This is a genomic window from Neobacillus driksii, assembly GCF_013409995.1.
Classification (GTDB): Bacteria; Bacillota; Bacilli; order Bacillales; family Cytobacillaceae; genus Neobacillus; species Neobacillus driksii.
On the sequence record NZ_JACCBX010000008.1, the window covers coordinates 1 to 57,671 of the forward strand.

The following is a 57,671-nucleotide window of genomic DNA, read 5'->3' on the forward strand; positions in this document are numbered from 1 at the left end:
GTAGTGAACCTTCGACTAGTAGTAGCACCAAGAACGTTAGAAAAAATAGCTCTAACCAGAATGGGAAGAGAACTTTCGTTTCCAATAAATCTTTTTCAAACTGTTGTGGTAGCCAATTTTGATGAAAACGAACCATCGTTGCATAAAATCCAACCAACGTAATCGCTAAAAACCAACTAAACAACCGAAGTAAACGATGAGTAAAACGACCAGCCTTTGAATAAAATTCGTCTGGATGTTGCAAATAATCGATAAAAAGACATGGAACGATTAACGTATAAGGTGTTCCGTTTATTAAAATCACAACTCTTCCCTGTAATAACGCAGAAACTGTCGTATCTGGACGTTCAGTAGTTAGCACAAGAGGAAAGAGAGTTTTCCTTTCTTCAAGCGAATCTTCAATCACTCTGGATTCTAATAAATATTTAACGTCAATGTTTCTTATTTTCTTTCTGGTTTCTTCCAATGCTTTCTGATCAACAAGTCCATCCATTGACAATATAGCGACTTCTGTTTTTACTATCGAACCGACCTGTAACAATTCTATTGTTAACTTTTGTGCACTGTACCATATGTCGGATTAAATTAACATTCACCTTTAGTAGTTCATTAAACCCAATAGACGGTCCTTTTGCAGAACGTTCGGCAATCGGTTCAGAAACGGCTTTTTTCTGCCAATCAGACGAATCAGCTAAAATTCCTTTATGAAAACCATCGATTAGGATTAATGTTTGACCTTTTGATAAACCTGTCAAGGTGTCATCAAATTTTGTTGTAATGGTAACATCAAGCACGTAAAGGTTATTTGAAACTACGGATTCTATGCTTTCTATATTTTTTTGTATCAATGGTTTAAATATGTTCTCTTGAACATTTTCTATATTCGTAATTCCGTCAAGAAAAATAATAGCAGATTCTCGACATTCGCCCCCAATATTAAAAGTTCGTATTTTTAAATCGGAAGAGTGAAATTGTTCTTTCACCATTCGAAGATTATCACTCAGAACAATAGATATACAAGATGGTTCAATTTTATTCATCTTAATCTCCTGGTTTCTTTTTTTGTTATTATGCACATGCTTTTAGCCCTTTATCACTTTTCATTGTTATTTCTCCCTTTATAGGATGAGATTCTTATAATCATAAAACCTCTAAATTCAAAAGTATTCGCTGCAATATCTTATTAATCCTTCTTAAGCTAACCTGCCCTTTTAGTTGAATAAGAAATGGGATACTTTTGTTTAGCCTTTAATCGTTTTAATTTTCTTTTATGGGTTCTTATAGCTGTTTTCGTATCTTTTATACTTGTTGTAACCACTCCATTGCTTTCTACTACCACCAAATTATCAATTCCGCCTTGATAGTTTTTATAGGAAATATACATAAATATCATCCTTCCATTATGAATAATATTTGTCTTTACTTAATTTATTTTTTTCGGGTATTACATCTGGTTACTTACGATAATTCTAGCCTTTATTTTTTTAGTTGAGATTAAAAAGTCGTAAAGTTTTCTTTAATTATTGCCGAATAGACCACTCTATAATGTGCTTAATAGTTGCAAATTACGACATTAAAAAATTATATTCTCCTCCTGTTCTTCCACTAAGCTGCCCGTTACTTTAAGCATATAAAAATCAAAATTGGGTATCAAAAAGATATATGCAGGATAGGGGTTGACTGATCTGTGGAATGGAGGAGTTGCTCATGGAAAAGATGAATCGAGGAATTTTGACGGCGCTGTCGGCGATCGGCATAGCGCAAGGACTTAAAATTATAACTCACAAGAAGTTGACGGGAGATTGGGACTTGAAGCAGGCTTTCACAACGGGAGGTATGCCTAGTTCGCACTCCGCGGGTGTAGCAGCTCTAGCTTCCTATGTGGCGGCGAATAAAGGATGGCGACATACTGAGACATCTCTTGCAACAGTGTTTGGCGTGATTGTGATGTATGATGCTCAGGGAATTCGTCGCCATACAGGCGAAATTGCGCAGCTCGTGAACGATCTTGAAGATAATCTAGTGAAATTTTCGGGTGAATTTCCTAGCTTTGAGTATGTGGAGCGAGAGAAAGAACTGAAGGAAATTCTCGGTCATCAGCCGGTGGAAGTAGGAGCTGGTGCGTTGCTTGGCATTGTGCTTGGTCTTATTTCGGCGAAAATCGAGGATGGTAAGCAAATGAAACACGAAGAGCTGGAATTAGAAGTATAAATCATTCCAATACGCTTTTTTAATATTAAATGAGTCCTATTGCGACACTGTGTTGTAATTGAGTTTATGGGAAATTTGGAAATAACTCTGAACAACATGAATACACATGTAGAAATTGAAAAAGCCTTCCTAACGTTAGGAGGGCTTTTATGCTGTCCAATGCTCTGAAGAAGGTATTCGCAAGAATCCCTTCTTTGTAAGGTCGCGATACTTCACGACTCCTTTTAGCTTTGGCAGAATATCGGAGTTGACGGAATTTCAGGTCACCCTGGTTCGTTAATTTACTATAATGATAGCTATCTGACGTTAATGGTGAGAATGGAAAAAACCGCCCGAAGTCGGTAGTGATTAACTGACTTGTTTATACGATTTGAAAATTGTTTTCTTCATAATGAATCGTCTGTCAATACAGATAGCTACCAACAAAGCTAGTAAACCGGTTAGAAGTACATTGCCGTAAGTTTCAAGAGGAAATGGTTTGCCCTCAAGGTGGATATCATTGGAACGATATTCGAGTCGTTTCACTGCATGCTTGGCAGTTAAAAGGTCTTCTTGTTTAGCTAAGTCTTCCAATGGTGCTTCAAATACATATCTATTTGGTGAATCGCTATGAATGAGGTTCGTCTCTTTAGAATTACCTTTTTCACTCCAAAGTTTTACCTCGGCTGCCGCTAGGGATTTTGCGTTGCCACCTGGTATGATCATTTTATCCAATCTTGGAGCATTAGATATTTGATGCCTAGCCACTATATTAAGGTGATGTTTTGTAGCAATGGGTGCATCCGAACTCGAAACGGTCAAGACTTGTGTCGTTCCTGTGGCTGCGTAAGTATCAAATATAGAAGATAATGCGATTTCATCCATGTCGTTATAAAGTAGTACACCTGCCTTTGTCTTATTCCACTGGAAGGAAAGATTCAATAAAAAAGTTGCAAAATATATGTCCTTTTGAAAAGGTTCTACTTTTGGGTTTTGAACGAAGTGGTAAGAAGGATAACTGATTTCTTTCGATATTTTTTTAGCCATGGGTTCTCCTAGTTTTTGAGCTATCAGATGCAGCACAGCATCGATACCTGCAGTTTGACCCGCTGAAGTTAAGGTGTTACCTTCGTGGACATACCGCACATCCTCTTTCCAATGAGTGTCAGGATATTGCTTGCTTAGTAAAGATATCCCTTGCCAGTGTGTGGTGGCTGATTTTCCTTTTAATAAGCCTGCATCGGCAAGATTCTCTGATCCACTGCAAATGCTCAAGATAGTAGTTTTACTGCTGGAATGTTGTTGAATCCATTCCCGAGTGGGTAGATATTTCTTTTCATCAAATATCGGCATGTAAGGAACGACGATAATGTCGGGACTTTTGCCTAATAATTTATCTAATTCTTTATAAGAGTAATGGGGGACTACATCCAGACCGCCCGATAACGTCTTTACGTTTTTGTCTGGAGCAACAGCAAATACATTAAAAGCGTTTGTTCTAGATAACAAATCATAGGGAATCATAAAATCAAATACCTCAGTGTCTACATTCGCTAATAGAACTGCTACTGTAGGTTTATTAGGATCATACTTTGGTGGTTTAACACCATGTAGAGAAGGAACTGGCTCATGGCGGACATTCTTGAAAAAATCATTCTGTGAACGAACAAATCCGAGGAATCCCACCCCTCCCACAAACACGGCAAAAATCAATACATAAACAACGAAACGTACTACTAACCTTTTCATTTTATATTCCTCCTCCGGATATGAATGTTGTTATTCTTTAACGCGACAAAATCTCCAGACTCCAATGAATAAACTTTTGATACATCCTGAACAAAAATCATTTTCTACCTCCAAAATGTGGTTATTTGTTATTGAATACCCCTGTATTACATTTTACTTAGTTTGACCATGATAAAAACCGCACTCTTTTTGGGTATTACCGTAAAATTTCGTGGTACCCCCACAGGGTATTTGTTGTTATCTTGATTTCATATTATCTTTTTTCTAAAACCTTCATAATTGTGCTAGAGCTTGATTTTTATATCAGACTTCAGATTTAGCCGGTTTCAGACCACAAAAAAGACAGAGACTGAAATAGTCTCTGCCTAAGATATTGCCTTAAAAACCGATATCAAGTTAAAGAACTAGACCCTAACTTGAACAATAAATAATTACTTCGCTTTTTGCGTCAAATGTGAATAAAAAGGGAGAGAATTTTCCACTCTCTCTTCAACTAAACTGCTTCCTTAGCTTAATAAGAACTGCCGTTTCAATTTTGTCAATCCGGTCAATAATTCCTGTAAAAAGATAATTAATGGGAGAGATGAAATTGTTATTATCTAGAGCATGGGAAATGTATGAAGCTGATAAAAGAATTGAAGGCTTTTCTCCACAGACATTAAAAGCATATAAACTGCAATCCACCTTACTTTCACGATTTTATAAGGATGTGCAACTTGATTCGATTACGACCGACGATTTAAAGACTTACTTGGCAAAATCAAGCGAAAACCTCAAACCTGCCAGTTTGGCTCATCGAATTCGGTTTATCAAATCATTGTTTCGATGGTCACATGAAGAAGGACATATCTCGAAAAACCCTGCAGCCAAAATAAAAGAGCCCAAATCAGGAAAACGAATCCCTAAGTTTTTGAACGAAATGGAAATTGAACATTTGCGTGAAGCCTGCTACAGCCCTATGGAAAAAGCTTTGTTTGAATTCATGTTCTCTACCGGATGCCGAATAGGAGAAATTGTTTCCTTAGATAGAAACAGAATTAATTGGTCGAACCGTTCCGCCGTTATAAGAGGTAAAGGCGATAAGGAACGTGAAGTCTATTTTAATATCCGCAGTGAAATTTGGTTAAAACGATATCTGGATAATCGTTTAGACCGGGATCCTGCCATTTTTGTCACGGAACGTGATCCGCATCGAATGAGCATTGCCCAGATGCGTTACATTATTAAACGCATTTCCAATCGCGCCAGCATTAGCAAGGACATTCATCCACACCAACTTAGGCACAGCTATGCCACCCACCTATTGAATAATGGAGCCCCACTGGATGTTATTCAAAGCTTATTAGGTCATGAAAAAAGTGAAACGACCCGGATTTATGCGCAATTAAGTGGAAGCATCAGACAGGAATTATATAGGAAATATTTTTAACATTAAAATAAGCAACGGGATTGCGTTGCTTTATTTCACTCTTGCAACCGTTAGTTTAAGTGCAACTCTTCACAATATATAAGGATTGAAGATACATAATTCATAATTCATAATCCCTAATGACATTAAAATAAGCCCTTACAGCTTATTTGCAGAAGGACTTTAAGGTATTTTATGATTGATTCTTTTTCTTTACTAATTCATCCCTATCTGGTGCCATTGGAGGTTGTTCTAACCATTCATTTTTAATCATGATATTAGCTCCATCCTCAGAATATAATTGAACTTCTAAGGATAACCTGTTATACATTGCAGCAATATCCCCTCTTGGACTTAGTGCAATACCTGTACCATAATAACCAATACTCAAACCAATCAAACCAGTTGTAAAGAACATCATGAGTTTATCAGAAAATGTTTTAGTTGTACTATTTGTTATTTCTGAATCCCAACTCATTGGTGCTGGGAGTTTACTTTCCTCTAATTTCTCTCTAAATAATGTAACATGTTTATTCCCAATTTCTAGACCTTTTATAAAGAACTTTTTTACCTCCTTGTTCTGTGCAACCTGACTAAATCCAGTAAGGGTGGCTGCTCCAAAAGCATTTCTTTGAAGATTAGCAAATAAGTTATCTACTTCTGCTGCTACTAATGGTCTTTTTTCGCCGAACACATCTAAAATAAACCATTGCTTTTTTACATACTCAACCTGCTCTAAATTGGGCAAATTAGGAGACCTAATAAACAATCCTTTTGATAATAATAAATCCTTTGACTTTTCGTATAATTGCATTGTTTCTGTAAGGCAGTCCTTGTAATAGGCTGTAATGTCCTGTCTTACAGATGTTGATACACCCGCTGCATATAATGTAAGACCATTCTTAGACATTTGGTTTATAAAATTTAAAACAAAACTGTCTGAATAAAGTCTTGGAGCTGTTAAATCAACATCCTCTTTAATACTAAAACCATGTGGAACTACATTTTTTTCTTCTGTTAATACTGATGCTATTTTTTGAATATGTGACATAGATAACTCTAAAGCAAATTCAATAATAGGCTTAATTTCATCATCCTCAGCCTTCTCTAAAAAATATGTAAGCACACATATACTTGAGCTATCATTTAAGTATTGAGACCAAAGTTGAGCAATTTCTCCTGCTGTTAGCCTAATCTGTTTTTCCTTGTGCTCCATCAAAGTGCCCCTCCAAAAAGATATTCTATAAGATACACTCCCCATAAATTTCCTGTAATATGTATTAGTTCCTTTGATACTCTCTTAAGCAAAAAAGTGCCTAACCAATTGCCGATGCTCATATAACTAATTTTATTTCCTTTTTAACTCATAATAATCCATGTTCTTTTTCCTTATCCTACTTATACTAAACTGCTTCGTTAGTTGACTAGCAAAAAGACCGCCGCAGCGATCACATCTTCTTGAACAAAAGCACCCGTTAATTCAATAACAACCTTAAGAACAGCAGGTTACTAATATTTAACGAATGTGGTAACGCTTCGTTTTGATGCAATAGTTCGTCTGGAAAGCTCTTCTTTCCATTTCTTTGAGTCTAATTGATATTCACCGTATTCATCTTTGTAAGTTTTTTTTAAAAGATTAATTGTTCTGGACTCTTCTGGATAATTATGTGATAAGGGATAACCCAGTCGTCCTTCCTCAAATATATATAGTTCTACAACGTCCCCTATTTCCATAAATGAGTCCAAAAATGTAATAAATTCAATATCTTCACCTCCAAGTTCATAAACATAAGGGAGGGTAAACGGTAAACTTTCCTTATACGCTTCACCATTTAGAAATGGATAATTATTTTCACTTGTGTGATATTCAGGAATAGGTTTTAATGTAGCGATAAAATAATGAGCTGTCATTGAAAAATCCCTTTCATCAATACAATATTCTTATTAAAGCAACCCAATCATAAATATAACCTTGAATAATATCAATGTTAATTTTCTCTAACGTCTTATTGAACTAACCTGCCCTGTTAGTTGATCAACGAAAAAAAAGAGCTGCGTGCCGCAACTCATCTTCAACTCAAGCACCCGTTACTTGAATAAGGATTGTAATTTTTAATCAATCAAATTGCCGTTATACGGGTTTGCATACAAATCAATATCAAATTCGGCTTTAATAATATTAGCGAATTCAATTTGTTCATTATCGAGGTGCAAACTTGGTGTATCCCCATTTTCAATAATTATTACGATTGAGAAAACGCATTCCAGTTTGTACTTTAATTTTAACTGATTAATTATAGTTGCCTTATTTTTTAATGGTCTTATAATCTGGTCCAGTTGTTCCTTCACATCATAGGATTCTTGATAGTCTGTACCTAGTTCCCAGGCAGTTTCTTTTCGTAATTGTTCTTTAGTGGGACCGACATTTGACTTACGTTTTCTTACTATGACATCACCCTTTTTATAGGAATTGGTTGGTATAATTCCTAGTAATTCAGTGACATAATCAATTGGAAAGTCATCTCCAAACAAGCTGAAATAAACCTTTACTTGGGTTTTATCCAAGTGAAAAATCCCCCCATAAGCCACATTTTCCATCTTTTTATATTCAATTATTATACCATTCCTTCTTCAGTTAACCTGCACCGTTAGTGGAACAATAAAAAAGGCTGCCGCAGCAACCTGACTGTTCAACGGAGGCACACCGTTAAAGAACGTTAATTCATTGACCATGCAATTTCTAACATTTTTTCTTTCGTTAATCTTGAACTATTCATTTCTAAATAAGTACCATCTTGTACCCAATTAAGTAAGCCACCAGTAATGGTGTCTCCATATTTATCTACTTCACCACTATCTATCCATTCCTGAAAATAACCTTTGTTTCCATTAATATCAAATTGCTGAGAATGAGGAAAGTCTTCATCAGATAATGGAAATCCTCTTCTCAAATCAATGGCGACCATCAACTTGGAATCCTTGCTGTCCATATAATGTAACATTATCCAAGGGGTAGTTTTTGTATCTAATGTCCAATCGTCAGGAATCTTTCTTGGAGTCAAAATAGTAAAATCAACTTTTTTCTTTATTTCTGAAATGGTTTCGCTGTTGTGATTATACTTAATTTCTTTAGCCATAATTAACAGTGGATTATAATATAACAGGATAAGGACAATAAATATACGAATCATCAAGAACAATTTACTCCCTCAATTCTATATGAAATTTTAGGTATTAGTATCTCCGAACAGTCTTTTCTTATTAAACTAACCTGCCAGTTAGCTCAACAAGAAAAATAACCGCAGCAGCGACCATTGCCTGATATTGATCCTTCACTAAAGCACTCCTATAGTTTAAGTACAATACATCACAATCTCATTCAACCTGTTAAATCAGGAATAAGACATACCCGTTTTTCCTTTTCATCGATAGTAATAGTAAAAACTGTATCTGTGTCGATATTGCTTAATCTTCTAATTTCAGCCGGTATATGGATTGTTCCTTTTTGATTATAAGTACACTTATTTTCTTTTTCAAATCCTGTTTTACTTGTTAAGACAATTTTTTTACCATCTATAAATATATTAATAATGTCACCTACTTTAATATTTAATATTTTAGTAAGAGTTTTAGGAATGTACAATTGTCCAGTTTTTCTTAATTTTACTTTATTCAATTCAATCCCTCCCTAAAAATGTTTAGATTAAAATACAAAAGGTAGATGTAGGCATTTATTTTTCCATAATAAAATTGAAACGGGGGTCTCCAACATAAAATGAATGAGCCTACATTAATATATTGTAGGCTCGTTCATATTTATTTAACTGCTGTAGTAATATTCCATACGAAGGGATCATTCATTTTATTCCAATTTTGTGTCATCTCTTCTTCTGTCAATAAACAGCGATCTAAAGAAGTTTTCACAACTTCTTTATCCATGTGGATTCCGATCACAACGATTTCATTTTTCCGATCTCCAAACTTTTCATCCCAATCTTCTTTTAATGTCGGGTCTTCTTTAAAATATTGGGCTTGTTGCTCTGGGGACAAGGATGCGATCCAATAAGATACCGGATCTAATTGCACCGATGGACCTGCTTGCGAAAATAATAAAGCTAAGTCATTCCTGGTTGCACACCATACGATTCCTTTTGCCCTCACAATTTCTTCTGGCATTTCTTCCACCCAGCGATTGAATCTTTCAGAATGAAATGGGACCGAACTTCTATAAACGAAGCAGCTGATTCCATACTCTTCAGTTTCCGGAGTATGCTCAGGCGCTTCCAATTCTTTAATCCAGCCGGCAGATTCGCTTGCGGCGTCGAAATTAAACAAACCTGTATTTAAAATCTCTGATGGGTGAATATTCCCCTTAATTGAACGATGAAATTTCGCTGTAGGCTGTAACTTTCTTAAAAAAACCTCCAGCTGAAATAATTGTTCCTCTTCAAGCAAATCGCATTTATTAAGGATCAAGACATCACAAAACTCAATTTGGTCTATTAATAATTCCGCAACCGTTCTTTCATCCTCTTCACCTACAGCCTGGTTTCTTTCCAGAAGGAGATCTCCTGAGGCAAAGTCATGCCAAAACCTGATTGCATCAACAACTGTAACCATTGTATCGAGTTTACAATGTTTTGTTAGATCAATCCCCAACTCTTCATCTATGTAAGAAAAAGTTTGTGCAACGGGTACTGGTTCACTTATACCAGTTGATTCAATCACAATATAATCTATATTTCCAATTTCGACAAGTCGTTCCACTTCTTTTAAAAGGTCTTCTCTTAATGTACAGCAAATACACCCATTTGATAGTTCCACAAGCTTTTCTTCCGTTCTGTTTAACCCCCCTCCCTGTTTTACCAGTTCTGCATCCACATTAATTTCACTCATGTCATTGACAATAACTGCAACTCTTAATCCATCTCGGTTCTGAAGAATATGGTTTAATAAAGTGGTCTTCCCTGCTCCTAAATAGCCGCTTAAAACAGTTACCGGAATTCTTGTGTCTTTCATGATAATTCTCCCTTCCGTTATTTGCAAATAATAACCATTACGATTTATAATTTATACATATTTTAATTAACTTGAAATTACTCAGGTATTAAAGGACATTTATAACTATGCTATTTTCTTACTTTGTTTCTCTGTGTATCGTATAGCGTTTCAACCGAGGAGAATACTTCTTTAGTTCGAGTCTTTCCGGATCATTCCGCTTGTTCTTTGTTGTAATATAATTTCTGTCTCCAGTTTCTGTACATTGCAAAGTAATTTTTACACGCATCTTACTTTCCTCCCTAATTTTTCATTTTCAAATCAAAATGATTACGATTTGCACTTTATCCTAATTTCGTTTTAATGTCAAGCGGTAGAACGATAACTTCTTGCCATAAAAAAAATAAATCGAAATGATTCCTAAAGTCATTTACAAACGCATAGATATATTTTAGAATGTAAAACGTAACGATTTCGTTTTGTTACATTGTATAAAAATCTTAATATATCAAAGGAGTAATTCTATGAAAATATCTACACTTATGTCTGCCTCAGTTCTAGCTTTAGGCCTTTTGTTAACAGGTTGTGGATCAAAAGAAGTTGTAAAAACTGGAGAAAATAAAGAAAGAAACTCTCTAATAGTCTATACCACCATTTATCCGCTTGAAGATTTCACTAAAAAAATTGGCGGAAGTTACGTCGAAGTCCAAAGTATTTATCCTCCCAATGTAGATGCCCATTCCTATGAGCCTTCTACAAAAGACATGATTAACCTAGCAGACTCAGATTTATTTATCTATACAGGTGTGGGGATTGAAGGATTTGCTGAAAAAGCAACAGAAGCTTTGGAAAAAGAGGATGTACAAGTTTTAAAAGCCGCAGATGGAATCGATCTCATTGAATCCACTGATGATCATCATCATGATGATGAAGAAGGACATTCTGATGAAAATGAAGGTGAACACACAGAATCGGAAAACCATGAAGGTGAAGAACATAACCATGGTGACGTAGATCCCCACGTATGGTTAGATCCTGTCCTCTCTATCGCTTTAGCAAATAACATTAAAAACTCTTTGAGTAAATTAATGCCAGAACACGCAGCAGAGTTTGAAACCAATTTTAAACAGCTAGAAAGCGAGCTCGAAAAACTGGATCAGGAATTTAAAACGACCATCGAGAGTTCAAAAACGAAAAATTTATTAGTTTCTCATGATGCTTATGGATATTGGGAAAAGCGATATGGAATTGAAACGATTGCCATATCAGGTTTATCACCGACACAAGAACCAACTCAGAAAGAACTGCAAGCAATCATTGAAGAGTCTACAGAACATAACATTCATTATGTGATTTTCGAACAGAATGTTTCACCAAAAATAGCAAAAATCATCCAAGAAGAAATAGGAGCTAAGTCTCTTACTCTCCATAATCTAGAAGCTGTAACTGAAGAAAACATTAAACAAAAAGATGATTACTTCAGCATCATGCGTAGGAATTTAGAAACCATCAAAACAGTTTTAAATAACTAACAACAACGTGCGACTTAACTATCCCTGCTATTTTTGCAGCAGGGATTCACTTACATAGATCAGCCATAGGTATATATATAATTTTTTTTCATACTCTATTAAATGTACAAACTATTTAATAGAAACAGGAGGTATTTATGTATCGAGTTGTTCGTAATAATATCATAGAATTTACGGGTATTATGCTCATTGTTTTAGCATTATTACTTCTTTCTTTCAGTACTAGCTTTAAACTCTCATTTGATATACCTCCATCTTTATTAAATTTAAACACGATATTTCTTAGTATTTTAATAGAGGCCCTGCCATTTGTTTTAATAGGAGTCCTCATCGCCGGTGTGATCCAAATTTTTGTAACCGAAGAACATATTCAACGCTGGATTCCCAAAAATAAGGTTTTAGCTATAATCATGAGTTGTATAATTGGAGCTCTCTTTCCTGCATGTGAATGTGGTATTGTTCCCATCGTCCGTCGTCTTGTCGGGAAAGGCGTACCAATCCATGCTGCCATCGGCTTTATGTTGACAGGTCCGCTCATTAATCCCATTGTGATTGCCTCTACTTATATGGCGTTTGGGAACGATTTTAAGATTGCGGGATTAAGAATGGGGTTAGGTTTTTTTGTTGCTTTGATGGTTGCATTGTTTGTTAGCGTTATTTTTAAGGGAAAACAATTAAAGTCTCCTATCCATACAAGTACTTCACAAACACGCTCAAAAAAAGAATCTCTTTCAACAAGATTTTGGTCCATGTTAACCCATTCCATTGATGAGTTTTTTGATATGGGTAAGTACCTAGTTATGGGAGCCTTTTTAGCTGCATTCGTACAAACCTATCTTCCGGCAAAAGCTCTCTTGGAAGCTGGCAGCGGAACGGTATCATCCCTATCTGTCATGATGGGCTTAGCTTACGTTTTATCACTTTGTTCTGAAGCAGATGCGTTTATTGGTGCCTCCTTCAGCAATATTTTTCCAACTTCAGCCATACTAGGATTCTTAATCTTTGGTCCGATGATGGATTTAAAAAATACCCTTATGATGCTGAGCGTATTTCGAATGAAGTTTGTTATCGGTGTGTTAGCTTTAATCATTTCGATTATCTTTATGACGATCATGCTTGTGCAAAGCTTTATTTAAGGGGGGAAAGTCGTGCGATTCCATTTTCAGCAGGCTGTCAGAGCCTTTATTCTACTAGCTTTTTCAGTCATGCTTTTCAAGCTTCATTTTACTGGCGAAATGACAAAGTTTATTAATCCGAAATATGAGGGGTTAAGCCAATCTGCTGCAGTACTATTTTTAATTTTGTTTATTATCCAAACGACAAGAATATGGACTATTAAAGAGAACAGCCATCATCACCATTGTCATGATGATTCTTACGACCATAGCTGTAGTCACGATCATGGAGATTCACCTTTTAATACAAAAAAATTAATCGCTTATGTTATTATTGTTTTTCCGTTAGTCACGGGGTTCCTGCTCCCTGCGAAGGTGCTCGACGCCTCAATCGCTGATAAAAAAGGTGGTTTGGCTGTATTAACCAATCAGAAGTCAGAGAAGGAAAAAGATGAAAAGCCTGCACCTAACAATAGTCAACAGAAAGACCCTGTTATTAATGGAGATCTTGTTGACCTTTCACGTCTCGAAGAATTAGTTTATACAAAAGATGAATATAATCAATTAATACAACATCTTTTACAAAGCTCGACTATTAAGATGAATGATGATATTTTTTCTACTTACTATGACGAAATTCAAACGGACATCGAGAAATTTAAAGGGCGAGAAATCGAGTTAAAAGGATTTGTTTATAAAGAAGAAGGTCTTGAACAAGACCAACTTGTGCTATCAAGATTTTTGATAACCCATTGCGTTGCAGATGCCAGCATTATTGGATTCATATCAGAGTTACCGGAGGCCTCATCACTTAAAGAAAATACTTGGATTGAAGTGAAAGGTGTTTTGGATACCACGAACTTTAATGGGACAGAGCTTCCTATCATAAAAATTACCACCTGGAAAAAAATCAATGAACCAAAGGAACCTTATCTCTATCCGATAAGTGTGAAAATTCTTTAGAAAAATAGCCTTAGTTCTTTGAACTAAGGCTGTTAATATTGACGATACACATAAGGATCCTCTGGTGGACTAATCGTCTCCCATGAAGTCACTTTGAGATACGGGATGGTTTTCTTAAAGGGCTGATAGTAGATGGTTTCGAGTTTTCCACTTACCGTAAGCCACTCATCATTTTTGGGGTTAATATCCTCAGGAAGCTCCACTAACATTCCAAACACGCCCGAATCTGCAACACAGTGAATAATTCCAAATCGAAATAGAAATTTTTGGTTCGCAGCTAATTCATCTGTGCTATAGGAGAATCCTGTTATTTTCACTTCTTTGCCAATAAATTGTCCAGGATAATTATAGATGGATTCTAAATCGGTTAAATAGTTGCTTTCATTAAGTTCAAGCGTATCTTTTTTCAATAATTTCTTTAACGATTTAGCCATTAAATCATCGTAGTCATCTTGTCCATAATAAACACTTGTATCAGGTTGTAAAAATTGCTGCTTACTAGTTGAATCGCTGTCTTCATAAACAGGAAAATAAAAGCCTTTTTTCTCAACAATATTCGAATCAAGCGTTGCGACAGGCAGAAACAGACCTGTCAAAATCGGAATAATAAATACTCCATTGGTTATTGCTCTTTTCCACCAAGTATTTTCTTCATGTGAATGTCCACAATCATCTCCACATTGATCATGATCATGTTGATCTTCTTTTATATAAAAATAAATACTAATAAAAGTAAAAATGGCCAGAATATAAATGGCAGAATAAGAGAGATATGAATATTTCATATTGATATACTTGGAGATATCACCTGAGGCGTGCAAATGCATAAATAAATACGTTAATCCAATTAATATGAGTGTTCTTAACATATCAGCACCACCACCTCCCTACTTAATAAATAACGTTATTATGGCGACCAAGATAGTTATATAGCCCATCAAATACACAACAAATTTCGCTTTGAATGTTCCTAAGAGCATTAACGTATTCTTAATATCCAGCATCGGTCCAAAAACAAGAAAGGCAACAAGGGAACCTGTTGAGAATGTACTTCTAAATGATGCTGCTACAAAGGCATCCGCCTCTGAGCATAACGAAAGAACATAAGCGAGACCCATCATAACGAGGTTAGAAGATAACGGACCTTGTCCAATGTCCAGCAAGGTAGCTGTTTTTACCGTGGTTTGAATGAATGCCGCAACAAACGCACCAAGGATTAAGAATTTCCCAACTGAAAACAGCTCATCAATTGAGTGCTTTAGCATGCCAATAAATTTTCCTTTAAATGATTTCCGATGAACATGGTCAGCTACATCATTCTTTAACTGAGAATCCTTAAATTGAATGGAAAGTAACCCACCCACAATGAGTGCAATCAGTAAGGCGATCCCTCCACGATACAAGACCATATCCCAATTGTTCCCAAATGCAATATAAGTGGAAAACAACACGATAGGATTTATCACTGGACCAGTAAGCATAAAAGGGATTGCTGCATAAAGTGGAACACCTTTTGCCATTAATCGTCGCGTAATTGGAACAATTCCACACTCACAAGCAGGAAAAATAGCACCTATGAAAGCAGCAGAAAAAACGGCAAGTATTTTGTTTTTCGGAATAATCCGAGCCATCATTTCTTCCGTTACAAAAATCTGGATAATCCCTGATATTAATACCCCTAACAAGATAAAAGGCAATGCCTCAATTAATATACTTATAAAGATCGTATTCATTTGCAAGAATAATTCGCCCTTCATATTCAACGACCTCTCTATTTTAGTCTTTTTTCAAGGATAAAATATAAAAATATGAAAATCACATTAAAGAGCACCTATAAAATTCTATAGGTGTTATGAAATAAATTCAACAAAATGTTAATGTATTAATTGGAATTCATTTGAAATACTTTATAATATTCATATTTAGGTAGGTATTTTGATTATTCAATACTAATCCCCCAAATCCTAATGCTGTTGCAGTACTGACTGCTATAATGGTCCATTTCACTTTTTTATTCATCCTAGAATTCCTCCAATACATTTTGAGTTAATTTAGTTGCACCATGATTTTCGCTTCTTATGCTCTTACTATTGACACGGTTGGTCAAAACTTAGTGAAATTACACCCTTTAAAACAAAAAAGCATATATCGGAGTTCCGACATATGCTTGTATCATTATTTTTTAATAGAGTCTTTTTGTATAGCTTTCTCTTAGCCTTTCTTCAATCAATTCGGTGCTGCTGCCAGGTAAATTAGCATGTCCAAATAGTATTTTGGCTACAGACGGTAATGATTTTTCATCCAACCACGAATTTGGATCCCATACACCAGAACGTTTAAAAGCTTTTGCGCAATGGATAAAACATTCCTCCACCTCTACTCCAATTCCTAGTAACGGCTTCCGTCCTTTTACTTCCATTTGTTCAAGCAGCTCGTTGTCCCTAACCAAACAAGCTTTGCCATTAACTCTCAGCGTCTCTCCTAATCCGGGAATCATAAATAACAAACCAACGAGTGGGTTAGCAAGAATATTTCTCATCGTATCTATTCTTTTATTCCCTGGCCGCTCAGGAATAATCAAATATCTTTCATTTAGTACTTTTACAAAACCAGCCATATCCCCTCTTGGTGAAACATCGCAATTTCCCGATTGATCAGAGCTCGAAATCACTAAAAATGGGGATTTGGAAATGTATTCTTCACAATTGTGATCTAGGTATGTAATCATTTTTCTTTTAACTAATTCACTTGGAAAACCAATTAATGTACGCAATTCCTCTTCTGAATGGATCAATTCCTTAAATTGTTTATCCATCTTTATACACTCCTCTGCAATTAAAAGAGGCAACCCAGATGGTCACCTCGTTTACATCACTTCATTCCGCTTCTTTAAATACCGATACAAAATAATACTAAAAACAGAACATAAAACCCCACAGACGCCAATAAAAATAAATCCGGCCTGAAAACCTCTCATGAGACCCATTTCAGCTCCAAGAAGACTCGTAAACAATCTTTTAAAAAACTCAATCAGTGCTCCTAGGAATAAATTGCTGATAACCACCACAATTCCCATTACGGTTACAGTAACGGTAATCGCAGCGTCAAGTCCAGTAGGATATCTTTTGGCAATCAATGCCATTACTGTCGGATAGACGGGAGCAATACCGAAACCAGCTGCCGCATATAACCATACCCCTGATGGTCCAAATAATGTGGCCAATATCGTTGTAATTCCAGCTAGACCTGAAAAAACAATGATTGAGATCATAAAACCTATTTTATCGGTAACAGATCCTAAAAGTAACCTTCCTACCATAAAACAGAGGAAAAAGATCGATAACATACCAGAGGCTGCCGTTGAACTCCATTGAAAAGACCTCTCTAGAAAGTTAACAAGCCAGCCGGCAATTGAAAGTTCCAGGATTACTCCAAATGAAAGAATGATAATAATGAACCATGCTACCCGATCCTTTAAGAACATCTTAATAGGCAGGCGTTCGTGAGACGTTGTATTATCCACTGGAAGTGTACTGAAAAATGCTGGGATCATGGGGATGATACATAATGAAAGCATCAATAAATACATTCCCTGCCAGCCTAGCTCACGTCCCCCCAAAAATGTCACGCCCATTAAGCCGGCCGCCATCAAAGGAGCAGCCGTAGAACTAAGTCCATAAAAGAAATGAGACAGGTTCATCATAAAACCAGTATTTTTTGTAAAGATTCTTGCAGCCAAAATCGCCAGGGCTATTTCTAACATCCCATTTCCTAAATACATAATGAAATAGGAAACCGAAAAAACGGCAAAATTACTAGAAAAATAAATGAATACACCTGATAATGCCATCATTCCAAACGCTAGCAGACTCGTAAGCTTAATGCCGGCTTTAGATGAAAAAGCACCAGTAAAGCTACAAGCGATTAAAAACCCAATTGAGTTAATCGCTAATAGAAAACCAACCTGAAGTTCATCGATTCCATAATCGATTTGCATTTGAGGAATCGCAGGTCCCTTGATATTCTCAGATAACCCAAAAACTAGGTATCCTAGAAAAATAACAAAAAATGAAAGTGGTATGTATTTCTTTACCGGTTGTGTTTGTGGCAATGTTTGCATAGTATAGATCCCTTCTCTTGTTTGTTAATACCACTTACCTTCTGAAATGACAATAACGCGCCCGCCAACTTGAATGAGATAGTGGTCATCGGTCTTTTTGGCATTGATTTTTAGTAAAGATGGTCTGCCAATAAAAGCCCCTTGCGCGACACGATAGCTGATTTCATTGGAATGGAAAAAGTCATGTTTTAATAGATAACCTGCTAAATTCCCATTCGCACTTCCGGTTGCCGGGTCTTCTAAATATCCAGAATTACTCATAAACAACCTTACGTTTAGATCGTTCTCAGGGCTTGCAGTTTCAGTTGTAAAAACAAGTAAATTAACTTCACCAATATCCTTTAAAAGCTTCTCAAAAGCAATAGGATTTATTTTACAACGACTTACGGCATCCAATGAATTCAAATGGACAATAACACTAGGCAATCCTGTTGAAACCACTTCAATTGGATAATCAGTATTAATGTCTTCACGATTAATTTGAAGTGCGTCTACAATTCTATCAATCTCAACATTAGCGCCGAATTCAGGTTGGTTTTGGGTCATCCAGGCGTATTGATCTTCAAAAACAACAGGAACCTGACCAACCGTTAAATTTAATTTAATGTCACTACGTTCGGAACGGTCGAATAAGTTTTTAATCACATAGGCTGTTCCAAGAGTCGGATGTCCTGCAAATGGTAATTCAGAATCAGGGGAGAAAATCTTAACATCATACCCTCCATTATCCTGTAACCCCGACATAATAAAGGTTGTTTCAGAAAAGTTCATTTCTCGCGCAATTTTTTGCATTTCGGTTTGTTCCATTTTTCCCTCAGGAATAAAAACAGCCAATTGATTTCCCTCATATTTGTTTTCAGCAAACACATCAACAATATAATACTTCACCTTAATGTCCTCCTTAAGTTTGATTAACAACAATAGTCATAGGGATGAAGTGGAGGATTTGCAGGAAGCAGCCATTTTGGCGCAAACAATGGATCCTTCCAATGCCAAGCTCCTAAGGCAGCTGCACATGCATCAATTGTATGACTTTCTTTATCTATAAATGCAGGCAGTACTTTTAAATGTTGCTCTCCAAGCCAGTTTCGAATAAAAGTTCTCGCAGATAAATCCTGTTTGTAGTCCAATACATATTGTTTATCTTCATGAAGAAGTCTTGAACCGATGACAGCGCCTGGATGAACTTCGACAATAGATATTGGGTTGAAAGTTTTCATATTTTCAATTTCTCTTGTAAGTTTAATCCCTCTCAAAGTAAGATAGACCATTCGATTAAAAGTCGGAGGCATGATGGATCCAGATTTCATTCCCAATGAAATAATAAATTGTCTTAGAAGCTTATCGCCTTGTCTATCACCTCCGCCATCCTCATAGGACAAGGGGGCATCGATTCCAATGATCACTTCATCGATCTTACTTTGAGTCTCAATTTCTTCTAATATTTGAAAATCACTTACATCTTTCATTAGTTTAAGAAATTTCAATTCCCTTTCCTGTTTTTCAAATAACGATAAAACTGTATCTTTATGATTACTAGGCCCCGATAAATCAATACCTACCACTCTCATGAACAATCCCGCTTTCAGCGTTAAGCTACTTTTTATAATCTTCAACTATTTTCTCCAAACGTCACAATTAAACTCACAGGATATTAGTGAAATTTGGAGTATTTATAGTTTTTTTATAAATTTTTATAATAAATAACAGTGGTATCTAGTTCTCCTTCACCTGATAGAGCGAAGTTAGGAATTTTCCCAGCAGGAATAAATCCAATTGATTGATAGAGATGATTGGAGGGATCGCCGTCTCTTGTATCTAGGACAAGTAACGTTCTTCCCTCACTTACCGCTCGCTCCTCCGCAACTTTCATTAATGCACGGGCTACCCCTTTGCGTCTAGCAGTGGGACCTGTCATTAGCTTTGCAATTTCAGCTCGATGAAGACCGTTCTGCTTGGTACACAAATGAACTTGGATGGTTCCAACGATTTCATTATTTATTTTCGCAATAAATAAAATGACATCTGGATTTATTACAGTTTGCCAATATTGTCTCGCAACTGATAGCTTCATAGGCGGTAAAAAACCAATGGATGCACCGTCATCCACCACTTTTACCAATAGTTCAGAGAGCGGAACTATATGGGACTCGATCGATTTAATTTCTTCAATTTTTAGCACATTAAACACCTCTATCGGAAAAATTTGTAGATATATTTAAAACTGTGTAGATATCGAATGAACTTGTGTAGAAATATTCAAAAAGTGTGTAGATATCAAATGAGTTTGTGTAGAAATATTCATAAAGTGTGTAGATATCTCTTGTATACTCAAATAAAGTGTTAATATAATGAAGATTATACTTTGTAATAAAGGTGCTGCCAATGATTTCTATAAATGATTCTCATAATAATCCATTGAGACCAACTTATTTTATTGCTGTTATAATAACAATTCTACTTGGACTGGCTTCTAGAAAATACAGTCATCTATTATTCTCCTATTTAGCAGAGAATGCTGGTGATGTCCTATGGGCAATGATGGTTTATTTCGGCTTCCGGTTTTTATTTTTGAAAAAAAGTATGGTAGCAGCCGTCTTTTTCAGTTTTGTGTTTAGTTTCGGTATCGAGTTCAGTCAGCTTTATCAAGAGGATTGGATTAATCAGATTCGCGGAACTATACTTGGAGCGTTGATACTTGGTAAAGGCTTCCTTACAGTAGATTTAATTCGCTATACAATTGGAATTGTCATTGCCTCCACATTGGATCGTATAATGATCATAAAAAAACAGAAGAACAAATAATTCAATGTTCTTCTGTCCTAGATGTAAATCCCTTAATAATGTTTTTCACACGTGATTTCGATTCGATTTTACCCTCTTCTAATAGCAATTTATGAATCTGTTTCAGCTCTGCTTTCTTTGTATCAATCCTTTTTAAAAATAATCGATATTCCTCATCCGATTCAATCTGATTTCCATATCGAACCCTATAATAGACTGATTGGATGAGCTCATCCTCTTTTACTCCTACTCTACTAAACCATTCCCCTATCGTTTCCGATGAATATCTTCCAAGTTGGAGCTTTTCAGCCATTTTCTCCAGTCTATAAATTTCTCTACGGACACGATAGGAAGGCAGTTCCCCATGCCTTTTATTTTTGGAAGAACGGGTATCCTTATCGCCTTCATCAAAAGATGAGCTATAAAATCCATTTTCGGAAGAATCCAAAACTTCAGTACTTCCTTGGAATTTCTTATAAAGGAAAATAAATACTAGAATACAAAGGATCATCAATACTGCAATGTACAAATACGTAAAATCAAAATCCACTTTTGAAGCCAGTGCTGATTGATCATGAATCAAACTAGTACTCTCAACCTCCACTTCAGACTGTGCGTTTTGAATTTGAGCAAACGGATTCGCTTCTCCTGTCAGTTCATAATTCTCAACCCAATTAAATATGGGAGACATAAAAAAGGATGCTGCTAATACAACTAATTTTAGGATTGAACCAACCAACCATTTAAGGACATCCCTAAAGGTGACAACAAGCAGACTTATAGCCATCATCATACCCATGATCGAAAGAAAATTTCTAAGCAGGAGTTTTTTTACTTGTTTGTTCTCAACTACCGATAACCAGTTCATCAAAAATCCACCTACCACAATAAAAGTAAGGTTTAAAATGATGATGATCATCAATGGGTTTTGATAAGGATAGTCTTGGATATGAGCGATAATGAGTAAAATAAAGCCCAAGAAACCGTTCAAAAACAACCATAAGCCCGTTTGCACTCTTTCCCTATCACTATTCATGATCGTGGTTCTCCAGTAAATCAACATCGACAATACTAAAACAAACACGATTGAAAAGTTCAACCATAACCCGCCGACCACAACCAAAGGGAAGACAATAATAAAAAATAACAATCTACTCTTCTCCCGGTAAGTATGAATCAGGAAAATAAAGAGATAGGTAGATGGGATGGAGACGGCTAGATAATATAGAAATGGGATCTCCTGTCCTTGAAATAAATAGTAAAAAGCGAAGACAAGACTTCCAATCAAAATCTCAATCGTTTTATAATAAGCCAAATACCAAACATTGTTTTTCATGAAGACATCTCCCTTCTTTGCGAGAATGACTTCTTAACAATTGAAGCATTATGTTCATTGACGATAAGTTCGTAAATACCTGTTCCTTTTTCGGCGATTTTCTTGAGGATATCCCCTTTTTCGGGAATGTATGGTCCTGCAAGCAGGAAAAACGGCTGCGATTCTAAATGACTGTCATAATAGGCCAGCATTTTTTCAAAAGGATAAACAGAGGTCTGTACATCAATATGAGCGATCGCTTCCAATACCTTTTGTAAGTGCTCTCTGCCAGTACCCGGCATAATATAATAAAAAGGTGTTAAACCCACATGACGGATATTGATACAAACGGAGAATGGGATATTCTGTTTCACATAAAAATAGGCTAAATCTGCAACACAACTTAAAATTTCTTCTAGATTATTGGTAACAAAGCGGTCATCGCCTGTATTAATTGCTATATTCCAACCGTTCTCGGTCACTTTATCATAGATCTTCGTTTGTAATGATTGCTTTCGTGCGCTTGCCTTCCAGTGGATTCTATTAAAACTGTCTGAATAGTGGTATTCTCGTGTTCCCGCTGGAGAAAGCGTATCCTCAAAAAGGGAATGAGGAACAGGAGATTCGCCTTGCTTGGTGGTAAGTAGCGTATGTTTATTGTTTACGACCAATGTAGTCGGATAAACAAGCGCTTCTTGTATGGAATGAAACTCCTTCTCTAATACCGTTTCACCAAAACCAAAGAAGTGTGGAATCATTAACTCAATCTTTCGAATCCTTGCAACACCTCTTTTTTCAGCTGTAAATGGAATGGTCACACTTGTTTTTTGACGATTGCTGATTGAAAATGGGACTGTAACCTCATAGATAGATGATTTCTTAATTGCACGTTGATCGTGTGGTGTGACAGAATCATGGAAGCTAACACTTAGCTTTGCCTTCATGATGGGCACACCTGTATTATGAAATTCGAGTACCCATGCACCATCTTCACTAGGAAAATACTTCCCTCTTACCTTCTTATTATTAAAGAGTAAACCCTCTCCAACTTTCCTCATATACAAATGATTGAAGTAAATAAGGAGGATCATAAACACGCCAACAAAAAAGACCAGCCAGGATTGGAAGAAAAAAGAAGCAATGCATAAAAAGAATGCAAACGCTCCTGTTATAGGCAGATAGTTGTTCTCAATACTATACTTACTCCATCCCATTATACTTAAGCGCCCATCTCTACGGGTACTGGGACGGCTTCCAATACTTCCTTTAGTACACGTTCAGGAGACTTTGTAAAAGACGCCTCAGTTGATAAAATAATTCGATGTCCTAACACATAGGGAACCATCTGTTTAATATCTTCAGGTACCACATATTCTCGATTTCCTAAAAATGCTTGACCTTGTGAAGCCTTCATTAACGCCAATGCCCCACGTGGACTCACACCTAGATCAATTTCAGGATGCTGTCTGGTCTGTCTTACGATTTGAAGTAAATAGGATTCAACTGTATCATTGATTTTGATCGTTTGTACCTTTTCCTTCAACTTCTGAATTTCTTCATGACTTAAAACAGCATTTGTTTTCTGGCTGCTCCCAAGGCCTCGTGCTTGCTTTAAAATTTCCTTTTCACTTTCAAGGCTTGGATAGTCCATTGTCAATTTCATAAAGAAACGGTCCATTTGTGCGACAGGAAGTGAGAATGTTCCTTGCTGTGCTTCAACCGGATTTTGGGTGGCAATGACCATAAAAGGGTCATCTACTTTGACCGTAATTCCATCAATCGTAACTTGCCGCTCCTCCATTACTTCAAGTAAACTGGATTGAGTCCTTGGTGTAGCGCGGTTAATTTCATCCGCAAGAACAATATTTGCCACGATTGGTCCGGTTCGAAGTTCAAACTCCTGTATCTTTGGATTGAAAAATTGAATCCCGGTTACATCGCTTGGCAGGACGTCTGGGGTAAATTGAATCCTTGAGAAGACGCCATTAATACTGCTCGCAAATGATTTAGCGAGCATCGTTTTACCGGTGCCTGGCACACTTTCTAGCAATATATGTCCGTTAAATAAGAGAGAGATAGTGAGAAGGTCAACCTCCCGATCCATTCCCACCATTACCTTTGAAATTTCTGACTTTACTCTATTGACGTGATTCATATATAGCCACCTACTACCTTCATAATGATTGAATGAGCATTCATTTTTTATGTAAAAAAATAAACAGTTACTTTTTACTAAAATCTATTCCGCTAATTTTGGAAATATTTAAATTCTTCGATTTCTACGATTATTATTAATAATAAAGGCGGACTCTAAGGAAAGAGTCCGCCAGTTTGATAGACAAAATTATTCTCTAAGCGTATTTTATACCAGCAAGCTTGATGTTATTGATATCGTTTGACCCACAAGGTGTTACAGCATAAGTCATTTCACATTTGGGGCAATTCATAACTACAGTTTCTAACGTAAAGGTTTCTCCACACTCACAGGTAATCTCGTGCGCCACTGCAGGTGAAAAGTTTTCTTTCCCTTTACTTTTTACATGATCGACGATGTCTTTTCCATCTCTAATATGTGATGAACAACCACAGCTCATTTTAAAACCCTCCATTAAATATAGTACTTTGTGAATTAAGAATAGCATGGGAATAGGGAATTCAATCATTCTAAAATCAAACAGTTTATGAATTATTCAATCTCAGAATGTAAAAAAAGAAGACTTCTAAACTAGATGTCTTCTTTAGAACGTAAATTAATTTAGTTTAATGTACTCGAATGATTTCAAAAACATCCTCATCATGATGAACTCTTGTATGCTTGGATTCAATCCGTTCAAACTCTTCTATCTCTTCATTATACATTGACTCGCCAAACCACCAATTTTTGAATTCAAGAAAAAGTTCTGTAAACATCTTGATTTCCTCCAGTTACGGTTAATGGATTTCTTATACCCTTATTATACATGTGAATCTATTCACATAAAAGCGCTTACAAAATAGGCGGAATAGGAAAATAATAGAGAATAATTAGAAAATATTAGAATATCACGTATAAAAAATAGGACTCAAAAAATTAAGTCCCCTCATGATTACTTTGTATGGTTATCAACTGCAGCCACTGCCTCGATTTCCACTAATTGATTTTTATATCCTAATACGGTTACCCCTGATAAGGTGCTTGGAACATCATGATCACCGAATTCTTTTCTAATGGTTTCCCATGTTGTCACTAAGTCAGCCTGGTTTTGACTAGCAACAAGAATTCTTGTATAAACGATGTCTTCTAAAGTTGCATCACATTCTTTTAATGCTTCTTTCAAATTCTCCACACAAAGGTTAGCCTGTAGCTCATAATCACTAGATTCAGGTACAATTCCCTCTTTTGTTAGTGGACAGGCCCCCGCTAAAAATAATAGATCCATTCCTGCTGGAACCCGACTAGCATAGGCATAATCCACTTGAGCTAAATGGTTAGACAGAAAATTCATTCTGCTTGTATCCTGCAGATTCTGCAGGAAAATTTACATTATTCTGTATTATTGTGTTAGAATCTAATGCTGGCACATCTGTTCAAATAGGGGGAATGAATCCTTGCTTTTTCATTCATATGATTTTCATAAAATAATTTGACCAGATGTACGAATCGTATAGAAATTGGTAAATATTAGACCCATACATACATTGTTTACTAAAATGACCTAACGTATAATTCATAAGGCGAACCAAAATTTCAGAAAATTTAGAATGAACGGTTCGAGAAGGCTAAGAGATGATCTTAGCCCATTTTTTAATCCATTTTGAAAGGAGCAAAGATGAAAATGCACAAAAAAGGCCTAACGTTATTTTTAACCTTTGTTCTGTTGTTAGCCTCCATTACTCCGGTACTGGCGGATTCACAGAAAAAAGGAACAGCCAAAATTGTCCGCGACAATTATGGTGTCCCGCATATTTATGCCAATAATAACGAGGACTTGTATTTTACCTATGGGTATGTAATGGCTGAGGATCGGTTGTTTCAGCTGGAAACGTTTCGTCGGGGGAATAATGGGACGGTAGCTGAAGTCTTTGGGGAGAAGTTTTTAGCCAGGGATCAACAAATGAGAAGAGATGGCTACACAGATCAAGAGGTCCAAAAGATGATTACAAAAATGGATGGATTCTCAAAAAAGGTCATCCGTAACTTCGCAGCAGGTATCTCTTTGTATGTAGAAGAAGCATTTAAAGATCCAGACGAGAAGCTGTCAAAAGAATTTCATGATTACAAGGTAACACCTAAAGCTTGGACAGAAGTGGATGTATTAAGGTTGTTCATGTCCTCTATGGGGGTATTTATGGATTCAGAGCAGGAAATCCAAAATGCTAAGATTTTAGCTCAATTGGAAAAACAATATGGCCCTGAAGCAGCGAAAAAAATGTTTGACGATATTTTTTGGGAAAATGACCCTGCCTCACCTAGTACTCTGCCGGATGAAGGAGCTGTCAATCCTGTTAAAAAGGATACAAAAAAAGCTGCCAATCAGCAGTTTCCGGGTATTGAAAGAGCATCTGAAACAGTAACAGAGAAGCGCAATGATTTCGTTGCAGCCTCAGAAGAGTTAGGACTTCCGCTGAAAATTGGCAGCAACGCGGTTGTGATTGGTCCTGAAAAATCAGCTACAGGCAATGCCTTGCTGATGGGTGGACCACAGTACAATTTCTCGGCCCCAGGTTCAGTGTATGAAGTAGGCTTACATGCTCCAGGAATTGATATTGAAGGTTCCGGGCTGATCGGACTACCGATTATCATGTTTGGTACGAAAGAATACTATGCTTTTACCTCCACCTATGGAGTTGGGAACTTAGTTGATATTTTCGTAGAAACATTAAACCCAGAAAATCCATATCAATACTTATATAAGGGTAAATGGTTGGATATGGAAAAGAGAGTCGAAACCTTTACGTATAAGGACAACAATGGCGAACTTAAAGAAGTGACTAAAGAATTTTACAGCACGGTTCATGGTCCTGTAACGTTATTGGATAAAGAAAATAACACTGCCTATAGTAAGTCATGGTCCTTCCGTGGAACAGAAGCACAAAGCTGGTCCGCTTATTTAGAGTCGAACTGGGCTGATACTATTAAAGAGTTTCATAAAGAAGCACAAGAAATGACGATGAGCATCAACTGGTACTATGCAGACAAGGAAGGAAATATCGGTCATTTTTATACAGGAAAATATCCGATTCGTGATGAACGAGTAGATGTAAGACTTCCAACTCCAGGTACAGGCGAATATGAGTGGAAAGGATTCATCAAAACAAAAGATCACCCCTATGCCATTAATCCGAAAACCGGCTATATTGTTAACTGGAATAACAGGCCTGATTCAAATTGGACGAATGGTGAATTAAGCTTTATGTGGGGTGAAGATCACCGCGTACAGCAGTTTATCGATTTAGTCAACGCTAAGGACAAGTTAACAGTAGACGATATTGATGATATTAACTATCATGCAAGCTATGTTAACTTAAGAACAAAATGGTTTAAACCGATGCTGATGGAAGCTTTGGAAAAAACAAATGACCCAAGATATCAGGAAGTTTATGAAGCCCTTCAGGATTGGAACAATCTAAACGAAGATAACAATAAAGATGGTATGTATGACAGCCCAGGATTAACGATTTTTGAAGCATGGTGGCCGATTGTCGTGGATAATCTTTACAAAGCTCAGCTTGGGGATGCTTATCCTTCGTTAAAAGGGATCATCGATCATCGGTATGGGTCAAGTCTTACGTTAAGAGCTTTGGGAGGAAGTAACGGCCCGCTCAAAACAAATTATCAATGGCTGAATGAAGACACTGACCGATTATTGCTTACAGCATTAGATCAAGCGCTTGAAAAGCTCGAGGAAGAGCACGGAACACATGTAAGCACCTGGTTGAAACCGGCACGGATGATGGTATTTACTAATACTTCATTAGTCGGCCTTCCGCAATACGGATCCGAAACAAAATTACTAGAAGCAAACCGCGGTAGTGAGAACCATTATATCGAACTAACCAAAAATGGCCCTAATGGAGTCAATGTAAATCCTCCAGGTCAAATTGGTTTTATCAAAAAGGACGGTACATTGCATACACATTATGAAGATCAAATCGAGCTGTTTGCAAATTGGGAATATAAACCTGTCTTGTTTACAGAGCAGGATGTGGAAAAATACGCCGTGAGTACTAAAGTACTTGAAATTAAAAAATAGAGCGATATGAAAAACACAGGATCCTATCCTGTGTTTTTTCGCGATACCCATCTTATTCATCCTTCTTTATGAAACGCTTGAATCAATTGATTGTCATATTTTAACTTGATAAATAGTTTTTCTACTTTAGGATAGAAAAAGGCAACAATAGGTCCCAGAGAAACAACCATAATGAACGTTCCAATGCCGACGGGCCCGCTGAAAAGGAAGCCGAGCGTGACGACTGCTAGTGAAAATAATGTCCTTGAGGTAGAACGGTTCATCTTCCAAATTTCCTCAAGAAGAAGTATCATTCCGTCCGGCGGTGCAGGCGAAAATTTTGCTTGTAAATAAAGCGATACGCCTAAGCCAATGAATAGTAACCCAAAACAAAGGAACAAAATTTTACCGGGTAATTGTTCGGGAATATAGACTTGTTCCGTGACATAAAGCCACATATCAATACTTAAGCCGGTCAAAAAGGATGTTAAAAAGGCCAGGATATCGGGTCTGCTTCGGCGTACAATGGCCATAATCGTGACCAATATGGCACCAATAATAAACTCCCAGCTGCCTACCGTTAGTCCAATTGTTTGCTGAAGACCGACCTGTAATGAAGGCATTGGAGCAGCTCCAAGCTGGGAATTTACCGAGCAGCTGATGCCAAAGGAAAGCAGCAGAATGCCAATCATATAGAAGGAAAAGCGAATTCGAATGTTTCTGTTAACAACCAATGACATCACTCCTTATAACAAGTTCATTTTAAAAAAAGAGACGTAACAAAAAAACTTCTACTTTTTCAAGATAAAATAGAAGTTATGGATAGAGAGTAATGAAAAATAATCATAGGTCACAATATTCCGAGATTTTATTGACAATCAATTTGAGGTGAGATAAAAATCCAATTCACGATTGTAGATGCGAAACTCCGGGCCGGCAATACTGATCGCTGTAACGGTGTTTCCCATAAAGTCTTTAATTGGCACCGCTAAACAAAACTGGCCTACCTCAAATTCCTGATTATCGATCGCCATATCCCCGCTTTGACGTTTTTTCTAACTTTCTAATGAGATCATCATGATTTGTGATCGTATTTTCTGTATATTTTTGCAAAGGAATATCGTAGATTTTACTATTGTCACGGTCAGGTTGGTTAGCTAATAGAATTTTTCCTAAGCCGGTACAGTAAACCGGTTTATGCGTACCAATGGATGTTTTGATTTTAACCGGTTTTCGTTGGTTCTACTTTAGCATGATAGCTGACTTTATCATTTTCCTGAACGGCTAGATGGACCGTCTCATTTGTTTTTCTCATCAGTTCATCTAAATAAGGTGATGCATTATAAAACTTATTGTACTGCCTAGAGACAAGGTTCTCGCAGCCCAACAGCCTGGGCTTAAGCGATATTTTCTATTCGGCGTCCTGACGAGAATTCCTTAACTGTGCAAAGTCTTGATGATGTGATGATCGTACTCTTATCCATCTGTAATAAGGACGAAATTTCAGATACGCCATCTCAGAATTCTCTACGGAGAAGCACTCGATAATGTTCACGGCATTGTTAATCGAATTGATCATCATCTTACTTACACCTCAATTTAATTTTTTACAAAAGGTTAAAGGCCATATATGTTTGTAAAGAAATCTGAATCTCAAATTTTGATGACGCCTTCGACAAATCCACTTGAATTAATTCTTCGATGCGATTGATGCGATAGCGCATTCCGCTAATCGAAACATTCATTTCTCTTGCTGTTTTATGAAGATTACATTCATTTTCAATATAATAGTATAGCGTCCTGACGAGTTCTGTGGAATTTTTCCCATCATATGTTTTTAGATCAAATAGAAACTCATTAGCGTACTCCAATAACTCCTCCGGTTTCCTAGCATCCAGCAAAATCATGATATGTCCCAATTCATCCGCATGAACGACACTACTGTTGGATACATTCATTAACCGGTTTTTCGCCTTTGCTACCTCAATGGATTTATTGGCTTCTTTAAATCGCTTACTATATTGCCCCACGTCTGAACAGAGCTTACTTACCCCTATATAGATTGGGGGTGTGCCATCATTCCTTTGCAGCAATTCATAACAATGCTGCGCAAATTGCTTTATACCGATTTTTTTCTTCTGAAGGTACTCATTTGGAATTAAAACGGTTACTTTTCTATACTTTTCAAGCTTAATAAAGGTTGTCTGATAGTAAGTTTCTTCTCGATTAAAAAAGTTCATTAATTCCTTCGAGACATTGTTAGCCTTGCTTTGGGTATTTTCCTCAAGGTATGGGAATAGTGATTGATTTGGGAATTCAATTGTTAACACATATTGAGACTTGTTTATGTTATAGCCAAAATAAGAGAATCGCTTAATGATATTGTCCGGGTCTGTTTCACCCTTAAAGAGTTCCTCCAGCAAGTCCCCCTTCATTCTCTCCTCGGTTTGAATGGCAGTCCGTTCATTTAACATTTTTACTGCACAAATGCTTGCGGCCCTTTCTAGAAAGTCTGTCTCAGCATCCCCGAATGGCGCCCCTTCCCGATAAATAGAAATATAACCGTACACATCATTTTGAATAATAATAGGAGAGATTAGTAGATTTTGATCAGGCCCGATTTCAAATGGCTCGGTTTCAGTCAAGACATGTTTCGAAAACTGTTTTTCAATAAAGTCTTGGATTTTCTCCCGATTATACTGCTGTACATGTGGACGGGTTTCATCAAAGTAATGAGCTATGTAATCGAAATATTGGTTTTGGATAAGAACCGGCATGCTTAAGTCTTCTGCTAGCATTTTTGCGAAATCGTCCATCCCCTTACCTTGAAGTAGAGCAGACGTTAGATTCTTGGTTATAGACGTCCCAACATGTAGGACTTCACTTTGTCTTTCGACACGGCGATACACGATATCTAGTTCATCAGCAATGTCTTGTTCCTCGTAATTAATGATTTCATCTTCAATTTCAGAACCCCATTCTTCCACCGTTTTTGCGACATAGCTACATTGTTTATCTCCTTTTCCTACACAGTGCATCTCCTTGAAAATAACCTTTTTTCCAAGGCATTCACTAGTATAGCCGCCTCCATAACCGATAAGAAAATAACAGATAGGTTCATGGTGCAAAGAATAATGCTGCAAATGCTGCTTGGCTTCATACGAATCAATCCAGTGCCCAGAAACATCAAACGTTCCTTTCTCCATATCAACCTCAAAGTGCTCAGGATAAGAAAGGACACGTCCGCCAATTTGATGCATTTGCGTACCTGCCACAAGCCACTCTAAGTCACTTTCCCAGTTCACCAAATCTTTTAGCATCCTTGCCTCATTTTTTCCGCAATTCCATCCGTAGCGAAGAAGAAACCTTTTTGCGCGTTGGATTCCTAACGTGTCAATTAGGTCCTTCCTTAGCACCCCCCATGCATCAGTACTTGAAATGACCATTCTCTTTTCTTTAAAATAATGATCTCCCCCATGATTGAAAAAGGAAAAGATGTTTGTTAACTTGTCTTTATTAGTAGTTGTCAAATCAACCTACCTCTTTCTCCTTTTGATTTGTTGTAAATAATTCAAGGTTATGTTTTACTCCTCCTTTGCCAAACTTATAAATCTTGTGTTTTCGCAGATAATCTAAAAAGCTGAGGATTGTATCAGGTCTTGATTCAATATCTTGATAACCATGATGATAAAACCAATGATCTATTACATTGTATACCCCTCTATTAATTCCAAAGAGTTCATGACATAGGTCAAAGAAGGCTTTGTCAGGAAGTTTTAAAAGTAAGGATTCTTTCACAATACTGTTGGTTGGGCTCATGTTATTTTTTCCAACTCTATACTTTGAAAAGACGCCGTTTTATTTAATGAAGTCCTATGGAACAGCGTTTTTGTGATTTAGAAACAGCAACTGGTTCTCCTAATATGATTTCTAAATAAATAATAGAATATTCCCAAAATTAAAACCACTACATATTAGGTCTGAATATTATGACTCTTTTAACACTATTAATATAGTGCTTATTTTCATTTTATAATACACATTAGAATTTTTTCTATTTATAACAAGATATATGGGAAAATTTTTTGTATGATTACGATATACAAAAAGTACCCTGTTAAAAGGAAAACCTGCAGCATTTGAAAGGCCTACAGGCTTGGATTTGTTAGGAATTAATTTTTAGTGAGTAGATTTTTTCTATATTATTATAGATAAGGAGTCTGTTTTTCGTTGTTTAGAGGATCTTTAGTATAGAAGAATCCGAAAAATGGGTACTATTTGTTTTATCCGATTCTAGCACTACTTCATGAATATCATTATAGATTCCTGACATTGCTTCAAATGGGGTATAAATATAGGCCTTTTTCCTTTTACTAAGATTCATACTGTAATAAATGTCTAGCACTGCTAAGAATATAACAATTATATACCCTATGGTCAGGGACATTTCGATAACTTCCTTTCTTTTCTATATGGCGACAGGGCTTCATTTTATTCAGCAGGGGTTAGAACCTCCACGCAAGTTAGAATATTTTCTTTGCATTCATCCCCCGCCAATAAAAGTGGGGGATGAATGCTGAATGAAGTTAACAGAGTCTTATTTAGTAATGTAGGAACCCAGGTAATGATCGACAGAATTAAATGTAGCCGCGAAACGGCTGTACGCCCAGGAATACTGATCCAGCGCCGTCATACATACTTTCGTTAAGGAATGCGTGCTGGGTTACGACCATTGCATCGCGTAGATAGCGCTGCAGTGGGTGCCCGTCGTAGATTGCTAAGGTGCCAGCGAGCATGTAGGCTGTCTGCACGGCACTTGCACCTTCACGAGCAGCTTGTGCCGCTGCTAAACGCACCATGCTTGTTTGCTCAGCAGAGACACCGTCACCCTTTAGGATTGATTCCCAAGCAGCATCAGTGGCCTCGTAGAAGAAAGCACGCGCCGACCTTAGAGATGCTTCTGCCTTTGCAACGCCAACTCGCAAGTAAGCACGATCGGCCATCTTTGGTGCACCGGTGATGCTAGAACGGCCTGCCATCTGAGAAATTTCATCAAGCGCAGCACGGGCTATGCCAAGATTGACCACCGCCAGCACCTGTGCTGCATAAGCGATAGATGGATACTGGTAGATCGGCTCATCAATAGAAGGCACTCCGCCACGGACAAAGGTCCATTCGTCAGAGACGAAGGCGTCTTTCACCCGAAGGTCATGGCTACCCGTTCCGCGCATCCCAATCACTTCCCAGTTCTCGACGATTTCCACATCCTCAGGTCTCAGCACCGCAGTAAGCGGCTTACCGCCTTCCCCAGTGCCAATACCAACACCGAGAATGTCGGCACCCTTGCAGCCGCTCGCAAACTTCCAGAGACCGTTCACGCTCCAGCCTCCCTCGACCTTCTCTGCAGGCTGGACCGGAAATAAGCCGCCTGCGAAGGCCACGTCCGGTCCATTTGCGTAAACGCATGCGAGCGTTTCACGTGGAAGGGCCGCTAGGTAGATTGCAGCAGAACCGAAGCTCGCCACCCATCCGGCAGATCCGTCAGCCTCGGAGATGGTCTCGATCAGCTTGAGGAACTCCGTAGGAGAGGAGCCATCACCGCCAAAGCAACGCGGTGCGTGAGCACGATAGACGCCCAATTGTTTAAATTGCTCGATCATGTCCCGAGGCACATGTCGCTTCGCTTCAAATTCGTCTCGTCTGGCGCGGATTTCGGATAACACACGGTCAATCTGGTTTTGATTTTGCATTTTAACAGTCATGATTCATTCCTCCCCATTATTATCTATCGTTTCACCTAATGATTAATTGGTTTAATTCTATAGAACACCCTTATCTCATAAGCCTTCCGCCATTAATGTCAAAAGTTGCTCCGGTTGTAAATCCACCAGTATCAGAGGTTAAATAGGAAACTAAATCTGAAACTTCTCGCGGTTCTCCCACACGTCTAAGTGGAATGGTCTCTACCATTTGGGCTAATTTAGCTGGATCCATTTTATCCATCTCTGGTGTACGAATGGCAGCTGGAGCAACCGTATTAACAGTAATTCCATAAGGCGCTAACGATCTAGCAAAGACTTTACTTAACGCAATTTGTCCTGCCTTGGAAGCAGAATAATGGGCACCCGAAGTTAGTGGACCTGCCTGCCCTCCAATTGAAGACATATTGATTATTCGTCCCCATCCTCTCTCTTTCATTGCAGGAATAACAGCTTGTGAAAAAAAGAATGTGCTTTTTAAATTGACAGATAAGACTTGATCCCATTCTTCCTCATGGATCTCTTCTATTGGAGTTTCAAAACGGATTCCTGCATTATTTACTAGAATATCGATTCTACCCCACTCGTTTAAAACCTCGTTGACAGCACTTTTAATTCCGTTAATGTCAGATACATCCAATTGGATGAACATGACTTGCTTCTGTAATTCTTCCTGTTGAAACCGATGTCTTGTTTGTTCAAGATTCGCCTTATTTCTGATCACAAAAACGACCTTTTTTCCTTCTTTTACGAAATTTTCGGCGACAGCTAAACCTAGACCTTTATTTGCTCCGGTAACTATTGCGACTCTTTGTTCATTCATTTGCATTAAATTTCTCCCCTTTTCAAAAAATTGAAAATTTTATAGACCGCAAGAATCCTATACTTAGCAGCTATCTTTTACGCGATTCCGTATTCCTTCAAAAAGACGGAATAAAATTTACAATACAATTACGATATCCTCGTGTATTATGATCCGAATTTTGGCACGCTATCAGATCAGCTGCTAAAACGTTTTCATAGAGTAATTCTATTTATCTCTATAATAATAGTAGAATATTTGGAAAATTCTAACCACTGCATATTAGGTTTGAATATCCTAAAAAATTTAGTATGATTAGTATCATTTTGAAAAAATCCCTTTAGAGAAAAAAGAAGCTGATTACCATATCATATGTGATAATCAACTTCTTTTTGTGTTTATGCATTCTGGACTGTATCGGTAATCTTCATTTCTATTTTTTCTACTTGTTTCGGGCGAATTGCAGCCCACGCAAGTCCTCCAGCGATTAGCAATATAAAGGCGCAAATCTGGAAGGAATAATGAAATCCTGCTGCTGCACTTGAAGAGTTTTCTACAAGGTAACCTGTAACATATGGACCAACGATGCCGCCTAATGAGGTAAACGCCATAAACCATCCTTGAATTTTTCCTTGATGTTTCTTAGGAGACAGTTCTATTAATATAGCTGGTCCAAGTACGATTGTAATAACTCCAAAGGTTAAACCGAGGGATAATAAAACAATGGCCAACCAGTTGGAACTTGCCATAGATCCAAAAAAGTAGCAGACCGCCCCAGCTAACAATACAGGACCAAGTACAAATACACGACCTTTTACGACACTTTTCGTTTTACGAAAAAGGCGGTCAGAAATGGTTGAGAATGTTAGTAGTGATATCGTGATGAGAATCCATGGCAAAGCTACAACGATTTGTAATGTCTCTGCACTTAGTTGAAGAACATTCTCCATATAGTTAGGAAGCCAGTTCAACCCCAACGTAAACGCCCAGTACGTAGCAAAGCCACATAAAGCAATTAGAATGAAATTTTTCGAAAGCAAGAAAGATGAGAATTTTGATGATTCTTGTTCGGGTGTCAATGGGTCAGAGTTGTCTTTTACCACTGAAGACTCTTCCTTTGAATCCGCCTTCCCTTTTACGACCCATAACCATACAGACATCCAGATAACTCCAACAACTCCGGTAGCTATAAAAGCTGAACGCCATCCATAATTTCCAATGAGATTCATTAAAATAGGAGCTGATATCGCTACTCCAAGAGGACTACCAATGGAAACGATTGAAAGACCAATTCCGCGTTTTTCCTTAGGCAGCCATTGGGATGCTGCCGTCACAGCTAAAGAATAGGAAGGCCCTTCTCCCATCCCTAAAATGATTCGTGTAATTAGTAAAAAGGCGAAACTTGATACAAATATAGTGGAAAACTGAACAAGAGACCAAATCACGACCATACAGGCTATAACAATTCTTGTTCCAAATTTATCGGCGAGTGCTCCACCTAAGACTGCTGAAAGCGAGTATAATAGAAAAAATACACTGCCTACTATACCCCATTGCTCCGGCGTTAATTCTAATTCTTCCATGATCGGAACCGATGCAAATCCAATAATGGCCTTATCAACATTACTGATAGCTGTTAGTAAAAACAATAGTGCAATGACAATCCATGCCTTTTTTGACATTTTTGATTCTTTCATGTTCTTTTGAGCCATAAATTGACCTCCAATAATATATAACATCAACATATTTAATTTTACTAAAATTTCCACTAATTTTAAAAATACTGATAATATTCAGAAAATATAGCCTGTGATTTTTTCATAAACGTAACCTTCCTATTATCATTATTCTTATTTTAAAACATGATCTAAGTTCTATGTTTCATTTATTGTAGGTTTCAAACTTTAGACTAAAAAAGGAACGATCTGCGGAAATACGATAAGGTTGGGAACAATTCTAGTATATGTAACGATAAAATACCCAGTCCCTTTAAAACAGTTGTAATTGAAATTTCCTTTGATATACCTTTCACGATAGAAGAGTTGATAAAAGCGTTAACTCCAACGGGCGGCGTATTTCCTACCCAGGCTCGTTATACGATTCGTAGAATGATAGAAAACCAGACTCTGATCTTACAAGCCTCACAATGGTAGGGAAAAAGATTGGTATAGACAGGATTGAGAAGCCCCATGTATCCATGTGGGGCTCCGCCAATTAGTCTTCTTATTTTTCAAGTAAGAAAAACGGTCTGCCAATTACAGCTTCTAAACGGAAATACTTATCCAATCCAGTTGCACGGAATGAATTGGTCATATCTGCAACGGTTTGTAAATCTGGAACATTATAAAGGAAACTTGCATGCCAACCAGCACTTCCAGCATGTCCAGCTGTTAAAATATCTCGGTCAATGGTGCCAAGTAACTCTGACCCATTCTCTCTCCATGAAGAAATAATTTCATTTAATACAGGTAGAATCTCATTTGTTTTCTCCTCACCCGTTGTGTTAAACCACCCTGTTGATTCAAAATAGAACATTACTCTAAGTGGTGATGGTACTTGTGGTGCATCGTGTTTAATTCCAGCCATTTTTATATTCCTCCCTTTTATCTCAGGTAATAATTCACTATTAATATCAATTGTTGATCCAGCGTAACTAAGTTGACTCAGAAGCTAAAGTTAAGACAAGTTTAAGACTACTCCTCTTCCATAGCCAACTATACTTTTTATCACTTTTACCACTCTTAACAAGAATTTTTTACAAAATAGATTGTAAAACTCTTAGAGCATTTCCACCCACAATTTTCTCAATATCTTGTACCTTATAATTTTTCTTGATCAGCCATTTAATCATATTACTCATGGCTTCAGTTGGGTTCTCTAATCCTTTGACAAAAGGAGAACTGTCATAGTCTTGATTCCCATGTGACTCATGAAGCGATAACATCGAATCGAAAGCGTCTTGCAGGGCTACATGATCTCCAAAAAATGTATCCGGTCCTAAACCAACATGTTCAATCCCGACTAAATCTATTAGATACTCTAAATGCTCCATAACCGATTCAATGGTATGTTCATTGGGATTCTTAGAAGAAAGAGTGGTGTTTGGTGCAGCACAAACCCCGATAACCCCACCTTTTTCAGCACATGCGAGAAGAACTTCATCCCGTTTCATTCTTGATGAATCCCATACTTTCCTCGCTCCAGCATGGGTAATCATGACAGGTGATTCACTTGCTTCAATAACATCTAGGCTTGTTTGATCACCGCAATGCGAGATATCGATAACCATTCCAAGAGTATTCATTCTTTCTACTACTTTTCTGCCAAACTTCGTTAATCCGCCGTCGAATTTTTCAGTTAAACCGGACCCTAAAGTATTGGCTTCATTATAGGTGATCCCCATGCAGCGAATCCCTAGGCCATATAGAACATCTACCCGATCGACTTCATTTTCTAAAATACTTGCAGCTTCCAATGATGGTAGAATGGCCACCCGTTTTGATACCTTCGCTTCCTGTAAGTCCTTAAATGTTTTAGCAAGAAAGACGGTATCTTGTTTGGCTATGTCACAATAACGTATCCCCAAGGTTAAGATGACATCGTTCCACTTTAGCCCATTTTGCGATGTGATAATGGAGATTCCATCCATAAAATTCTCAAATACAACATCAATGCCAGAGCGGGCTAAGCCCTCATAATCAAATTCTGTATGAAGCTGACGGCAATAAGGAATGATATCATCCGGAATTTTGGGAACTATAAATCCGTGGTCCCTTAGAGAAACGATCGGATAATATTTTTGAATCGTATTGAAAATACGTTCCTCCGATTCTGAAAGCTTCATCTCATAGGTATTTCGGTATCTTTCCGATTGAGGGAGAGGATACGGTTTATAGTGTTTGCCAGGTGTTAGATATTGAAATGAGCGGTATCCATCATAATGTTTTACTGTCATAATCATCCCCACACTTTGTGAATAGTTATTTCCTGCAGTTTGTTCATGTAACCGTTGCCTCCACTAGGTTCGGAGTGTCCACATTTGATTAGGTTTTAATAACTTTCCTTTTAAAAAGAAGAAATATAGATTTTTCACCTTATTAAACTAGTATTTCTTTTAATTTGATCATTTATTAAATTATTGATTGTTCGCCGCAGGAATAGAAATGCTACAAATTTTCCCTTTATAGAAAAGAAGCGGTTGTTTCTCTTCTTTTCTAGAGATTGCTTTCACTAAACCCGTTACGATCCAATGGTCGCCGCCTTCTAGTACTTCATGAACATCACAAACAAGTGTTGATAGATTTTCTTTTAACATCGGAACTCCATCTTCAGAAAGTTCGTATTGTGCATTGGCAAATTTATCGGTGCCTTTTTTCGCAAATGTCCAACAATCACTTTCCTGCTCCTCAGATAAAATATTTACGACAAACGGACGGCCGGTTTGGAACGCCGGTACACTATAGCTATTCTTATCAATGCAAACTAAAATTAAAGGCGGGTCCAGCGACAATGATGAAAAGGCATTTGCTGTTAGCCCAATATTTTCTCCATTTTCGCCTTTAACTGTGATGATCGTAACTCCTGTCGCAAATGTTCCCAATGTATTTCGAAATTCTCTTTGATCCATAAAAGCCCATCCCCTTTTTTCTTATTCAAACTCCTATAATGACGACAATCCAATCATTCACGCGAAAAATGAACTTTTTTGTATCCTGCCGATAATAAATATTCTAGAATATTCCGAACATTCAAACTACAGCATAATCGGTCTAAATTTCTCGTTCTATTTAACACTATTAGTATAGTGTTATTTATTGTAAGGTAACTTATCCTCTTAATCGTTCGTTAACTAGATAAAGTTTTTGTTTCAATTTGTTGACATATTTACCGTATTTTTATCTAGCAAAACAGGTTGCCCATTCCCTCTTTCCAACATTTTTATTAAAAGATAAAGAAGACGATTATAAGGCATAGGAATTTGATTAAGCTCTCCTTTCTTCAACAAAGCACCATTCAAATATTCAATTTCGGTCGGTTGACCTCGTTGTATATCTTGATACATCGATGAAAGATGACTTCCAGACATAGAAGGATTGAGTGCAGCAATAATAGTTTCGGTAATATATTTTTTGTTCAGTTCTATCCCTTCTACTTCCGCAACCTTTATGATTTCATCTAAAATAGGATCTATGATTTCATAAAAATGGCAATAAGTCCCTATCACTCCAGCCGAACTTTTCGTTAACGTACAAAGCGGATTCATCACAGAATTAAAAGCCACCTTATTCCAAATACTTTTGATGACATTTTCAGAAATGATTGCATGAATGGCTGAATGATTGAATATCTGAATAATTCGTTCAGCCTCTTCTTTCTGTTGGCCAGTCACATCCATGATTTCGGTTTTTCCTGAACCAAACGCTTCAACCATTCCAGGTCCGCTCAATTTTGCTGAGTACGTCGTAACACCTACAAATAATTGTTCTTTGGATACATATTTTGTTAATACCTCTATATTTCCAAGTCCATTTTGTAGAGTGAGGACTTGGGTGCGTTCTGATATCAGATGCAAACAACTTTTCATCATGGATTCTGTCTTTGTTGATTTCGTAAGGATGATCAATAAGTCTACTTCCCCCGCACAATCTTTCGGAAGATGTGCTGGTATGTAGACTTGTTCCTTACCCTTTTCATTTATTACCATTAGTCCATTTTGTTGGATGGCCTCAACATGCTCCTCCCAATCATCGATTAGCTGTACATGATAATCATTTTTATAAAGTGCAGAACCCACACGACTTCCCATTGCTCCAGCACCTACAATCACAATGTTCATTTGATCGTTCCTCCTTTTTACCAAACGATTTTTATGTATACAATCTTCCGTTTACTTTTTACTAGAAAATAACAAAAAGAAGTAGTGGTTATCGACTGACATCCACTACCATATATTTTTCGAACGAAGCACTAGATCATGTTTCATGCGGCTACAAAGCTAATATTTTCGTCCAACGTATCAGGGGCGAGATAGGCTTTTACACTGGAATCTATCTCTCTAGTTGTATTGTTTTTTAACATCTGTCAGATACCCTAGATGCTTCAGCAAATCCACAAATTTCTGAAGGGTTTCGACTTGATATTCATCGATATTTTTCCCTTCAAATGAATAAAAGCCTTTCCCTGTTTTCATCCCGATTTCGCCTGTATTCATTTTATTTTCAATAATCTCTGGAGGAGCAAATCGTTCTTCACCCATCGAATCTTTTAAATAGTGACTGGCATGGTAGAGCGTCTCGGCACCGCCCCAATCGATAAATTCTAAGAGTCCTAGAATAGCAAAACGGAGACCGAACCCTACCGTAGATGCCTTATCAATATCTTCAACGGTTGCGACTCCCTCTTCCACAAGACGAGATGCTTCATTCATAGCTAGCGCTTGAATTCTTGGTACAATAAAGCCTGGTGAAGGGGCACAAATTACAGGAACTTTCCCTATGCCTTCAAGTAAGCTGGTCATTTTTTGCAAGTATTCAGAACTAGTTGATTCCGATGGACTTACTTCTACTAACGGCATTAAATAAGCAGGATTCAACCAATGGGTATTCATAAATCGTTCTTTCCCTTGAATATATTCAACTAAATCATTGGCTGAAAAAGATGAAGTGGTAGAGGCAATGATTGTATTCTCTGACAGAATCTCACAGATTGAGGCAAATACGGATTTTTTCACCTCTAAAATTTCTGGTACTGCTTCAAATAGTACATCTGAGTTTTGCCAGGAAAGATTGTGGTCTTTCATCGAACAGACTTCAACTTGACTTAAAATGGTCTCAACGGACTCTCTTGCTATTACATTTGTCGCGACTAGAATCTCTGATTGATTCCTTAATTCGTTATAAACCTGTTCTTTTAACTGGAGAAACTCTTCCCTTGTTCGTTCTTTAATATCAATCAACGTGACAGGATACCCTTGATTGGCGAAAGAAAGGGAGATTCCTCTCCCCATCCTTCCTGCCCCCGCTACCGCAATGGACCCATTAGTTAATTTCATATTGGATCACGCCTTTTTCCAAAATCTCTTTCACTTGCTCTACCGTTTTATGAGAAAGTCCTAAGTTCTCCATCGTTCTGCCTTTCTTGCGCAAATCTTCCCCTAACACACTGGATGCAATAGCCAATAGACCGGACGCAACTGGTACAGGAACCTTTAACCATTCACCTAAGGAAACAAGGAAAGCAAGTCCGCATGCCACATCTTCTCTCATATAGCGGTGATGATAGAGATTAAGAGGTTCATGCCAATCATGTCCATCTACGAGCTTCTCGTGTGCACCGTTTCCATACATCCACTCGTCTCCGTCATGATTATAGTGATCCTCGAGCGGAAAGTGAGGGGCCGTATATCCTAATGCTTCACGAATGCTGATCCGTTCTGCATCAAGTGCTCGATGAACATTTCGAATTGCAGGCTGGGTGCCTTCATCATGAATATCCCATTTATCAAAATGTTCAATGGGTCCTGCATTCATTAAGATAAGTGGCGGGTGAATAATCGGTCCAGCATTCATCAAAGCTCCATCAAGAGCATCATGATTCTCTTCAATCGCAGGAAAGGCTTCTTTTAAAATCCGAAAGGCATAGTCTGCTTGGTTACTAGGGAAGACCCCTGTTGGAAGCCTTGTCCCGCGTCCTGAAATTGAAACCGTTTCTTCATCGTGTTTTCTTGCTAAATAAGGCAGGGTTCCTGTTTCTGCAAACATCACATTTGCTTTACAGCCTTCCTCTACAAGAACCTTGGACATTAGGTAGCTGCCGAATGTTCCAGGTGGTAAGAAAATAACTTGGCCATCTTCTAAAATCGGTGCCAACTGTTTGGCAAGTGAGCTTTGCGTGACCGCGGGTAGAGGAATGACAATGAGCCGTACCCCTTGAATCGCCTCTTTCAGATTAGTCGTAGCATTCGCTAACGTAACCGTCCTATTTCCCTTAAAGTCTTTTACATTAATCGTTTTTGTTTCCAATACGATTTGAAAGGCTTCTTCATTTCGTCTCCATAGATTGACCTCATGACGTTGTTCCGTTAAATCTACTGCTGCCGCATAAGCCCCATTTCCTCCACCAAGAACCGCAATCTTCATTTAACTTCCTCCATTCATATTTTGATTATGGGTATTTTCTTTCTTACTTCGAGTATTGTTGGACTAATTCTTTGATTCGGTCTCGGTATTCTTCACCAGGTAACCCTTGTTTCTCAGCTTTCTTCACTGCTGCCTCTTGAACCGGCTCAATCTTATCATCCCAGCGTTTTGCTTCTTCCTCTGTTAAAGGTACGATTTTTAACCCTTCGGTATCAGAACTCCATTTAATGGACTCTGCTGTGTGTTCATCTAAGTATTGTCCTGTGAAGACGGTCATTTCTTTATTCAATTCATCTATCACTTGCTTAACGTCATCAGGAAGACTTTCCCATTTATCTTTATTCATGACAGCTACAAAGGTATTAATCGTTAAAGGATAATCGGTTACATATTTAACGTATTCAGCTAGTTTTAAATCCTTTAATACTTCACGAGAGGAAACATTTCCATCTACTACCCCTGTTTGCAACGCTTCTGGTACTTCTGATTGCGCCATCCCCACTGGTGCTGCTCCTAGTGCTTCCATCACTGGCGTTAACGCACCTGAAATACGCAATTGAGTTCCAGAAAGTTCATCTAATTTTGAAATACTCTTCGTGCTTTGGATATAAGCAGGTTCTGTTGCAAAAGTGGTAATAATTTTAAAATCTTTCAAAGCTTCTGGTGGATACTCATTAATTAAATCTCCCATCACTTGGCTAGCTACTTCAGAATTCGGATAACCATTTGGTAAATCTGAAATTTCTAACAATGGAAAACGTCCAGGTTCATATGTGGTAGAGGTTAAACCGATATCCGCGGTTCCATTAGCCACTCCATCAAACATATTATCTGCTTCAAGTAACGTTCCACCAAAAAACATATCCACCTCTACTTTCCCATCGGTTCTCTTCTCCAATTCCTCTGCCCATTTTTTCATTTGAACAGCCGGAAATGTATTATCTGGTGCAAAAAAGGCATAAGATAGAGTAATCTTTTCGCCATCCCCGCCACCTGAAGAACTGCTTGAACTACATGCCCCTAAAAAGGCAACCATGGCTACACTTAGTGATATCAAGGCTAGTTTCATTCCAAACTTTCTTTTATACGTCATACCTTCATCTCCTCTTATTTATCTATGAAACTAAAACTCTTTTCCCCTTATCCATCATGCAGGTCAGACGATTCATCCTAAAGAATAAACGTCACGATTTGCGGGAATAGAATGAGCAAACCAATAAACACAAAATATGGAATAAGAAAATAGGATGTTCCTCTAAAAATAGTCGTGATTGGTGTAGTAGGTGTTAACCCTTGGACGACAAATACATTTACTCCTACTGGTGGAGTGATCGCGCCGAGACTCGTTACGACACAAAGGACGATGGCAAACCAAATCGGATCGTATCCTAAAGCTAGCACTGTAGGATAGAATATCGGTAAGGCAATGGTTAAGAAGCCCATTGCATCCATAAGCGCTCCACCAATGATAAAGATGAAAAGAATGGCAAGGAGTATAACGACAGGAGGCACGGCCAATTCACTCACCCATTCCGCCACATCAAAAGGCATTCTCGTAATCGCTAAGAACCGTCCAAACACCATCGCCCCAACAATGAGCATCCATACCATAATCGATGAACGTAACGTACTTGCGATTGATTCCTTAAAGTTCTTCCACGTTAATTTACGCATAATAAGAGCAAGAACAATGGAACCAAAGGCACCAAAGGCAGCTGATTCTGTTGGTGTAAACCAACCTAAGAACAGACCGCCAATAACAAATACAAATAAAATGCCAATTGGAATGACTCCTTTTAATGAACGAATCCGTTCTTTCATATTCGTCTTTTCCCCAGCAGGGCCAAGATTCGGATCTTTCCAACAAATAAACACAATCGTCAAAATCAATAAAATGGTTAATAGAATTCCCGGAACAATACTCGTTAAAAATAAATCTCGTACCGATTGCTCCATCTGTAACGCTAATACGATTAACACCGTACTAGGTGGGATAATAACGCCTAACGTTCCTCCTGTAGCGATACTACCAGTACTTAGGGCTTTATTATAGTTATATTTGTTCAATTCTGGTAACGCCATCGTTCCAATCGTAGCGGCTGTTGCAGAGTTAGAACCACTAATAGAACCAAAGACAGCACTCGCTAACATCGTAGTACTTGCCATCCCGCCTCTGTGATGACCTACCCATGTATAGGCCGAATAAAAGAGCTTTTCTGCAATTCCTGTTCGGTATACCACTTCACCCATTAAGATGAACAAAGGAATAACGCTTAAGGAATAACTCGTAAACTGACTCCATAAATCAGCACTTAGTACATTGTTGGCTGCCTTAGGAGAAGCTGCCAAGATTAACCCAACATACCCGACAATAAACATCGCAAAACTAATCGGCATGCGAAGAAACATCAACACAAACATAATGATAATTCCGATGATGGATAATAATATTGGATCCATTCTGTCACTCCTTCCAAATGAAGATCGTTTCTTTAATGATGGCAAGAACTATCCCAATGAATCCAAATGAACATAGTTGGACAATAGGATAAAATGGAATTCGCAAGGTTTCAGATACCACTCCGCTCCCCATCATATTCAACCCATGCTGGAATATAAGCCATCCAGCTACGAGAAAAAATAGGGCACTCACGATATTCACAAGGGTGTGAATGATCTTACTGACCATTTCGGGGAATTTGTTAATCAACAGATCAATAAATACATGACTTTTATGCAATTGTGCATACCCAAGTGCAAAAATACCTGAAATCGCTCCAAGCCAAGTGGCTATCTCCACGGTTCCAGCAAAAGGATCTGAAAACATCCGTTTGATGGCATTAAAAACAATTAATAGCATTAATAAGACAACTGCTGCACCTGCAATCCATGCCAAAGCCTCATTCATCTTATCGATCATGGTAAAAAATAGATTGATAGATTTTGCTTTTGTCTTTTTAATGGTTTGATCATATACAGTCACTTTTGCCTGATCATCTATGACTGGAATTGATTGATCCCTATCCATTCTCACACCTCCATGTATATTGTTTTATGCTTTTTTATCAGGAAAGACGCTTATCACAATCCTTCCTTCTCAATTCAATATCTTCGATTTTCACCACTACTTGCGATCTCCTTATTTTTCCAACAAGGAAAATGGACGGCCGATGGACGCTTCTAATCGGAAATAGCGATTCTTCCTTTGACTTTTTATCAAAAAATTCAATCTAGTTTAGCAAGCTCACCATTTCAGGTGTAGCATGTTAGCTATTGCTACTGTATCCCCTCTGATGCCCTGATCTGCCTTGCGAAATGTTTCGTTAAGGCCAATGGCCCTAATTTCGACGCACAATAGTAGGCACCCGAAGTTAATGGCCCTGCTTGTCCTCTGAAAGAGGAAATATTTATAATTCGGCCACTGTTTTGTTCTTTCATCATCTTCAACACATTTTGAGAATAGTAAAACGTTCCGCCAAAATTGACGGATAATAGATGATTCTAATCTTCTGTTGTAATGTCTTCGATCAATGTTTCTTTACGAACACCTATGTTAGTGACTAAAACATCAATTCTTCCCCATTTTTCTAAAATGATATGGATACAGTTTTTAATCGAATCCACATCAAAGACCTCTACGGTTAAAAATGAGTGGAGGATCAAGTGAGAGGGATGAAAAAAGCATTTGCTGTTAGGCCTATTAGCTGTCCCTTACTTTGTGTGGTTATGACTGTCACACCTTTTGCAAATTGACTAAGCGTATTTCTAAAAAAAAGAGCATTGGATTGGCTAGGTGGTTTCTTGTATTATTCTGGGTTTTGCATTTCGGCATAGATTCCTAATTTCATATTCTTTCATCCTCCTAAAATTGAATGGATCTTTCTTTTTGTTGCAATTGATAGAATTTTTACAATCTTCTTTATTTTCTGTCCATGTTTGAATTATAGTTTAACCATTCTTCTTAATCAATTACCGATTCGGTTGGAATTTTTTGTTTTTACTACCTTATTCAGACTGTAAAATATGGGAACGGTACTCAAATTCCCCTAATTAATACCAACTCACAAAACTTTGAGTATAGTTTTCTAATTTTTATTTTGTTAGAAGTAATTGAAAGAATTAGAACTTGGAAACGGATAAGTTAGGGCTGTTTATTCTTAGATCAAAATATGAGGAGGATTCAAATGTTTTTTACACAAAAAAGACGATTAAACTGCTTATTAATAAAAAAACGTAAGCCCGAACTATAAAAAATAAGCGCACCTTTCCGGTACGCATCACAAATAGCCGTATATCATGATTTTTTTAATCAAATATACGGCTTATACTGGGCGGAAACTGTGTAAGTTAACGTGTCAATCACCGGTAACAATCACCGGTTCAATCACCGTCAAACCCTTGTGAGAGTAAGAACGTTGGCGGGACTGCGTCATTCTTTCTTCGGTAATATCATTAGTCGTGAATGGTCAAGTACTGCACCTTATCAGAGACAGGGGTAGGCTCGGAAAGATTACTAATCCTTTAAATGTGTTTGACAGCAGCCACCTCGAAAAATATAGAAAAATAACCTCCTATTAGGGCGTCTAGTCAGGATTCGAACCATTCTAGTGAATATAATAAAAAATCCACTGTCTCGAGTGTGAAAAAAGATTTGAGAGTGCCCAGAAAAATTAAAATACTTATAACGTTCGAATGGATATTAGTTACTCCGGTTGAGTTTTAAAAACAATACTGAATTTGCTAAATATCTAAACAAACATATCGAAGCAGTGATAATTGAAAAATAAACTACATTTTCTGAGAGTGATTTTATAGCATTTTGTAAATTATTTGAAACTTCTTATGTAAGGTGAAAAAATCACGGCAATAAATTTTATTTCTTGTATTGACAAATTCATTTCAAAGGGTTGTGTTATTTCCATCTTAAGAAGGAGTGATATAAACATGAACATGATTTTTGCAATCTGGAAAGTTGGACAACCACAAACCTACAAAGGAATTACCATTGACAACATCGTTATCCCTACTACAGGGGACTTAGTAAAGGACATAGAGACGCTAGGCGTAGTAGTGACACAGTTACCAGATAATTCGGGTATTCTGGACAGAGTATCTCGATTAAAAGGCCCTCTACCAGAGAAGCACATTTCCTACTAGCATAAATTAATAACGACGTTCTGGCGAATAAAGCGAACTCCCCTTCTCTTCTAACACAACGCAAGTTGTGTTGGTAGGAGGATCGAATAAAGTGCAGCACGTTCCATGGCTCGAGGACTTCTCCCCTAAGTACTTCATCTACCCTAGGAATTTTATGAAGTTATTTTAAGCCATAAGGAAACTCGCTCCTTGAAACTTGCATACTGGAGCGGGTCATACTATATAACTTGGAACAAATATGAATTGGACTGAATTAAGCGCTGGCAACTTTTAGTATAATTTGGCTTGGTGAATCGATTGAAATAAGGGTAAATCCACCTTGGATTAACACACCTTACTTTAAGTAAACCCTTTCACGTTCTTCTAATAAGAAAGAAAATGTCTTAATTACAAATACGATTATATGAAATCTCATCGACAAATTGGCATTAGCAAATTACTGAAGTATCTCGTTTATAAATTCTATGACTTGCTCATTCTTAAGATAGTTTTCGTGGTTCACACCATCGAATATCTTTATGTGTGCATTTGCAAAACAATCTTTTACTTTATACTGCAGGCTTGCATTTAGCGTTTTATCTGAATTTGAGCCGATTATGTAGGTATTCAAATTAGCATTTTGAGCATAATCAATCAGTCTAATATCATTTGATATAAACACTTTGGCAGGTCCCCAGAAAATCGGAATAATCTTGTTATATAAATCCGATAAATCACGATATGCCGCCATAAGAATAAGGCTATCGCAATTTCTAACACTTGCAAGATAAGCAGCTATTCCTGCTCCGTAACTATGTCCCATAACAACTATATTTTTATTAGGATAATTAATCTTTGTCCAATCATATAAATCTATTGCAGTATTCTGCATTGATTTTAAATTCATTTTGCCTTTACTGTTCTGACTTCCATAGAAATCAGCAGATATAAATGGACAATAAAATTTTCCACCAAAGGATCCGACAGAATTAAAAGCAATATAATTTGAACCGCCAAAAAATAGAATAATATTATCAGATTCACTTAGAAGATTATAACCATAACCCGACAGTTTTTCGCTAAACTGAATATACTCAGGGTTAAAGTCATTCTCTTCCATTTTCTTTGCACCTTTATAAAAGGAATAGCTTATTGTCTGCATTACGAAGTTACACCCAAAGCCAACAACCAAAACCCACATCAATATTTTTAAAATACTTCTAAATAGTTCCATCATACTTTTATCTACCATCCTCACCAAGTTCCTATTTATCTGCCTATTGTATAACCCCCTCACTTTTCAATATTAATGTGCAAGAATCCTCGGTTTTTTGTATATTTCTTTTAGAATATTAATTGGAATAGGCTTATTTTAAGAATATACTTTGTTTATTTATTTGCAGTTGACTTGATGTCAGTTGAATGATTAATTCCTCGACTGCCGATACGCTTGCCACAAAACAAATTATATACATCAATAGAGATATCGAAACAAAGGGAAGCATTATAGGAAATATGATTCCTGTAAATTTATTTCCGTAAGTGTGAAGGATTGCGAAGGTTTTTTAGCGCTACCACCATAGATACTAATCTGATAAAAATAATTGAAATAATCCAAATGACGATTTCGGCTTTAGGATTTACGATTGGATAGAGTAGAACAAATAATACCACTGTCATAACCATGTCAGCCATAGAATCAAGCCTTTCTCCAAGACTGCTAGTTTTCCCAGTTCTTCTTGCAATAAACCCATCCATAATATCACTGAAGCCACAAAAAATATATATGGCATAAAAGGATGCACTTAACGGTTGAACAAAAAGCAAAAATAAAGAAAAAATGATTCTGCTAAACGATAAGCAATTTGGCATTGCTTTCATCAACTTCCCGGGGCACGAAGCTGCTAAGATTAAGCAAACCAATCACATCTAATCACCCTTTGTATTTTTTATTTCTTCATTCGAGTTCAATCCTGCCTGATACTTGAATAAGAAAAAGCGAATATAACCACCAAAAATGCGTTATTTCCAGGGATTAACGCACTTTAAAATACATAACTAAAAGATTTCTTCTTAATGTTTTTGCTAATAAAGAGCCGGCTTATTGTATTGCAACTCAGTGATTTCTAACTCAAACCAATTAAATTCTCCATCTTCCTCAAACCAAGTAACAGCAGACTTACTTGGTATTCGTATGCCGTCAAATTCTTTAAATTCCTTATTTATTCCTCCCCAATCACTTAAGATGTATCTTCCATTAACTTCTTTATATCTTTTTCCCACGAACTGGAGAATGTCTCCTTTTTCATTAAAATGAAATACGCCAGAGACTGATAGACCTTCATGTTCCATTGTTGCTTTAGCGGAGTTTCGATCAATTTTTTCCCACTTTATATGAGGACTTAGTGCTGCAGTTGGAAACCACATCATTTCAGCAAGGTAACGCATCATTGTACTGGAATCCATTTCAGGATCCTCTGAATACACAACAGGGAATAAAGAGAGGAGTTTTATTTTCATCTTCCCTTTTCCAGCTTTAAAAGTATCCATTCCTGACAAATCAACCAAAGGTGCCATTTTAACATCCGCTATCCAAACAAACCCCGGTTCTTCGACTGTAAAGTATTGCTCTGCCTTAGATGGCATCCATGGACCATTTTGTTTTATTCTCATCTTTCCCTCTTGTTTGAGGCGAACGGTTTTTATTCTTTCTTTTCCAATTACATTGGAATTCGTTAACCAATTTTTCACTGGATACGGTAGGTCTTTAATGTCATCTTTATCAATTGTTTTTGTCCTCTCTCCCTCAATACCATTAAATAGACTAATAACTTCTTTTTCTGCACCCTTTAAAAACAAAACCTTGGCTATTCTAGAGATTGCAACCGATAAAAATAGGATTAAGGCGATAACAATTAATAATACGATTATCCATTTTGGCATGGTGACCCTTCTTTCTTAAGCGGGTGTATTTTGCTATATTCTTTTTAGACCTAGAAGAACCAATTTTTCTTGAAATCACTCTCTATGTAATTTCTTTGTCGCCTTATTAATTGTCACTAAGCAGAAGATCATATTGATAGGGACTAATTCAGTGATCACACGCTTCACATTTAACTTTTCTTGGGCACCATCTTGGGTTAGTGGGTCTTAAAAAAGTTACTTGTTAATATTAAAATTTTAAATTATTTATTGTTGGTGTAGTGCTCTATAACAGATGGGAGAAGAGTAATAGATTGAATTATAAGTCCCAGGAATATGTAGAAAACGTGAATAAACGCTACTCCTTGTATCATATACAATTCGACCGTAATCCAAATGATTAAGATAAAACCGAGGTACAACGAACTATTCCATGACCAATGTGTTTCTTTATAGAGTCTGAGTTTTTCAGCGGTTTTTAATGGCTTTTCAGAGATAAGGAAAATTGCAGTGATTAGTGGGAGAATGCCCAATCCAACAAATAGTATAAGTCCAGGGATGAGAAAATTATTAAAGGGGCTATTTTGTAACATCTTCAAAGGCATTGACAAAATCGAACCATCAGGAGAAACAATCAATACACCTCCACCAAAAAGAGCACCTATTCCAAGAAAAATGTGTAAAAAAATTAACAAATGACACGCAAAAGACTTCTGTTGTTTCACAATCATTAGAATCATCTCCTGAAAGATTGTGTTATCAGATTAATTTTACAATATTTCAAAAATTTCAAGATAGTAAGTTATGGAGGAACTGTGAATATTCTTAGGGGTGGCACCTTTATTAAAGGCAACATGTATTCAAGATTCTCAGGTATCCGTTCTACCAACAAAGCAATCAATCAGGCTTTTTCAAACCACTGGTGTTTTGGTGTTGTTTTTTCCTCAGATCACTTTGCAAATTTTCTAATCCACTTAGCATTCTTAACTAAACTTTTTTCCAACTTTTTATCAATTTTATTGCTCATATTATATACCTAACCTCAATACCTATATATACTTACTAATCATTTATGGTAAAATAGTATTCCTTGGCAGGGGCATTTAAAGAGCGAGTTGGCAACTTATGACCAACTCGCTTTTATCTTTATGAGGTGATTCTAAAGATAAGTGTCAGGCACCTTCTATTTTGGATGCATCAACTATTTAAATGCAACCAACTTTTCTTTCATTTCACTAGGAATTTAGATTCGTGTCTTATGAATAAAGCGGCTTTTTTCTTAGGTTATACTCCTCAACTTACCTCACAGTTAATTCAAAAAGAAGCAGCGATGCCTTGCTTAGGGATCACCGCCATTAGTTAAAAATGATTAAGAGTATACTCCTACTAATATTTAGTTCCATTGAAATCAGAAATTTTAAAAATTTTTATTCATCTTTTAAATGTAATAAGTTGCTTTGCAATTACCCACGGTACCTCTGGGTACTGTTGTTCCAAGTGCATCTGTAAATACCCTACTTTATTTTCAATTTGCAAATCAATCCAGTAAGGATCTACCACATAAAAGATACTAAAAGAAATCAGATAAACAACAGACAATCCCTGAATAATTTTCCTCCATTCATTTTCCTCTCAAAATGAAGATACCGATAAATAGACAAATTACCAGACATTTCTTCCGGTTTTAATACCGTTGTGGATTCCAATTTTCTGAAAGGTTTTTAACTAAGAGAGTCAAATTGTTTGAATATTTTTAAAAAAACACAAATTTTCCTAAAAAAAACCTATGCTAAATAATTTTTTAGACTTTTATAATTAAAATCATTGGAAACGTTTACACCAAAAAAATGAAATTAGTTTCTAATATATGGGGGTGTGATTGTTACATACAGTTTAAACGAAGAAAAAAAAACAAGGAGGGATATTATGAAAATTGGTAAAAAGGTTACCAAAGCTGTTCTTTCAGCAACATTGTTATTTGGGCTTCTTAGTGGCGGAAGCCTCTCGGCAACGGCAGCGAAACATAGTGACCTGCGAGTACAGTCTGCAGTAGTAAATGCAGATGCACACAAAGATTTCGGTAAAATAAAGAAATCTATACAAACAATTCCATCAATTAAAGAAATTCCTTATGGTGATGGCATGACTTTCCACAGCGAGCCTACTAATATTAGTCACCCATTTAGCTCCATGTATAGTTCCAGTGGCCATGTAGACATTTGGAATGACTACGGCTACGAAGAAAAGGAGTTTTTCCAGTCCGGCAAAGGTAATATTTATAGCATCAATAAGAAGGATGATCCATATATCATATCCTCGAACAATGATTACACGACAAGACTTTTAGTAAGATATCCACAAGATCCTTCTAAATTCTCTGGTCGAGTATATGTAGATATTCTAAATGCTTCCAGCGGTGTCGACTTAGAAGATACTTGGGGCAGAAGTTATGATTGGTATATGAATGAGGGACATGCTTATATTGGTATAACTTCGAAAACCAATACCGTTAATGCATTAAAGAAATTCGACGTTACAAGATATGCAGACTTAAACTGGAAGGTAAATGGTAAAGATGAAAACGGTCTGTTCTGGGACATGCTTTCCCAATTAGGCTCTAAACTGCGCAGCAATAGTGCTGGCGACCTATTAGGCGGGCTAGAACCAGAAAATGTTTACTTAACAGGTCAAAGCCAATCAGGAATGTATTTAAATACTTACATCACCTTATTTGATGATATCCTTGGAAATTCCTATAAAGGAAAGCCCATGTTTGACGGATATATGAATCTAGTCGGACCTGGAACAACCTATGTAAATTCGGGTGGACCACAACCTAGTACTACCTATTCAGATACGAGTGTCCCTTATATGGTAATCATGTCTGAATTTGAACACAAGTTTGCTAACTTACCAGGAATGCCTGGGATATCTGATATGGCAGAATATGAAAGAAAGCCAGACTCTTCTACTGCAAAAAACAAGTTTAGATTTTATGAAGTAGCTGGTACTCCGCATACTGACCCTACCCTAGCGGTTATTCCGAACAGTGCTGAAATTGCTCTTGGTAACGGTACTGGCAGACCGCCAAAGGAATATGACCCGGGTAATTATGAAAGCGATTTAAATCTCCAAATCTATGTAAATGCTGCACAGGAAAACATGCATAAATGGGCAACTGAGGGGGTCCCTGCTCCATCTGCTGAAGATAAATGGATTAACTTTAATGAAACTACTACAAATGGCAAAACAGTATATACTCCAAAAACAGATGAACACGGAAATGCATTAGGCGGCATTCGTGCACCACAAATGGAGTATCCAATTGCAACGTACTTTGCCAGCAGAAATGGACTTCCTTTTGAATCAAATGGCAGCATGGTCTTCTTTACGGCTGATAAAATCGCAGAATTGTATCCTGATTATGATCAAGATTACAAGAAGCCGTTTATTAAACAAGCTCAAAAACTATTGGATGAAGGCTATATTTTACAAGAAGGCTTTGACAAGCTTGTCAATTATGCAGAGGAAAAGAAAGGCTTTGGCGGACCTGATGCTGAAAAAATTTACGCAATCGCCAATGAAAAGCCAACCAAAATCGTGGAAAAGCCTTTTGATTATGAAGCGATTGGTTTCCACCAAGAAGAACCAGATGTTGCGGCAAATCCACACCTAAGCCACCCTTATAATTCTATGCTGGATTCAGTCGGCGCTGTCGACATTTGGGGGGACTATGATTATACCGAAAAGGAATTTTTTCTATCAGGGAATGCCAATGTTTATGAGTTAGGAAAAGTTGAAGGTAATGATGTTCCAACGATCAAATCCGGACCACATGATTATACAAACAGAATCATTGTGCGGATGCCTAAGGATATGAAAGATTTCTCCGGAGCAGTTTATATCGATATTCTCAATGCCTCCAATAATTCTGATATGGAAGATACATGGAGAAGAAGCTGGGAATATTACATGGAAAATGGGCATGCTTATATTGGCATAACATCTAAAAATGTAAATGTAACTGCGTTGAAAAAGTTTGATCCTGTACGGTATTCAGACATTGATTGGGAAGCTGATAAGCCTGGAGTTTACGAAAATGGTCTATTCTGGGATATGCTGTCACAGTTGGGTGTCGCACTAAATGACAAAGAACAAAGCGAGCAAATCCTTGGAACCAAACCTGAATTTGTATTCCTTGGAGGCCAAAGCCAATCTGGTATGTATTTGAATACGTATACCAATGTGTTCCAGCCATACTTGTATAATGCAAAAGCAAAAGAATACATGTTTGATGGCTATTATAATTGGGTTGGAGCGATTCCAACTGCGATTCAGCCAACAGCGGTAATTCCAACCGCAAATGACCCAAGTCCGAAATCCATTTATAAGGCAATGGGTGTTCCGACCATGGTAGTTATGTCGCAAGCCGAATTTGGATTCAAAGAAGGTGCAGGTCTATTCCCTTCTTATAAAACCAAAAAGGACCAAAACAGTGAGCATGATATCTTCAGACTTTATGAAGTATCAGGTGCACCTCACTCAGATGCCATCTCACCGATCATTCAAAACAATGATGCACTTGTTAAGGCTGGGGTAAATCCAAGAAAATACCCGACCAGCTCGCTGCCAAATACTATTAAGAGTGATTTGCACATTGATATGTTTGTAAGTGGTGCGATGCAAAATCTGTATGATTATGCAGTTGCAAGGAAAAATAATCCAAATGCAGATCCAAAGCAATACTTCCCTGCTGCTGACGATAAATGGATAAACGTTGATCCAGCAACAGGTAAATTCCCAAGAGATGATCATGGCAATGTTATAGGTGGTATCCGTCATCCTCTTGCTGATAATCCATTAGCTACTTACATGGTGCAAAGTGATTTTATGACCATGTTTAGCGCTGACAAACTAAAAACGCTATATGGAACAAGGGAAAACTGGGTTAATAAAATGAACGCTTCCGTTAATCAATTACTGATTGAGGACTTAATTCCTCAAACAGTTGCCGATTCCTACAAAAATGTAATTGCCAATAACCCAACATCTTGGGATAAAAAATAAAATGAAGAAAAAAATGTATTCTTTGGTGTACATCTAAAATACGTACAACCAAATAAGCACATTTTGAGCAAAATAACGGTGCTGTCCGATAAGTCCCTAAAATAAGGCAAGTGGAGAAAAACACACCGTTTTCTCCACTTGCTCTTTGTATTATGATATCATCCTCTCAAAATACCCCACTTGTTAAAACATTCATGATCTATATAAATTCCCTTAAAAAATCCACCCCATTATTTGTTTTTCATGCAAACACCCATTAAATCCCCAGTTTGTCACATAATTCTCTCTGCTCCAGATATTGATTTTCCCCTCTTTTGCTAGATTCTCCTCCTTCCTAAATGTTTCAAGGTATTTATAGGGTGGATTCATGATAAAAGCCACTCGTGCGTAGCCCTCTTTTAGCAGCGTTCCTTGAATCGATTCTCCATCGACAAAAACATAGGCTAACAGTCGTCCGTAGGAATCTCTCATGTTTCCCTGTTCAAACTCCAAGGTTAACTTTCCGCTTTTCACTAGCTCGCTATTCCGTAAGAATGCTTCTTTTGCATAGAATTGGACACACGTATTTGGATTTTTCGACTCTGGTGTATCGATCAATAAATAGCGTACCGTTTCCATATTTCCATTAACATTCACTTTAATGGTATCGCCATCAATGATATTTATTAACTTAACAGGAACTTCACTTCCTTTATTTTCAGTCATCTGAAGGGAGTTCTCTGGTGCAGTTTCTTCTTTTTGTGAAGGCATGGAATAGAATGCAATACAGGTAGCTGCTGCGATCATGGCAATACCACCCTTTCGTTTTCTCATAAATATTCCCCCTGGCATTCAAGTTCCTATCTAATATGGCTTCACAAAAAACCCCGCTATGGCAGGAAAACACTTCCAATCCTTCTTCATATCCCGAAACGAAATCACATCATTTCCTCTAGCAATCTGAAAATCTAGTGAATATTCGTGACAGTTCAATGGGGTTAGATGGAATTTTTCGCAATAGAACTTGATGGCAGCTTGCTCGCTGGTTGCAAAGATAAATACAAAATCCTTTTGGTTCATCTTCAATGAGTAGACACGAATTTTATAAATGCCTAATACATTGTTTTGAATCATTTCCTTTACTATCTGATGATCAGCCTGTTCTAAGTTGATCTTAGTCATATCGTCATCCAATGATATTTTCTTCTCTATTAGTAAATGATGAATATAGTGGGCCAATGCAGATTCTTCAAAACGTAAACTATCTAAGTAAGCGTCTTTTACAAGCATGTGGTTACACCTCGGTCATTTATTTTTTAATGGCTATATGAATGTTCACAAGGAGGTGACACTATTCCTTGTGGTCTTCTATTCTTCCTGTATGCTCGTTGTAATTCACTGCGATTGTTCCGACAGGACCATTGCGGTTTTTCGAAACAATGATTTCAAGGGCTTGATTCTCAGCTTCCTTGTCATAATACG

At 37.3% G+C, this 57,671-nt stretch carries 57 protein-coding genes and 2 pseudogenes (1 of these 59 running past the window's edge); 8 read left to right on the forward strand and 51 right to left on the reverse strand.

The genetic code is table 11. From position 1 onward, the window contains the following. The 3 genes from F4694_RS18050 to F4694_RS18060 form a co-directional block, all read right to left on the reverse strand. Positions 1-493, reverse strand: a 493-nt coding sequence (locus F4694_RS18050; protein WP_374757436.1) for a spore germination protein, incomplete at its 3' end; no start/stop codon positions are given. Continuing rightward, positions 477-1,040 (reverse strand): spore germination protein, encoded by a 564-nt coding sequence (locus tag F4694_RS18055; RefSeq protein ID WP_179600502.1) that lies wholly within the window; start codon positions 1,038-1,040, stop codon positions 477-479. The genes F4694_RS18055 and F4694_RS18050, both read right to left, overlap by 17 nt. 158 nt (positions 1,041-1,198) lie before the next feature. Then, positions 1,199-1,384 (reverse strand): hypothetical protein, encoded by a 186-nt coding sequence (locus tag F4694_RS18060; RefSeq protein WP_179600504.1) that lies wholly within the window; start codon positions 1,382-1,384, stop codon positions 1,199-1,201. 323 nt (positions 1,385-1,707) lie between these two features. Between F4694_RS18060 and F4694_RS18065 the strand changes: the two genes are divergently transcribed. Continuing rightward, a complete protein-coding gene (locus F4694_RS18065; RefSeq protein WP_026565850.1) occupies positions 1,708-2,211 on the forward strand; it encodes a divergent PAP2 family protein in 504 nt (167 codons plus the stop codon). Between the two features lie 348 nt (positions 2,212-2,559). On the opposite strand, the gene F4694_RS18070 is transcribed toward F4694_RS18065, so the two are convergent. Next, a complete protein-coding gene (locus tag F4694_RS18070; RefSeq protein ID WP_179600506.1) occupies positions 2,560-3,939 on the reverse strand; it encodes a DJ-1/PfpI family protein in 1,380 nt (459 codons plus the stop codon). A gap of 589 nt (positions 3,940-4,528) precedes the next feature. Between F4694_RS18070 and F4694_RS18075 the strand changes: the two genes are divergently transcribed. After that, entirely contained in the window at positions 4,529-5,368 is an 840-nt protein-coding gene (locus tag F4694_RS18075; protein WP_179600508.1) for a tyrosine-type recombinase/integrase, read from the forward strand. A gap of 172 nt (positions 5,369-5,540) precedes the next feature. Here F4694_RS18075 and F4694_RS18080 read toward each other — a convergent pair whose 3' ends face one another. The 7 genes from F4694_RS18080 to rpmG all read right to left on the reverse strand — a co-directional run bounded on the left by F4694_RS18080 (position 5,541) and on the right by rpmG (position 10,634). Further along, the gene (locus tag F4694_RS18080; protein ID WP_179600510.1) at positions 5,541-6,563 is read right to left on the reverse strand and encodes a DUF3231 family protein; all 1,023 of its coding nucleotides are present in this window, start codon (positions 6,561-6,563) and stop codon (positions 5,541-5,543) included. A gap of 293 nt (positions 6,564-6,856) precedes the next feature. After that, complete coding sequence (locus tag F4694_RS18085) at positions 6,857-7,258, reverse strand: hypothetical protein (protein WP_179600512.1); 402 nt, start codon at positions 7,256-7,258, stop codon at positions 6,857-6,859. Positions 7,259-7,459: 201 nt separating this feature from the next. After that, positions 7,460-7,912, reverse strand: a complete 453-nt coding sequence (locus F4694_RS18090) for a DUF4279 domain-containing protein (protein WP_179600514.1) — start codon at positions 7,910-7,912, stop codon at positions 7,460-7,462. A gap of 152 nt (positions 7,913-8,064) precedes the next feature. Then, positions 8,065-8,538, reverse strand: a complete 474-nt coding sequence (locus tag F4694_RS18095) for a hypothetical protein (RefSeq protein WP_179601061.1) — start codon at positions 8,536-8,538, stop codon at positions 8,065-8,067. Positions 8,539-8,726: 188 nt separating this feature from the next. After that, the gene (locus tag F4694_RS18100; protein ID WP_179600516.1) at positions 8,727-9,023 is read right to left on the reverse strand and encodes an AbrB/MazE/SpoVT family DNA-binding domain-containing protein; all 297 of its coding nucleotides are present in this window, start codon (positions 9,021-9,023) and stop codon (positions 8,727-8,729) included. Positions 9,024-9,163: 140 nt separating this feature from the next. After that, positions 9,164-10,366, reverse strand: coding sequence for a GTP-binding protein (locus tag F4694_RS18105; RefSeq protein ID WP_179600518.1), 1,203 nt, complete (start codon positions 10,364-10,366; stop codon positions 9,164-9,166). A 118-nt stretch (positions 10,367-10,484) separates the two neighbouring features. Next, positions 10,485-10,634, reverse strand: coding sequence for a 50S ribosomal protein L33 (gene rpmG, locus F4694_RS18110; RefSeq protein WP_034674496.1), 150 nt, complete (start codon positions 10,632-10,634; stop codon positions 10,485-10,487). Positions 10,635-10,869: 235 nt separating this feature from the next. Between rpmG and F4694_RS18115 the strand changes: the two genes are divergently transcribed. The 3 genes from F4694_RS18115 (at position 10,870) to F4694_RS18125 (ending at position 13,955) form a co-directional block, all read left to right on the forward strand. Continuing rightward, on the forward strand, positions 10,870-11,877 hold the full coding sequence (locus F4694_RS18115) for a metal ABC transporter substrate-binding protein (protein ID WP_179600520.1): 1,008 nt from the start codon (positions 10,870-10,872) through the stop codon (positions 11,875-11,877). Between the two features lie 137 nt (positions 11,878-12,014). Then, on the forward strand, positions 12,015-13,013 hold the full coding sequence (locus F4694_RS18120; protein WP_179600522.1) for a permease: 999 nt from the start codon (positions 12,015-12,017) through the stop codon (positions 13,011-13,013). Between the two features lie 12 nt (positions 13,014-13,025). Further along, positions 13,026-13,955, forward strand: a complete 930-nt coding sequence (locus tag F4694_RS18125; RefSeq protein ID WP_179600524.1) for a TIGR03943 family putative permease subunit — start codon at positions 13,026-13,028, stop codon at positions 13,953-13,955. 32 nt (positions 13,956-13,987) lie between these two features. Here the strand turns inward: F4694_RS18125 and F4694_RS18130 are convergent, their stop codons facing one another. The 7 genes from F4694_RS18130 to F4694_RS18160 form a co-directional block, all read right to left on the reverse strand. After that, entirely contained in the window at positions 13,988-14,824 is an 837-nt protein-coding gene (locus F4694_RS18130; RefSeq protein ID WP_179600526.1) for a TIGR03943 family putative permease subunit, read from the reverse strand. Positions 14,825-14,842: 18 nt separating this feature from the next. Further along, positions 14,843-15,712, reverse strand: a complete 870-nt coding sequence (locus F4694_RS18135) for a permease (RefSeq protein WP_179600528.1) — start codon at positions 15,710-15,712, stop codon at positions 14,843-14,845. A 425-nt stretch (positions 15,713-16,137) separates the two neighbouring features. Next, a complete protein-coding gene (locus F4694_RS18140; protein ID WP_179600530.1) occupies positions 16,138-16,770 on the reverse strand; it encodes a pyridoxamine 5'-phosphate oxidase family protein in 633 nt (210 codons plus the stop codon). A gap of 51 nt (positions 16,771-16,821) precedes the next feature. Then, on the reverse strand, positions 16,822-18,075 hold the full coding sequence (locus tag F4694_RS18145) for an MFS transporter (protein ID WP_179600532.1): 1,254 nt from the start codon (positions 18,073-18,075) through the stop codon (positions 16,822-16,824). A gap of 24 nt (positions 18,076-18,099) precedes the next feature. Further along, a complete protein-coding gene (locus tag F4694_RS18150) occupies positions 18,100-18,963 on the reverse strand; it encodes a PhzF family phenazine biosynthesis protein (RefSeq protein ID WP_179600534.1) in 864 nt (287 codons plus the stop codon). Positions 18,964-18,986: 23 nt separating this feature from the next. After that, a complete protein-coding gene (locus F4694_RS18155; RefSeq protein ID WP_257029298.1) occupies positions 18,987-19,691 on the reverse strand; it encodes a DUF429 domain-containing protein in 705 nt (234 codons plus the stop codon). A gap of 68 nt (positions 19,692-19,759) precedes the next feature. Continuing rightward, entirely contained in the window at positions 19,760-20,266 is a 507-nt protein-coding gene (locus F4694_RS18160; RefSeq protein ID WP_179600536.1) for a GNAT family N-acetyltransferase, read from the reverse strand. 194 nt (positions 20,267-20,460) lie between these two features. On the opposite strand from F4694_RS18160, the gene F4694_RS18165 reads away from it, so the two are divergent. Beyond that, positions 20,461-20,880: a ribosomal maturation YjgA family protein gene (locus F4694_RS18165; RefSeq protein ID WP_179600538.1), complete on the forward strand. Its 420-nt coding sequence runs from the start codon at positions 20,461-20,463 to the stop codon at positions 20,878-20,880. A gap of 1 nt (position 20,881) precedes the next feature. Here the strand turns inward: F4694_RS18165 and F4694_RS18170 are convergent, their stop codons facing one another. The 6 genes from F4694_RS18170 to F4694_RS18195 all read right to left on the reverse strand — a co-directional run bounded on the left by F4694_RS18170 (position 20,882) and on the right by F4694_RS18195 (position 25,659). Then, positions 20,882-22,195 carry a hypothetical protein gene (locus F4694_RS18170; RefSeq protein ID WP_179600540.1) on the reverse strand — a complete coding sequence of 438 codons (1,314 nt, stop codon included), beginning with the start codon at positions 22,193-22,195 and terminating at the stop codon, positions 20,882-20,884. Beyond that, entirely contained in the window at positions 22,192-23,388 is a 1,197-nt protein-coding gene (locus F4694_RS18175; protein ID WP_179600542.1) for a DUF58 domain-containing protein, read from the reverse strand. Before F4694_RS18175 ends, F4694_RS18170 begins: the two co-directional genes overlap by 4 nt. A gap of 5 nt (positions 23,389-23,393) precedes the next feature. Continuing rightward, positions 23,394-24,329 carry an AAA family ATPase gene (locus F4694_RS18180; RefSeq protein WP_179600544.1) on the reverse strand — a complete coding sequence of 312 codons (936 nt, stop codon included), beginning with the start codon at positions 24,327-24,329 and terminating at the stop codon, positions 23,394-23,396. A gap of 196 nt (positions 24,330-24,525) precedes the next feature. Further along, complete coding sequence (locus tag F4694_RS18185; protein WP_179600546.1) at positions 24,526-24,768, reverse strand: hypothetical protein; 243 nt, start codon at positions 24,766-24,768, stop codon at positions 24,526-24,528. Between the two features lie 166 nt (positions 24,769-24,934). Beyond that, positions 24,935-25,084 (reverse strand): hypothetical protein, encoded by a 150-nt coding sequence (locus F4694_RS18190; protein ID WP_179600548.1) that lies wholly within the window; start codon positions 25,082-25,084, stop codon positions 24,935-24,937. A gap of 176 nt (positions 25,085-25,260) precedes the next feature. Continuing rightward, entirely contained in the window at positions 25,261-25,659 is a 399-nt protein-coding gene (locus tag F4694_RS18195) for a RidA family protein (RefSeq protein WP_179600550.1), read from the reverse strand. A gap of 330 nt (positions 25,660-25,989) precedes the next feature. On the opposite strand from F4694_RS18195, the gene F4694_RS18200 reads away from it, so the two are divergent. Continuing rightward, entirely contained in the window at positions 25,990-28,407 is a 2,418-nt protein-coding gene (locus tag F4694_RS18200) for a penicillin acylase family protein (protein WP_179600552.1), read from the forward strand. A gap of 56 nt (positions 28,408-28,463) precedes the next feature. Here F4694_RS18200 and F4694_RS18205 read toward each other — a convergent pair whose 3' ends face one another. The 24 genes and pseudogenes from F4694_RS18205 to F4694_RS18310 all read right to left on the reverse strand — a co-directional run bounded on the left by F4694_RS18205 (position 28,464) and on the right by F4694_RS18310 (position 51,874). After that, positions 28,464-29,120, reverse strand: a complete 657-nt coding sequence (locus tag F4694_RS18205; protein WP_179600554.1) for a YczE/YyaS/YitT family protein — start codon at positions 29,118-29,120, stop codon at positions 28,464-28,466. A 144-nt stretch (positions 29,121-29,264) separates the two neighbouring features. Further along, positions 29,265-29,607, reverse strand: a pseudogene (locus F4694_RS33065) (IclR family transcriptional regulator). A 1-nt stretch (position 29,608) separates the two neighbouring features. After that, positions 29,609-29,773 (reverse strand): IclR family transcriptional regulator domain-containing protein, encoded by a 165-nt coding sequence (locus F4694_RS33070; protein WP_444875319.1) that lies wholly within the window; start codon positions 29,771-29,773, stop codon positions 29,609-29,611. A gap of 220 nt (positions 29,774-29,993) precedes the next feature. After that, positions 29,994-31,916 (reverse strand): XylR N-terminal domain-containing protein, encoded by a 1,923-nt coding sequence (locus tag F4694_RS18220; RefSeq protein ID WP_179600558.1) that lies wholly within the window; start codon positions 31,914-31,916, stop codon positions 29,994-29,996. Between the two features lies 1 nt (position 31,917). Further along, positions 31,918-32,205, reverse strand: coding sequence for a hypothetical protein (locus F4694_RS18225; protein ID WP_179600560.1), 288 nt, complete (start codon positions 32,203-32,205; stop codon positions 31,918-31,920). Between the two features lie 415 nt (positions 32,206-32,620). Further along, positions 32,621-32,770 (reverse strand): hypothetical protein, encoded by a 150-nt coding sequence (locus F4694_RS31795; RefSeq protein ID WP_218895734.1) that lies wholly within the window; start codon positions 32,768-32,770, stop codon positions 32,621-32,623. A 253-nt stretch (positions 32,771-33,023) separates the two neighbouring features. After that, the gene (locus F4694_RS18230; RefSeq protein ID WP_179600562.1) at positions 33,024-34,148 is read right to left on the reverse strand and encodes an acyl-CoA dehydrogenase family protein; all 1,125 of its coding nucleotides are present in this window, start codon (positions 34,146-34,148) and stop codon (positions 33,024-33,026) included. 70 nt (positions 34,149-34,218) lie between these two features. Continuing rightward, positions 34,219-34,974 (reverse strand): SDR family NAD(P)-dependent oxidoreductase, encoded by a 756-nt coding sequence (locus F4694_RS18235; protein ID WP_179600564.1) that lies wholly within the window; start codon positions 34,972-34,974, stop codon positions 34,219-34,221. 371 nt (positions 34,975-35,345) lie between these two features. Then, positions 35,346-36,659: an MFS transporter gene (locus F4694_RS18240; protein ID WP_179600566.1), complete on the reverse strand. Its 1,314-nt coding sequence runs from the start codon at positions 36,657-36,659 to the stop codon at positions 35,346-35,348. 511 nt (positions 36,660-37,170) lie between these two features. Further along, positions 37,171-37,533 (reverse strand): hypothetical protein, encoded by a 363-nt coding sequence (locus F4694_RS18245; RefSeq protein ID WP_179600568.1) that lies wholly within the window; start codon positions 37,531-37,533, stop codon positions 37,171-37,173. Positions 37,534-37,702: 169 nt separating this feature from the next. Next, positions 37,703-38,902, reverse strand: coding sequence for a dipeptidase (locus tag F4694_RS18250; protein ID WP_179600570.1), 1,200 nt, complete (start codon positions 38,900-38,902; stop codon positions 37,703-37,705). A 180-nt stretch (positions 38,903-39,082) separates the two neighbouring features. After that, positions 39,083-39,574, reverse strand: coding sequence for a flavin reductase family protein (locus tag F4694_RS18255; RefSeq protein ID WP_179600573.1), 492 nt, complete (start codon positions 39,572-39,574; stop codon positions 39,083-39,085). A gap of 240 nt (positions 39,575-39,814) precedes the next feature. Continuing rightward, positions 39,815-40,783, reverse strand: a complete 969-nt coding sequence (locus F4694_RS18260; protein WP_179600575.1) for a ketopantoate reductase family protein — start codon at positions 40,781-40,783, stop codon at positions 39,815-39,817. A gap of 219 nt (positions 40,784-41,002) precedes the next feature. Then, a complete protein-coding gene (locus tag F4694_RS18265) occupies positions 41,003-41,998 on the reverse strand; it encodes a 3-hydroxybutyryl-CoA dehydrogenase (protein ID WP_179600577.1) in 996 nt (331 codons plus the stop codon). After that, the gene (locus F4694_RS18270) at positions 41,985-43,085 is read right to left on the reverse strand and encodes an NAD/NADP-dependent octopine/nopaline dehydrogenase family protein (RefSeq protein WP_179600579.1); all 1,101 of its coding nucleotides are present in this window, start codon (positions 43,083-43,085) and stop codon (positions 41,985-41,987) included. Before F4694_RS18270 ends, F4694_RS18265 begins: the two co-directional genes overlap by 14 nt. A 43-nt stretch (positions 43,086-43,128) precedes the next feature. Continuing rightward, positions 43,129-44,178 carry a TRAP transporter substrate-binding protein gene (locus F4694_RS18275; RefSeq protein ID WP_257029299.1) on the reverse strand — a complete coding sequence of 350 codons (1,050 nt, stop codon included), beginning with the start codon at positions 44,176-44,178 and terminating at the stop codon, positions 43,129-43,131. A 77-nt stretch (positions 44,179-44,255) separates the two neighbouring features. Next, positions 44,256-45,545 carry a TRAP transporter large permease gene (locus F4694_RS18280; protein WP_179600581.1) on the reverse strand — a complete coding sequence of 430 codons (1,290 nt, stop codon included), beginning with the start codon at positions 45,543-45,545 and terminating at the stop codon, positions 44,256-44,258. 4 nt (positions 45,546-45,549) lie between these two features. Beyond that, positions 45,550-46,113, reverse strand: a complete 564-nt coding sequence (locus tag F4694_RS18285) for a TRAP transporter small permease (protein ID WP_179600583.1) — start codon at positions 46,111-46,113, stop codon at positions 45,550-45,552. Positions 46,114-46,361: 248 nt separating this feature from the next. Further along, positions 46,362-46,568 (reverse strand): annotated as a pseudogene (locus F4694_RS32975) (SDR family oxidoreductase); the annotation flags it as partial. 18 nt (positions 46,569-46,586) lie between these two features. Further along, entirely contained in the window at positions 46,587-46,748 is a 162-nt protein-coding gene (locus tag F4694_RS31800) for a hypothetical protein (RefSeq protein ID WP_218895735.1), read from the reverse strand. A 1,930-nt stretch (positions 46,749-48,678) separates the two neighbouring features. Next, positions 48,679-49,473, reverse strand: coding sequence for an alpha/beta hydrolase (locus tag F4694_RS18295; RefSeq protein ID WP_179600585.1), 795 nt, complete (start codon positions 49,471-49,473; stop codon positions 48,679-48,681). Between the two features lie 278 nt (positions 49,474-49,751). Beyond that, entirely contained in the window at positions 49,752-50,102 is a 351-nt protein-coding gene (locus tag F4694_RS18300; protein ID WP_257029313.1) for a CDP-alcohol phosphatidyltransferase family protein, read from the reverse strand. Positions 50,103-50,306: 204 nt separating this feature from the next. Next, positions 50,307-51,164, reverse strand: a complete 858-nt coding sequence (locus F4694_RS18305) for a DUF6544 family protein (RefSeq protein ID WP_179600586.1) — start codon at positions 51,162-51,164, stop codon at positions 50,307-50,309. 242 nt (positions 51,165-51,406) lie between these two features. After that, on the reverse strand, positions 51,407-51,874 hold the full coding sequence (locus tag F4694_RS18310; protein WP_179600588.1) for a hypothetical protein: 468 nt from the start codon (positions 51,872-51,874) through the stop codon (positions 51,407-51,409). A gap of 1,195 nt (positions 51,875-53,069) precedes the next feature. Here F4694_RS18310 and F4694_RS18315 point away from each other — a divergent pair. Then, positions 53,070-56,210, forward strand: a complete 3,141-nt coding sequence (locus F4694_RS18315; protein WP_179600590.1) for an alpha/beta hydrolase domain-containing protein — start codon at positions 53,070-53,072, stop codon at positions 56,208-56,210. Positions 56,211-56,423: 213 nt separating this feature from the next. Here the strand turns inward: F4694_RS18315 and F4694_RS18320 are convergent, their stop codons facing one another. The 3 genes from F4694_RS18320 to F4694_RS18330 all read right to left on the reverse strand — a co-directional run. After that, positions 56,424-57,023 carry a thermonuclease family protein gene (locus tag F4694_RS18320; RefSeq protein ID WP_306458489.1) on the reverse strand — a complete coding sequence of 200 codons (600 nt, stop codon included), beginning with the start codon at positions 57,021-57,023 and terminating at the stop codon, positions 56,424-56,426. 30 nt (positions 57,024-57,053) lie between these two features. Beyond that, on the reverse strand, positions 57,054-57,479 hold the full coding sequence (locus F4694_RS18325; RefSeq protein ID WP_179600594.1) for a hypothetical protein: 426 nt from the start codon (positions 57,477-57,479) through the stop codon (positions 57,054-57,056). A gap of 61 nt (positions 57,480-57,540) precedes the next feature. Beyond that, positions 57,541-57,671, reverse strand: partial view of a replicative DNA helicase gene (locus tag F4694_RS18330; protein ID WP_179600596.1) — the 3' portion only. The gene runs 1,114 nt beyond the window's last position; 131 of the gene's 1,245 nt are visible here — the last part of the coding sequence; its start codon lies off the right edge, out of view; the stop codon is at positions 57,541-57,543.

What these genes read in the sequence shown, in the direction of transcription:
- F4694_RS18055 (WP_179600502.1), bottom strand. Translation starts at nt 1,040, where the DNA reads ATGAATAAAATTGAACCATCTTGTATATCTATTGTTCTGAGTGATAAT.
- F4694_RS18060 (WP_179600504.1), bottom strand. Translation starts at nt 1,384, where the DNA reads ATGTATATTTCCTATAAAAACTATCAAGGCGGAATTGATAATTTGGTG.
- F4694_RS18065 (WP_026565850.1), top strand. Translation starts at nt 1,708, where the DNA reads ATGGAAAAGATGAATCGAGGAATTTTGACGGCGCTGTCGGCGATCGGC.
- F4694_RS18070 (WP_179600506.1), bottom strand. Translation starts at nt 3,939, where the DNA reads ATGAAAAGGTTAGTAGTACGTTTCGTTGTTTATGTATTGATTTTTGCC.
- F4694_RS18080 (WP_179600510.1), bottom strand. Translation starts at nt 6,563, where the DNA reads ATGGAGCACAAGGAAAAACAGATTAGGCTAACAGCAGGAGAAATTGCT.
- F4694_RS18085 (WP_179600512.1), bottom strand. Translation starts at nt 7,258, where the DNA reads ATGACAGCTCATTATTTTATCGCTACATTAAAACCTATTCCTGAATAT.
- F4694_RS18095 (WP_179601061.1), bottom strand. Translation starts at nt 8,538, where the DNA reads ATGATTCGTATATTTATTGTCCTTATCCTGTTATATTATAATCCACTG.
- F4694_RS18105 (WP_179600518.1), bottom strand. Translation starts at nt 10,366, where the DNA reads ATGAAAGACACAAGAATTCCGGTAACTGTTTTAAGCGGCTATTTAGGA.
- rpmG (WP_034674496.1), bottom strand. Translation starts at nt 10,634, where the DNA reads ATGCGTGTAAAAATTACTTTGCAATGTACAGAAACTGGAGACAGAAAT.
- F4694_RS18115 (WP_179600520.1), top strand. Translation starts at nt 10,870, where the DNA reads ATGAAAATATCTACACTTATGTCTGCCTCAGTTCTAGCTTTAGGCCTT.
- F4694_RS18120 (WP_179600522.1), top strand. Translation starts at nt 12,015, where the DNA reads ATGTATCGAGTTGTTCGTAATAATATCATAGAATTTACGGGTATTATG.
- F4694_RS18130 (WP_179600526.1), bottom strand. Translation starts at nt 14,824, where the DNA reads ATGTTAAGAACACTCATATTAATTGGATTAACGTATTTATTTATGCAT.
- F4694_RS18135 (WP_179600528.1), bottom strand. Translation starts at nt 15,712, where the DNA reads ATGAAGGGCGAATTATTCTTGCAAATGAATACGATCTTTATAAGTATA.
- F4694_RS18140 (WP_179600530.1), bottom strand. Translation starts at nt 16,770, where the DNA reads ATGGATAAACAATTTAAGGAATTGATCCATTCAGAAGAGGAATTGCGT.
- F4694_RS18145 (WP_179600532.1), bottom strand. Translation starts at nt 18,075, where the DNA reads ATGCAAACATTGCCACAAACACAACCGGTAAAGAAATACATACCACTT.
- F4694_RS18165 (WP_179600538.1), top strand. Translation starts at nt 20,461, where the DNA reads ATGATTTCTATAAATGATTCTCATAATAATCCATTGAGACCAACTTAT.
- F4694_RS18170 (WP_179600540.1), bottom strand. Translation starts at nt 22,195, where the DNA reads ATGAAAAACAATGTTTGGTATTTGGCTTATTATAAAACGATTGAGATT.
- F4694_RS18175 (WP_179600542.1), bottom strand. Translation starts at nt 23,388, where the DNA reads ATGGGATGGAGTAAGTATAGTATTGAGAACAACTATCTGCCTATAACA.
- F4694_RS18180 (WP_179600544.1), bottom strand. Translation starts at nt 24,329, where the DNA reads ATGAATCACGTCAATAGAGTAAAGTCAGAAATTTCAAAGGTAATGGTG.
- F4694_RS18185 (WP_179600546.1), bottom strand. Translation starts at nt 24,768, where the DNA reads ATGAGCTGTGGTTGTTCATCACATATTAGAGATGGAAAAGACATCGTC.
- F4694_RS18190 (WP_179600548.1), bottom strand. Translation starts at nt 25,084, where the DNA reads ATGTTTACAGAACTTTTTCTTGAATTCAAAAATTGGTGGTTTGGCGAG.
- F4694_RS18195 (WP_179600550.1), bottom strand. Translation starts at nt 25,659, where the DNA reads ATGAATTTTCTGTCTAACCATTTAGCTCAAGTGGATTATGCCTATGCT.
- F4694_RS18200 (WP_179600552.1), top strand. Translation starts at nt 25,990, where the DNA reads ATGCACAAAAAAGGCCTAACGTTATTTTTAACCTTTGTTCTGTTGTTA.
- F4694_RS18225 (WP_179600560.1), bottom strand. Translation starts at nt 32,205, where the DNA reads ATGAGCCCAACCAACAGTATTGTGAAAGAATCCTTACTTTTAAAACTT.
- F4694_RS31795 (WP_218895734.1), bottom strand. Translation starts at nt 32,770, where the DNA reads ATGAATCTTAGTAAAAGGAAAAAGGCCTATATTTATACCCCATTTGAA.
- F4694_RS18230 (WP_179600562.1), bottom strand. Translation starts at nt 34,148, where the DNA reads ATGACTGTTAAAATGCAAAATCAAAACCAGATTGACCGTGTGTTATCC.
- F4694_RS18235 (WP_179600564.1), bottom strand. Translation starts at nt 34,974, where the DNA reads ATGCAAATGAATGAACAAAGAGTCGCAATAGTTACCGGAGCAAATAAA.
- F4694_RS18240 (WP_179600566.1), bottom strand. Translation starts at nt 36,659, where the DNA reads ATGGCTCAAAAGAACATGAAAGAATCAAAAATGTCAAAAAAGGCATGG.
- F4694_RS18245 (WP_179600568.1), bottom strand. Translation starts at nt 37,533, where the DNA reads ATGGCTGGAATTAAACACGATGCACCACAAGTACCATCACCACTTAGA.
- F4694_RS18250 (WP_179600570.1), bottom strand. Translation starts at nt 38,902, where the DNA reads ATGACAGTAAAACATTATGATGGATACCGCTCATTTCAATATCTAACA.
- F4694_RS18255 (WP_179600573.1), bottom strand. Translation starts at nt 39,574, where the DNA reads ATGGATCAAAGAGAATTTCGAAATACATTGGGAACATTTGCGACAGGA.
- F4694_RS18260 (WP_179600575.1), bottom strand. Translation starts at nt 40,783, where the DNA reads ATGAACATTGTGATTGTAGGTGCTGGAGCAATGGGAAGTCGTGTGGGT.
- F4694_RS18265 (WP_179600577.1), bottom strand. Translation starts at nt 41,998, where the DNA reads ATGAAATTAACTAATGGGTCCATTGCGGTAGCGGGGGCAGGAAGGATG.
- F4694_RS18270 (WP_179600579.1), bottom strand. Translation starts at nt 43,085, where the DNA reads ATGAAGATTGCGGTTCTTGGTGGAGGAAATGGGGCTTATGCGGCAGCA.
- F4694_RS18275 (WP_257029299.1), bottom strand. Translation starts at nt 44,178, where the DNA reads ATGACGTATAAAAGAAAGTTTGGAATGAAACTAGCCTTGATATCACTA.
- F4694_RS18280 (WP_179600581.1), bottom strand. Translation starts at nt 45,545, where the DNA reads ATGGATCCAATATTATTATCCATCATCGGAATTATCATTATGTTTGTG.
- F4694_RS18285 (WP_179600583.1), bottom strand. Translation starts at nt 46,113, where the DNA reads ATGGATAGGGATCAATCAATTCCAGTCATAGATGATCAGGCAAAAGTG.
- F4694_RS18295 (WP_179600585.1), bottom strand. Translation starts at nt 49,473, where the DNA reads ATGGTAGATAAAAGTATGATGGAACTATTTAGAAGTATTTTAAAAATA.
- F4694_RS18300 (WP_257029313.1), bottom strand. Translation starts at nt 50,102, where the DNA reads ATGAAAGCAATGCCAAATTGCTTATCGTTTAGCAGAATCATTTTTTCT.
- F4694_RS18305 (WP_179600586.1), bottom strand. Translation starts at nt 51,164, where the DNA reads ATGCCAAAATGGATAATCGTATTATTAATTGTTATCGCCTTAATCCTA.
- F4694_RS18310 (WP_179600588.1), bottom strand. Translation starts at nt 51,874, where the DNA reads ATGATTGTGAAACAACAGAAGTCTTTTGCGTGTCATTTGTTAATTTTT.
- F4694_RS18315 (WP_179600590.1), top strand. Translation starts at nt 53,070, where the DNA reads ATGAAAATTGGTAAAAAGGTTACCAAAGCTGTTCTTTCAGCAACATTG.
- F4694_RS18320 (WP_306458489.1), bottom strand. Translation starts at nt 57,023, where the DNA reads ATGAGAAAACGAAAGGGTGGTATTGCCATGATCGCAGCAGCTACCTGT.
- F4694_RS18325 (WP_179600594.1), bottom strand. Translation starts at nt 57,479, where the DNA reads ATGCTTGTAAAAGACGCTTACTTAGATAGTTTACGTTTTGAAGAATCT.